Genomic DNA, 57,671 nt, shown 5'->3' with positions numbered 1-57,671 from the left:
GAATAGCCTCTAAACATCGGTCACATATGGTGCCATTCCAGCCATTGGCTTCTACGGTTAACACATAAAATCCCGGTTTCTTATCGAGAACTATCGTCGTATTATATGATGCTTTCTCTATAGGAGATTGCTCAAATGATTTGAAAAAATCTGAAGTAACTTCAGTTGTAATAGTGGTTTTCCCCACCGGCAACCCAGGCAACTTCAAAACTAATTCTTTCCAACCTTTCATGACAAAGAACTTTTTTTGTTGATTCAGGAGCGCAAAGATAGAGTTTTCCTTTTATAAAACTACTATATAAATGCAATATTCCTGATATAATTATAAAATATAGGGAATTAGACCACCTCGGCCTATCCCTTGATCTCCAATCTTTAAAAACCCACAAGATATTCAAATATAACTCCAATGGTGAGTTTTTGTTTCCTGTATTAATTACGAAAAAAATATCACCATTGTTATCAACATTAATATCCTCCTAATTATTTACCATCCATCTCACTAAGCAATACTTCTACTGCTTTTTTCAATTGATCATCCTCGCCTTCGGCCTTTTGTCCTGGAGGATTGTACACTACATAATCTGGAACAGCTGGACTGCCTTCCATATTGTCCCCTGTTTTCTTCACAAACCATCCTCTAAAAGGCAGTCGCACATAAGATCCATCCATTAGACTGGTCCCACTAGTAGAGATTACAGCCCCAAAAGTGGGCTCTCCAATGAGTGGCCCCCGCCCCAAGTTTTTGAATGCATGGGAAAATATTTCAGCATTGGAATATGAAGAATGATTACATATAGCCGCAGCTGGCAGAGTCCATGCCGACAAAGGCAACCTTTCCCCATAAGGGTAATAGTTAGCATATTTCTCGTGATTTTTCAAATTGTCGCTCGCTCCTCTAGGTACGGTATAAGCGTGCTGTTGAACCGTGAGTACCGTCATCAACATATCAGTCGTCCAACCCCCACCGTTGTATCTCACATCGATAACCAAACCTTCCTTTCCATAGCCCGAAGCCGTTAATTCTCGCTCGAAAGCTTCAAAACTCGTCCAATTCATACCCTGTATATGGATATAACCCAATCGCCCCTTGGAATATTTATCTGTCAGTGCTCTTCTCTCCTCTACCCACTCTTCATACAACTCCTTGGCCATGGATTTTTGAGGCCTGATATAGATATCCATAGATTGACCGTCGCGTTCTATTTTCAGCCAGATCTTCTGTTCGGTAGTCTCCATCCAATGAATCCAAAAATTTTCCTGAGGAGATACCTCTACTCCATTGACTGCCAATATTCTGTCGCCGACCTTGAGAGCACTCTCTTCCCTATCTGCAGGCGACAAGGGAACTACATGACTTATTTCAATACCCTCCTTCGTTGGCATAACTTCGATTCCGATTTTTCCAGTACTTATTGCTTTTACCTTTTCGGGATTATCTCCGTATAGCCCCATATGAGAGGAATTTAACTGCCCCAACATATCATTGACCATATCTCTAAAATCCTGCTGAGTAGAGGCAGCCATTGCCCATGGTTTGTATTTTTCTTTAAGTCCTTGCCAATTTTGCCCATGAAATTGAGGGTCATAAAATCGATCATTCAACACCCGCCATAATTCTTCAAAGACCTGTGCTCTCTCCTCCTCTCTATCTATATTAATGGAAGCAGAGAAGGGGATATTTTTTGCCTTTTTAGAATCTAGATTTAAGGTCATGAGTTTGCCTCTAGAAATATAATACAGTGACTTTCCGTTGCTAGAAAGTTGACTGCGATAGACTGGAGAAGGCAATACGGTTTTCAGTTCACTGCCATCCCACTTAATAGAAAAGAAACGCAATTTGCCTTCTGAATGGCCATTAAAATAGATGGTTTCACCTGAATTATCAATGATGATATTGGATTCATCCCCCGGCAAAGAGGTGACCTGAACCAATCGACGATATATTTTGTCGACATCTATATATACAGAATCACTCAATGATTTTGAAGAACCACTTTGACTGGATTTTTTAAAATCAACATCATCGTACTTTTCCTCCTTCCATTCTTGTTTCGATTTCTCCCAATTTTCCTTTTGCAACCATACAAACCAAATATCGTCATCACCGTTGTTTCGATTGGATTTAAAAGCCAATTTTCGTCCGTCTTTACTCCAAACTGGATTGGAATCTCCTCGAGGATGCATACTCACATTGATGGGTTCCCCTGAACCATCGGCAGCTTGGATAAATATCTCGGCGTTGAAATACAAATCTTTCTGCGAGTAAGCCAACCATCGACTATCCGGTGACCAGGTGATTCCAGTGGGAGGAGACCAACCATCCAACAGAGTAATGGGAGAAGACCAACGACCCGTAGAATCCACATCGTATACTACTAAATGACCAGTTCCCTTTAATAATGCTATTTTCTTGAGATCTGGAGAAGGATATATTCCCAATTCCCTATCCGGACTATTGGACTGATTGACAATATCCATTTGATATGAGTGAAACAGAGAAGATTGTGAAGTATCCGCCGAAGACAAGCTATATAAATCTTCTACACCAGTTCTGTCCGACAAAAATGACAGTGTCGTATCCGAAGTCCAGATGGGAGAATAATCTTTCCATTGATGATGAGTCAATCGATTGCTTCGAGGATTGTTGTCGTCATTTTTAATGACAAATATTTCACCCTTGGCAGACAACGCCACATATTTCTCGTTGGGGGAAATAGAAAAATCCTGTATCGATTGGTCTAAACTAGTGAACTCCCGATTGTAAAAATGCGAATCCTCTGGCAATTCTATCTCTAAAGCCTTGGCTCGCCCATTCTTGGGATTAACCATTTTCAATCCATCTTGATGTTCTACAACAATAGCTGATCCGTCGGCCGATACGGTAAAATTTCGTATTCCATCATCTGTGAATTTAGTGACAGCTGTTATCCCACTTGCCTTACCTTGCTTATCGATACTCATTCGATGAATATTGTATTTACCTGATCGAGCAGACAAAAAGTATAATTCATTGTCTTTTGTCCATCTCGGTTGAACATCCATACCTTCATCTTTGGTCAATTGTGTATAGGTTTTTTTATCAACATTATACAAATAAATATCCCTATTGGCTGGACCTCTATACTGCTCCCTACTCACCCTACAGCCGCCTTTAACAAAGGCTATAAATCGACCATCAGGTGATACATTGGGCTCAAATCCCAAAGCGTTTAGATATCGGTATGGTGTAGCCCCTCCTTGTGGCAAGATGTAGATTTCAGATTCTCTTTCCAACTGGCGATATGTCCTTCGCGTTGAAAAATAGACATTGCCCTGGCCATCAAACGATGGTTCTTGATCCGAAGCGGAATGATAAGTCAATTGCTTGATATTGCCAGTAGCAACGCTGAGTTCCATAATATCGGCATTGCCATATCGATTGGAACTAAATACCAAACGCTCACCATCTTCACTCCATCGAGGATGAGACTCATAGCTTTCCTTAACCGTCATTCGACGAATTCCTTCTTCACCCTCCATATCCATCAACCAAATATCTCCCTGCCACGAAAAGGCCAAGGATTGCCCATTGGGACTTAGATCTGGATATCTCACCAAATAGCTATTCTGAGCATGAGCCATACCCAAGGTCAACAACCAAGAACACATAACAAGTCTAACCATCATAATCTTTTAATTAAATCTGAATACAGGATCCAAAAGTGTACTATTTATGGCTAAAAATATATCTCTTCAGCTGTATTACCAAACATATGATGGTAATAATCAATCAACTTATCCGCAAAGAAGAATACTCATCTATATTTAAAAAATGGCTAAAACTTATTTGCCCTTATAATCCAACCTGTACATTAGATTGATAATACAAAATATTCCACTTATAAAAATCGATCCCTAAAATAATACAGACAAATCAAGATTTCGTAAATACCCACAACTATGAGAACTCGTCTATAAATGATTTTGAATGATATTTGATTTTGTATATTGCAGATTCATCATTTGATCGCTCTTTCAGTGATATTATCCATATTAAATTTTGCCCTATGAATTTATTTTCACCCTACTTTCACTCTTCATTGACTAGAATCTATAACTGCATCATTTATTTCATTCTAATATCGCTAGCCAGCCCCATATATGGTCAAATATCGGAATCATACTACTTACCTTCGACGGCAGATTTATCAGCAGATATTACATCGCCGAGTCAATTTCTAGGTTGGGATATTGGAGAATGGCATGTTTCTCATGATCAATTGTTGTTTTATATGCGCCATCTCTCCCAACAATCCGACCGCATCCACTACATAGAACACGGCAAAACTCATGAATCGAGGCCATTAATCGCCTTGATTATTTCTCATCCAAAGAATATTGAGAACCTAGAAAATATAAGACAACAACATATATCGCTAACCGACTTGGGATCATCATCGAATGGTTCTCACAAAGACCTCCCTTTGGTGGTCTGGCAGGGATACTCCATCCACGGCAACGAAGCATCAGGAGCCAATGCCGCCATGTTGCACGCCTATAATCTTGCGGCAAGTCAATCCAAAGAAATTATGGAAATCTTGGAAGAAACTGTCATTATCCTTTATCCTAGTTTTAATCCTGATGGACTTCAGCGATTTTCCTCATGGGTCAATAGTCAGAAAAATTTCACACTAACTTCAGATCCTCAAGATCGAGAATACCGTGAGACTTGGCCAGGAGGCAGAACCAACCATTATTGGTTTGACCTCAACAGAGATTGGCTGCCGGTCCAACAACCTGAAAGTATGGCCAAAATAGAGCTGTATCAACAATGGCGTCCCAATATATTGACCGATCATCACGAAATGGGAACTTCATCCACTTTCTTTTTTCAGCCGGGTATTCCATCGAGAACCAATCCACATACCCCTGAAATCAATCAACAATTAACGGCTCAGATTGCGGAATTCCACGGTCATGCGCTAGACAGTATTGGTTCACTGTATTATGCCAAGGAAAGTTTTGACGACTTTTATTACGGCAAGGGTTCTACCTATCCCGACATTCAAGGCTGTATAGGCATTTTGTTTGAACAAGCGAGTTCCAGAGGTCATTTACAAGAAAGCGACCACGGTCTACTCTCCTTTCCTTTTACCATAAGAAATCAATTTATCACCTCTATGTCCACTCTTCGAGCCGGACTGGCTTTAAAGGATGAATTGCAGTCCTATCAGATCGATTATTTCAAAAATCAAAAGCCCTCGAAAAATTCTGGATATGTATTTGGCGACAACAACAGCTACAAAAACAAGGCTTTGGTAAACATCCTCTTAGCCCATGACATTCAGGTGTATCGATTGAAAAATGACATCAGAACCAGTCGGCATGATTTTTCAAAAGAAGAAAGTTATTACGTCCCCATGTATCAACGCCAATCTACATTAATAGAGACCATATTTGAAAAAAATACCACATTCAAAGATAGCTTGTTTTACGACGTATCTACTTGGACATTGCCCTTGGCATTTGACATTCCCTTCTCTTTAACCGACAAAGTCCAAATGGGGGAAAAAGTTCTTGAAGTATCCACGAGTCCGAAATCAGAATTTAGAAAAAGCGATTATGGCTATTTGATCTCATGGTCGGATTATCTCAGCCCCAAGGTTCTTTACCAACTTCAGAGCAATGGAATTAGGGTCAAAGTTGCAAAATCGCCCTTTACCTACAAAGGTTCTAGCTTCGGCTATGGCAGTTTAATGGTAATACTTCAGAACCAGGATAAAGAAAAAATAGAATCCATTTTGGCCCATGCCCATGAAACTGATGAGGTAAAGGTATTTCCTGTATCCACGGGTACCATGTCGGATAGTTATCTGGGCAGTCCGAATTTTGCTGCAACAACACAACCCAAAATTGGCCTTATTGTGGGAGATGGAGTAAAAGCTGGATCCGTTGGAGAAATTTGGCATCTACTAGATACTCGCTATCAAATTCCAATTACCAAATTGAATATAGCCCGGTTTAATCAATATGATTTAAGCAAATACAATACTATAATTCTAGCCGATGGCAGTGGCCAAGGTATCTCAAAGGACAAACTGCTGTCATGGTTGAGAAATGGCGGAAATTTAATCACTATAGGCAGTGCTGGACAATGGCTACGACGTCAAGGTATCGGAGACTGGAAGTATAAAAGTCCAGAAAACCCCACCAATATCAATGTGGCTTATGACCAGATCAATTCCTATCATGGAGCGCGATACACCGGTGGTTGTATTGTAGAGACAAAGGTGGATTTAAGTCACCCCCTACTCTATGGCTACAATCGCAACACCTTGGCTGTGTTTAAAAACAACAATCTAGTTTTCGAGCCTTCTAATTACCAATACAAAAACCCAATATTATATAGTCCACAGCCTCTATTGAGTGGCTATCTACATAAGGTCAATAAAAATATGATGGCAGGAGGAAGTGCAATCCATGTGGCTACAATAGGTGGTGGCCGATTGGTCAATTTTGCAGACAATCCCAATTTCAGAGCGTTTTGGTATGGTACAAATAAATTATTTACCAATGCCATCTTCTTTGGCGATCTAATTCAGTCACGTGCCACGAATTAAAGTAGGAATTGGCACTCATCTTGCCAAATTCTACTTTCTCTAAAATTGCTTTGTATTTAAATAAATGACTATTCTGCGGTAGAAATATAGATAAAGTAAAAAATTCACCTCATTGGGCGCAAACCAATATAAATGTAATTCGTATAAAACCTTAGAACAGATTTATTAATAGGATTTAGCTTGAGAAAGAACAGCCTTTAAAATTAAAAACCCATAATATAGAATGCCTGTAATTCCAATAGCCAAACAAATCCACTTAATCCATTTCATGATGGATTCAACTAAACTGGTTGGTCCCCAAAAAACAAGCATTGGAAATAGTACAACGATGATTCCCAAAATAATGAGCACTGTACTTTTATTCAAAATACGCCTTCTATTACCGGGGTAAATATAAAAATGTATATTTTCTAATATAATGGCGATTAACAGCAATATTTGATAAGCTTCCATGTCGATTGATTTAACTATTAATTACGGCAGTCTGGTGCTTGCTTCACTGTATCCGCTAAGCAAATCCAAGAGTATCGTTCTAATATAGGAATTATTCTTAAATATTACAATACCTCTAGGGATAAACGTCATAAAAATCCATTTATATAGACAACACACTCTATCTTTTACTGAAATTTACTTTTATTATTCCTCCTAATATTTAATTGAATAATACGAATTGATAAAAGGTCAGCCTATAGTATTGGCAGGAAATCTGTTAACGGACGAAATGGGTAAACAGGAATGAAAATCTGGATTTATACATTTTTGCGTTGCATCAATCCATACATCAGAGTAAATATGATAATTAAATAGACAATAGAAGTGATTAGCGCTTGGTTGGCTGTCAAATATAGAGAGCCATCTTGCAAAAGTTCATCAAATTGCGATATTCGTTGTCCCGGACTGGGCATAAGATCTTCGGCCGCATTCATAGGATAAAACCTATTCCATGACTCCGGCGCAAAATTGGGGTGAATATACCATCGGATAACAGGTTCCAAAAAAATGCCGTAAAAAAGGTAAAACAAAAAAGCCATTATGGTCTTTTTAAATAAAAGTCCAAACAAGCCGCCAAGAAAAATATACAACATAGTCATGACAAAGAAACGCAAAGCCATCCACCCCATCGTAAGCCATATCCCCTCGCCTACGGAGTCATATGATTTGGTAAATCCTATAAACAAAACTACTACGACATAGAAAATAGTCAATATCGTTGCGATATTTCGAAAGAACAATAATTTAGATAACAGGTATTGTCCTCGGGACAATCCAGAAATGATTTGCTGTCTGGCCGTCTTTTGCGCTATTTCTGTGGCCATCAGATAAGTCCCTAGAAAACCAACAATAAAGAAGCCAATCCAGTTGCCGCCAATGTAACCTGTAAATTCCCAAATCTCAGGGAAAGAAATATTTTTCTTTAAATCAATCAGACCACCTTGAGGTCCGCTGCTCATCTTTACGTCCATTTGAGCGTAGGCCAACATTATGATCAATAAAACAATGACAAATCCCAATAAAGACAACCAGATGGCTTTATTGTGACGATACTTTAGCCATTCCAATTTGATTAACTTTAAACTATTCATACCCTCCCATTTTCGATTATTTTTAAATAAGCATCTTCCAACTTGGGTTGTATCCATTGAAAATGAGTTAATGAATGTCCTGCGCGGTGTGCATGTTCATTGATATCCAATCCCTGATCAACTTTGTCAAAAAAAACTTGAAACCGCTCGCCTATTCTGAGATGTCGTCGATATCCCGGCAGTCGTTGAATCCAATCCAATAATAAATCATTATTGGCAGCGGACAGCTCTAGAATGGGTTTTGCAACCAAAATATCACTAATATGACCATGGGCCAATAACTTGCCCTGATTCAATATTGCCAATTGAGTACATATTTTTTCCACCTCATCGAGAATATGAGAAGCGAGAATAATAGTCTTGCCCGATTGAGCCAAGCCTACTAAAATATTTCTAATATCGACAATGCCCTTGGGATCTAGACCGTTGGTCGGTTCATCAAAGATCATCACCTCTGGACTGCCCAACATAACCGAGGCAATGGCCAGTCGCTGTTTCATTCCCAGTGAATAGCTACTAAATTTATGGTTTCTTCTATCGTATAAATCCACCATGTATAAAATATCATCGTAATTACGGTCTTTAACTCCTCGAATATGACCTATAATATCTAAGTTCTGAATCGCCGTTAAATTGGGAAAGAAGATGGGACTTTCCAACAGTGCACCAACCCGTTTCAAGGATTGGGAAGAAGGCTGATTTCCAAACCATTGATAGCTACCACTACTGGCCCATATGGCATTTAAGACAATACTCAATGTCGTGGTCTTACCACTTCCATTGGGCCCCAAAATCCCCAAGACATCTCCTTGTTGAACGGATAAATTCAATCCCGACAAAGCCGTAACTTGTCCGTAATTCTTCGACAAATCCTTAGTTTGTAAAACAGTCAAATCCCTTATTTTTATATTTATAAATCATATAGAATTGCTAGTCATCAGTCTTTCCAATGATTCAATTATACCAATCCCATATCATTAAAACACCCATGCTTGGATAAAAAACCATGCGTACAAAACCGTCAACATGAGTTTGATTCCAGTCCCAAATAGAAAACCCAAAAATGATCCCATTGCAGATCGAAATGCGGCGTTGGTATTACCAGGACTGTATATTAGTTCACCGATATAAGCACCTACAAATGATCCAAAAACAATACCCAATGGTCCGACAAACACACCTACAATTACTCCGATTGTAGCACCGTACTGTCCAAATTTACTTCCGCCCCAGCGCTTGACAAAGGCAGCAGGAATTATATAATCTAAGACAATAGATAAAATAGCCACTACAAAGGTTATAATTAAAAATTGAGTAGAAAAACTTCCAAAACCCGACCAATTGAGCAAAATCAAACCCAACCATGAAGCCGTCGGCCCTGGCAATACAGGGAGTATACTACCTAGGACGCCTATGAGAATGGCGATAATTCCAAGTATGAGAATAACTATTTCCATGGTACTATTTGATCAATGGTTTGATAAGATACAGGATGATAATTTGGACGTGCTTGTTTGTATATTTTCTCTGCCCATACGGCACCTGTTTCAGACTGCATTAGAGCTTTGTACAGTGGAGTTAAAAATTTTCTTCGGCCTACTTCCACTAAAAATTCTTCCACATATGGATATATTTCTTCGTATTGATTGACAATACAAAGTTGGTACCAAGCTGCTTGAATTTCGGCGTTAGTAGACTGAGTCAATGCCATTGCAGCATCCAATTGCATCAATGGATCAATGCCGATATCTTTGGGTAAATTGTTTATAAAATGTAACCATTCATGAGTCGTCCACTGCGACGAGGCTTTCATGACTTGAGTCAACTCCCCTTTGTCCAACCATTGTTTCGTCAATTCATCGATGGCCAAAAAACGCTGAGTGGAAGGGACAGGGGCATTACTTGGCAAACCTGGTTCATAGATCCATTGACGCAACTGAAGGCTATCTGCAATTGCTTTATTCTCACTTATTAAAAATTCCTCTAACAAACCGATTAAAGTCTCGGTATTCATCGAGTGAAAGGCATAGGTCGAAAAATATGTATTTAAAAACCCATCCCATTTGTCTCTACCTACGGTTTCTTCTATTTTTCTCAAAAGCAAATACCCTTTATTGTAAGGGACTCCAGTCAGTCCTTCATCGGGATCTCTTCCCACTAAATCCACTTTGAGTTTGGTATCCGCCCATTGTCCATCTGCTTTCATGGCATCCAATTCTTCGATCAATTCCTGATAAGTCAAACTAGCCAACATTTCAGAATATTCACGACCTTTTAAGGCCTCCATAATCCGATGCTCAAAATAGACGGTAAAACCTTCATTGATCCATATTTCCTCCCAATCCGAATTGGTCACCAAATTGCCACTCCAACTATGGGCCAATTCATGAGCAACTAGTGAAACCAAAGATTGATCACCGGCAATGATGGTAGGTGTGGCAAAGGTCAAACGAGGATTTTCCATACCTCCAAAAGGAAAACTAGGAGGTAAAACCAATACGTCGTATTGTCCCCATCGATAAGGTCCATACATTTCTTCCGCTTTATTAATCATCGATGGTAAATCCACAAATTCAGCTGCCGACTTGGCCAACATACCAGGCTCGGCGTACACACCAGAATGGTGATCCAATGCCTGATATTCCATCCGCCCTACTGCCAATGCCATAAGATATGATGGAATGGCTTGATCCATCTGAAAACTATAGATACCGGTTTCATTGGTCTTTACAGGATTTACTGCACTCATCAAAGCCAACATCCCTTTGGGCACATTGACCTCAGCATTATAGGTAAATCGCACGCCTGGACCGTCTTGGCAGGGTAGCCAAGTTCTAGCCAAAATGGCCTGTGACTGGGTAAACAAAAATGCCGCCTCTTTGTCATGGGTCTGCTGAGGAGACAACCACTGCAATGCAGCTGCATGCTCTGATGTTTGGTATTGAATGGTTACGGTCTTGGTATTGTTTTGGATATCGATGACCAAGGGTTGACCAAACAATTTGTCTCCATCCAATAAGGTATATGTCGTTTCTTGATCTCCGTTCAAATAAACGGACTCAATGGCCAATCCTTTGGTATCCAATATTAATTTTGTAGCCTCGGTTTTATTTTCAATGGTCCACTCCGCTCTCGCTTTAATCTTTTTCTGATCGAAATCTACTTCGGCTTTCCAATCTAAATGTTTGACCACTACCTCGTTAAAATTCGCATTTGAATGAGGATCTTTGATTTCAAAAGTGTGTATTGCCATATCAGATAATGGGATAAGGGTCTTGGGTTCTTGCCCATTTTTACAATGAGTCATTATAAAACAACAGGCCAACAACAAGGTCCATTTTAAATTCATATAAATAATATTAATTATTCAAGCATTCCAAAGCTAGGAAAGTCCTTATAAAATACGAAGATATTTAAAAAAACAAATGTGATTATTCGATTAAATCCAATATTCAATCTACGAGAAAAAAACAGAGAAGAAAGATAATAAGTTCTATACCTAGGTCATAATATTATCCCATATGAGATATTAAATTTCTCCAATGACTTTTATGGACGACGAAGTGGGTTGTTCACTCCCTCCCATTGGTTCCACAGTAATGGCAAAACCATCGGCTGCAGCTACAGCATTCATTTTAATAATTTGATCTTCCGATTTATCAACAACACCCAAGTCTATGGATTGACCATTTTCTAATGCCCATAACTGATAAGAATGCTGATTGTCCAATGACGGCAAATTCGAATGATCCAACCAAACGTTGTGAGAATCGGAATTCCAATACACTACGGCTTCATCACTGGCATTGGCATCGGTACTTGACATTATTATTTTATCCGTCCTTCTATTAGTGGTAAAAGCCAATAATTCCGACTTGGCTTGAAGGAGTTCTTCTGCTTCCTTTAATTCTTGATCATAATATTGAATGGTTTGCTGATGCTCCTGAGATAAGGTTTCGTAATCTTTGTCGAGATCTATCAGCAAATAAAGTAGACCACAGGCCATCAACAAGATGACAGAAGCTGCCACACGCCAAGGAAAATTATTGGGATCTCGTTTTAATTTTTTCATAACTGCACTTGTTCTTATTTTTACGGTATCCTCAGCATTGACTTTGAACTTTACTTTTTTGTATTCTGAGTAACAACCTAAGATGATTTTTATTTTTAATAATTTTCTCAAAATACGAATTCCAATTCTAAATCCAGTCTTTACTATAATCTAGGTTATCGATAAATTAATTAAAATTGGCTAATAAGGCATTGTGGACTGCTAGCCATCTTTTATCCCACTTCATTAGACTATTATAATATGGAGCGGGAAAGGTAGGTCACTATCTTAAAATCGAAATCATTGACTTCATTTTTCTTAAATTCTTGATGGTCTATTTCTTTCCATTCACTCCAATCAACATCGGGAAAATAAGCATCGGCTTGAGGACTAGCATCTACATGGGTCAATATCATTTTATTGGCCCAGTTATTGCGAATGGCCAAATCAAAGACGGTTGCTCCCCCTAAGATAAATATTTCAGCTTCTCGCTTCGTCAACTGCAAAAACTCTTGAAACGAGGACACAATGGAAGATTTGTCCCATAATGGAATATTGGATCGCTGGGTTAAAACATAATTCCATTTATCGGACAGCAGATGATCCTCTGCTTCATAACTCCTTCTGCCCATTAAAAAGGAATGACCAGCAGTTACGGCTTTAAAATGTTTCCAATCATCATCGAGATTCCAGGGCAATTTATTTTTAAAACCAATAGCTTTATTTTTTGCTACTGCAGCAATTATGGTACGAGTTTGCATCAGAATAAATATTTAAAGACCAAAGAATATATTAAAAGAACGAAATCCATCTGTTCTTTTACACTACTACATCTTCAATTCCCCTAAGTATAAATATAAAAAATATCTACAACTAATAGCATTCATCGAATTGATCTATAGATTTCAAGCCCCTAAAATCAAGGTATAAGAATGGTAAGAATACTGTTGGACAATATCCCTCAAACATTTAACACGACAGAGCTACACTGTAAAACCGTCGCAATCAACCACCTAAAAATATAGATCAATTAAAATAAAAATTAAATTTGTTCTACAGTCTCTGTAATCGCAACAGATTGATCATTAAATGACGCGGATGATGGTAATTTTCGATCCGAATCCCTGTTCCATCAAAATCCACCCATCTATTTCCTCCAATATTCCAGAGGGGAATATCGTACTTGGCCAAGGAAAAATGACTAACGGTATATTGATAAGCCTTCTCAAACCATTCTATGGCCCATTGATCACTAGAGTGTTCAATAATCAACATCAAGCCAACCAATACTTCTTCTTGCGCCCACAGTAATTTGTCCAAGATCCAATCATTTTTACCAATATGTTGACATTCATGAAACACACCACCATAGACATCATCCCAAGCCACTTCTAGGTGCCTCCTAAAGATTGACTTGGCCTTATCATACAGTCCTTTATCCTCTCTGCGAATGGCTTCTTCCATAATCATCCAAGCCACTTCAATACCGTGGCCGATGTAGACAAAGTCATTCCATGGCTCATCCATGGCCGACAAATCGTGATGCCTGTATTCTACCATTAAGTTGCAGTGGGATTCGAGATGATGATCCAACAATGATTTTATGCATCGATCTGTCAAAGCCAATAATTCACTGTCTTCTTTGATTGCTAAAAGCTGGCTGGCTATCCGTAAAAAAACCATCCAATGTCCCAGCACTCTGGGAGCCTTAAATTGACTCAAATCAGATTCATAATGTGGAACAAATGAATAATCCTCGGCGTCGTATTTATTCAAGGCCGCCATGGTTATATCTTTTGCAAGATTCCAATACGCCATATCGTCAATGGCCTGACTATACGCTGTCAATCCTTCTGCAATAAACAAGTTGCCATAGATATCTGGAGCTCTCAACTCGAGGTCATTTCCCTTTTCGTCATACATCCAAGGCCAGAATTCTTGATTTGTCGGACGATTAGAAAATACTAAATCGACGGTTTTCGCCGCCACATCTAAGTATTTGACATCTTTTTTCACATGGCTGTACAAGAAGGAATATACCCAGATGCCTCTCCCATCAAACCAAGCGCGTTTATGACGATCCAACAACTCGCCCTTCCAATTGGCATGGCACATAAAACCACCATTTTCGTGATCGATAATGTGATTTTCTAAAAAAGGGAGATAATCTACAAATAAATCATTCTGATATTGTTTAATATATTTATCCTTGGCTATCATTTGCATATATTTCCTTATTTGATGTTTGACTAGGAGATAATTGGCTGACTTCCTTGTCGGTGTCAATGGAATTTAGAATATGATTTACTTTTTCATTAACAGTAGGCTTAAATATCAAGCCATATCCTATATAGATGATCAATGAAGTAATTATAGGAGACGACAATTCTATCGCAAAAGGCAATTCGAATACGGACTTACTGAGGATAAAAGCCAGTAATCCTGTTACTATGGACAACAATGCAGCCGTGCTATTACTGTGTTTAAAATAGGGCAAAAGTCCCAATATCATCGGAACGGAAATAGGGCCTAGCAATGCGGCAAACCAAGTAATCAACAATCCGATTACACCGCCAAATGAATCAGAATTGAAAGCGATAATTATGGTCAAAAGGATAAATACAAAGGTGGTCAATCTCGCTATCATTAAAGTTTTATCCGCACTAAAGGTTTTTACTTTTTTAACCAAAATCGGTAAAATATCTCTGGTTATCACTGCCGAAATAGTATTGGCATCGGATGATACCATGGATAAGGTATTTGAAAAAAGAGAGGCAACCAAAAGTCCTACCAATCCTGGAGGCAAAAACTCAAGAGCCATTAGTGAATAGGATTGACTGGGATCATCTAAATCGGGTAAAAACACAGGGGCGGCAAACATGGGAAAGAACAAAATCAAAGGCCATACCAAATACAATACGGTGGACAACAAAGCTGCCTTTTGGGCTTCTTTTCCCGAACTCGAAGATATAAACCTCGTCGCCAAATTCCATGTTCCTCCACTATAACTAAAGAAGGCAATAACGAGATAGGCAATCGAAAAACCAACCGTATAGGGTTCATTGAAAGCCTGGCTATGATCACTAGGCAGACGATCCCATAGGGTAAATACGCCTTGAAAACCATCTCCCAGATGTTGTAATACAATAACAAACATTAGAATTCCTGTGACCAATTGAATTACAAAAGAGAAAAAATCGTTGAGTACGTCAGCCCATAAACCTCCAACCGTAATATACAATAAGGTCACCACTCCAGAAATAGCGACACCTGTCCCTATAGATAATCCAGTAAACACATTGAGCAATATTCCTATAGCAGCCCATTTGGCCCCAATATCGAAGAGTTTAACGATCACTCCACTCCAAGCCATCAATTGTTGAGTAGGAATATTGTAACGATTGGCCAAATACTCAGTGGGAGAAACAATGCCTACTTGTGATCGCAATCTCGACCAACGAGGTGCTATATAATAGGTAGTGGCTATCATGGAAATTCCAATACCCAGAGCCCACCATATATAGACGGTAAATCCATGGGTATAGGCTATCGCAGCGTAAGCCACAAAAACAGCTCCGCTGTAACCTGAAACGTGGTGAGATATTCCGGACAACCACCAAGGGAGTTTTCCTCCTGCGTTGTAAAAATCGGCGGAGTTTTTAACTCTGGTAAAGCCCCATATCCCTATGGCGATTAACACAAAAAAATACAATGCCAATACGATGTAATCAATTTTTTCCATAGGGGTTATCCATTTTACTTAAACAATAAACCGATTACAAGCCATAGTCTGCGGCTATTTTAGACAAATAGCCAGATATATTTTGCTTCGGTAACGTTACCGAAAATAAATAATATTCTTCAAGAAGACAAACTATATAGGCAGAAATTAAAAAAGAGATCAAAACAAAAAACTCAAAACACTATATATCAGTACATTAATACAAACCGAAAAATAACCGACAATTATAAACACATTTGGTATAAAGACAAAAAAAGCGATTCCACACTGTGAAACCGCTTTTGCTTTATTAAAATAAAAGATTGTATTACAAGCTTTTAATCAATTTTTCATTAAACATAACATATTGGTTATTACCAGCTGCTTTCGCGGCTTTGATAGACATGTTAGCTGACTTTATAGCTTCTGCTTTTTTACCTAAAGCAGCTTCAATTTTGGCCTTGGTATGGATCATCCAAAATTGGCTTCCATCCCCCATAGCTACTGCTTTGGATACCCAGTCATGAGCTTTTTTCAAATCTTTGCCATTGTCGTAATAATAGCTAGCCGCTGCATAATAATCGTTAGCGCTAGGTCCGGCCATAGCTTTATCAATATTGGCGAATACTTTGGCATCGGTATCTAGAGCCAATGGAATACTTACTCCTGTATTCTCCCAAGTAAGATCGATGGTAGCAGAATTGTTTCTGATATTGCCTACATTAATGGTAAAGGTCTCTACCATTTGATCCAATTGAGTAACGGGAAGAGTTACTCTAACCGCTTCTGTTGAACTGTCGTAACCACTACCTCCAGGAAGTGACATACTCGTACTAAAAATGACATCCCATTGTTTTTTATCTGGAAAGCTAAACAATGAATAAGTACCTTTTTTAAGTTCTTTACCAGCGATCATTACGTCGTCAGAAAAAGTAACTTTTGTCGTTGCATTGGCGCCAGTTCTCCAGAATTCACCATAAGGAATAAGATCGCCAAAGATAGTTCTATCTTTTACCCCTGGTCGGGAGTATTCAATGGTCACTTCTGCCAAGCCTACTTTCTGAGTAACTTTGGATAAGGGACTGGGCGCTGGTGTAGCAATTTGAGCCATAGTTCCAGTAACAAATGTGGCGCATAAAAATAGAATTGCGAATACGTTTTTCATATTTATAAATTATTTAGTTTTTAATCAAAAAAAGAATCGTATTGATTTTTACGATTTTGTGTCTCTTTTAATGGTTTTTGGATAGGTTGGTTGAGATCTAAGATATTTTCTTCATCGGCCGCCTCCAAAAGCAATCCATCTTTTTCGTGTCCGAGTAAGAGGGAATCGGAGTCCTGTTCCCATTTTTCGAGAAGGGCCAGTCCTTTTTCTTCGAAAACCCCGTTTTGGAGATCGATAGAGTTCATAAAATCTTCTGACATTTCCATAAATTGCTCCATTTCACCGACTTTTTGACTGACGTCATCGGCTACCGCTTCCAATGCTCTATCGAACATCTCTTTTTTGTCACCATCCCCTTTTATAATATCCATAGCTGATCTCATGGCATTTTGTCCAGCGATAATAGCTTTTCTTTCTTGTTCTTTAATGGAGACTTGATCCTTGATATCTTCCATCAATATTTCTGAATTCTCGTACATTTTTTTCAAGACTCGAAACAAGATTTCCATTCTATTGTAGAGATCTTCCAGCCTCATATTAGATTCTTTCAACCGCCCAGCTTTTCTGGACTTGAGGATCATTACATTTCTCTTATTATTATCCTTGGCTTCACTGGCTTGCTCTATATTGGCTTTAATTTCTTTTTGATTATTATAAATCATTTCTTTTAACTGATGCATTTGCCCTCGAAGCTGACCAATTTGCCGATGCATTCTCTTTACATTTTCCTGTAATTCAGCCACATAGGACTTCAAAATAGCAATGGGATCAATTTTGACGAAAAATCCGGTAATCCACCTCATTGCACTCTTATAAAAGTACCATATTAAATTCCTCATCTTTTTATCTAGAACCATGTAGAGGACAAGCCCAAGAACAATTAACATTATGGACAAACCCAACCAAGACATTGCTATTTGGGTTAGATAAGGCATTAACACATTTAAAATAACAAAACCAGCCAATACAATTCCACCTAAAACAATACCGCCAGTAACGCCCTCGGGACGCTGCCAAAAAGATTTATTTGATTTAATATTCGTCATCTAGTATACCTATCTTATTCCTTGTGTAGTTATGAATTAATATTTTCCATCATGGCTATGTTTCGAAGCCCAAAATTCATCGATCACAATTCATTTAATTAAGCCAACTATTATAACTTAAAACCAATTGAATTGTTACTTTGTTTTGAAAAATATTTCCAATTGTGAATTCCCAAACCATAAAGATGGTAATGTCAATTCTTATTTATACAAATATACTGATTTTTCTTCCATTATTAGAAGGCCGAGTCCAACTTAAATAAAGCTTTGATTCAGTGATAATTTAAAGGGTTTAAAGAAATTTTTTCCTCTTTAAATCGCAGAAATTTTATCATAATTCACTGTGGTCAATTGAGATTCTCAAAAATTAAATGGGCTGCTTAATTTTAAGAATATTGACAACATCATCCCAATTGTCTGCTCTGGTATATCTGTCCTCTTTGGTATTGTGAGGCGCTGTGAATAAAATCGGATGTCCAATATATTTTTCAAAATTATAGGCGTGATCGTCGATTAAATATTTGGCATTCAAAAAATATTTATGCCCACAGAATACTCGATACCTCCAATCGATAAAAGGCATATATTCATCTAACCATTCATTTTTCTCCGTCAAACATTGAGGAAATTGTTGTGCTGCAGTCACCACGAATACTTCAAAACTATCTTGCAACATAGACAGGGTTTCAATGGCTCCAGGGATGGGTTTTAATTCTCTAAAAAACCCTTTGGTAAAGAAGTATTGTTGGATCTTCTCACGATGTTCACTAGGAATTACATCGGCGAGATAGTTTCCTTGTAAATCTTGCTTATTGTATTTTTTTCCAAAATCTCTAGCATACCAATCAAGTGATTGTTGAAAAGTGTCCGTGATTACATCATCCATGTCTACAGCTAAAATAGGTTTATTGTGCATACTTATTATTTTGATTAATATCTGAATAAATATATAAATTAATTAAAATACACCAAATTTCAAGGCTATTATATTTATATTAACTTTAGACTTACACGAACTATTGTTTGCAGAAGTAAGCTTCCAAGATGACCGGTGTGACATTCTCAATATATTAGACCAGCCAAATCAGTTAAACTATTATCACAAAGCACAATGGAGACGAATGCAGAATTACAATTTTTCATGTCCTGTCTCAACATTTTCAAAGTCTAGGTTGATCCGATACCATTCGCATGAAAATATTCATTAATCTAATATACATAATAGATGGCATCAACTTGTAAAGGTTAAAATATCAGATCCGCAAATGATAAAGACTTAGGACATTGACTTTAAATTTTGAATAATAAATTAGCGCACAATTCATTTATTGAACCTCTGGAGAAATGGATGTAGATAGGATTGAATATTTTTAAAAATCTTATATTTTCATTTAAATTCTCTGGCATAAAGTTAAAATATGCATCAGCCTACAGTAAAATACCCTATTGGTTCCATATATATTTACTACCTTTGGCAACCTTTTGACATCATGAGATGTTAACTAGGTAACAAACGTTCTTTAAAATAGGGGGCTGACTTGGATTTGACAGGAAAGATTTCTGGTTAGTTAGCATGTCGGAGCATCATGATTTACTCCGTTAACAAATAATCTTGAAACCATTTTAATTGGCAATAACAATTTTGCCTTGGCAGCCTAATTCAAGGAATTAGATAGCCTTTGTGCGGTAGACTTGATGTCTGATACACAGTAGACCTGCACATCATAAAACAACTCAGACTAGGGATTTAAATTGTTTCGATTGAATGCCGAAATTTAGGAACTAAGGTGTTAGGCGGGTAGGTATTAAAACCTTTCTATCATTCGAAAATTAAATTTAATACTAAGCATGTAGAAAGCTAATGAGTGCTTTGACTGGACCCGGGTTCGAACCCCGGCAGCTCCACTTTTTTTAAAGACTTCTCCTATTTTAAAGTCCTTTAATCTAAATACACAGCATTTTTCGGATTGATCTACTGATCTAATATTCGGATCATCAATTAAACCAATCGTTAGGACAGAACAAGAACATAATCAAAGAGTTACAAGCCATTAAAAATGTAATAAAAACTTAAAAACAAGATATCTCAAGGCAGTAAGAGAAAATTTTGTATTTTTGCGAAATTACATATATGCATTTTCGCATTGTTTTAAATTTATCTATTCAATATATGCAAATCAATCAAATAAAATCCGACTTAAAGGACTGGAGGAATCTAATCAAACCTTATCAAATTCAAAATACAAAATTAGCAACCATTCAACTTCTCAATACTTTCATTCCATTTATTGGATTGTGGATATTGACATATTTTGCAATGAAGTATTCATTCTGGTTGGGATTACCTCTAACCATTTTATGCGGATTTTTCATGGCTAGAATATTTATCATACAACACGATTGTGGTCACCAATCATTTTTGGGAAGTCGCAAACAAAACGCTGTTGTAGGATGGATGTGTAGCATTTTCAGTACTATACCTTATGATTATTGGTACAGTGTGCACGACTATCACCACGGACACAATGGCCAGTTGGAAAACCGACATATTGGAGATGTTCCCATGTTGACGGTTAAGGAGTACGAAGCATTACCGAAATGGAGACAAGTTGGGTATAGAATTTTTCGTTCTCCCTTGGTATTACATGTAGTAGTGCCAATAGCCTATTTATCATATGTTGTTCGCACACCATTGGTTAAGGAAAAAGCAGTTAAGAAAGGACATAAGACACTGTTGAACAACAATGTTTTGATTTTACTCACTTATCTAGTACTTACTTATTTCTTGGGATGGACGTTTTTGATAACACAGTTAACCATATTGGTGTTTTTCATCATCATAGCTTTTTGGTTTTTCTATGTTCAACACCAGCACGAAGACACTTATAAACAATGGATTGACAAATGGGATTACCTAGTAGCTTCTATTAAGGGAAGTACCTATTATAAACTGCCCCACCCTATTCAGTGGTTGACAGGCAATATCGGACTACATCATATCCACCATTTAAGTCCTCGCATCCCCAATTACAATTTGGTGAAATGTGCGAAGGAAAATCCTGTTTTTCAAAAACACGTAACCATTATCGGTTTTAGAGATAGTCTCAAATGTATGTTTAACAAACTTTGGGATGAGGAGCAACAGCGTATGATTAGTTTTTGGCAATATACCAAAATGAAAAAGGCGATGTCGTAAGACAAGAGCTAGAGATATACAAAAGATCACTATTGAAAAGTAGTGATCTTTTTTTTTGCCCAAAATCAAGAACAAACACATCGACAATTCTTGTATGGGTTGAATACAATACGAAATACATATTACATTGACGGCAAAGATTGTGAGATAACTGAGAGTAGTGCACGACTGAATATAACTGAATGAAGTCACGTAGTGACCAAATACCCTTAATGGATGACCAAATGCAGTACGAAGTACCAAAGGTCGTAAATCGACCTTTGATGAGGATGACCGAACAAAATGCGCAGTATCATTGATCCTTAATGGATCAATGGTGAGGGAAACGAAACCTCCGTGTTTCGGGTGGGTGACTGAATGCAGTTGCACGAAGTGCAACCCAATTGATTAAATATCTATTGGATGAAGGAACCGAGGCCACTGTGCCGAGGCGTGACTGTCCTGTATATCGTAAGGAAATTTTACCACTGCGCTCCGGGTGGGCTTGCCAGGGCGAAGAAACCGAAACCTCCGCGTTTCGGGAGGGAGTGCCACTGGCTCCGGCGTAGTATCATTAAAATTTCATAGTAATCTTTACTGTGCTGAGACAACACTGCATTTAAATTGACAAGTTTAAGTACTTGTCACAGAAATAATATAATTGCTTGAAGGAGCCACGACCACCGTGTCGTGGGTGAACGAGCAAAATACGTAGTATCCAATGTCCTGAACATGACTGAATGCAGTTGCTCGAAGAGCAACCAGATGAACTAAATGTTCATCTGATGAAGGAGCCACGACCACTGTGTCGTGGGTGGGGAAGCCATGGCGAGAGAAGTCGCAGCCACTGCGCTGCGACAACACTGCAAAAAATGGACAAGCCAGGATTTTACCTTAATTTATTATGTCGTCCCTTCAGGACTTTTTATTTGATTAAACTATCTTTCATAGGGTTTCACCCTATGCTGACATATTTCGTCCTTTCAGGACTGCTTTTAGTTATTTGGCGTGATTGCAACGCAATTCAATAGGTTTTAGGCCACTGTGCCTCAGGTGAGTTAGACACTGCGGCATGACGAGATTCCATCAAAGTACTTTCCGAATTACAGCACAATCACGCATCCCGATAATATTTTTTCCATATGGAGATATGATTTTTAAAAATATACCCTATAAAAAAAGACAGCAGAGAGCTCTGCTGTCTTTTTAAAATCTTCATTCGATATTCTATTACACAATACCGAAGAGGAAAAACTCTTGTATCAATTATTAAAAATAATTTCTCTTGTCACTATTCTTCGCTCGGCATTATAGACCAAAACAATAAAAGCAGGACCATAAACACCATCCAAATCGATAGTCATTCCCGAACTATAGGGTAGTGTTTTTAAAACACTGCCTCTCAAATTCAGTAAAGATACTGTATGTCCTTCGAGTTCCTCGTTGCTCAATAGTCTAATAAATTGACTGGCAGGATTGGGAAATACGGTTATGGGTACCTCTCTATTAAAAAATGAAGTGGCAAAATTTAAAAACTTTATTTCTGAAAATACTGAGGTCGCGTCCAAGTCAACCATATTCAGTCGATAATAATTGATACCCCTTTTGGGATTGCTATCAGTAAAGCTGTATTCAATTTGATCTGGACTATTTCCTGCGGCATCAACCGTCCCAATTGTTTCAAAAACAATTCCATTTGTACTTCGCTGAACTTCAAAAAAACTGCTATTCAATTCAGAAAATGTTGACCATGTTATCAAACTGGACTGATTCTCCTTAGCAACCTGAAAGTTCGTTAATTCTACGGGAGCAGGCTCTGTTGTATAAGAATAAAAACTCGCTTCGCGAACGAGATTTTTCTGCCCCGTTCCAGGATAAATAAGTAATTTACCTCCATTACTTCGATTATTCGGCGGTGAATTCCCAGTAACTTTTGTATCTATGTAGATAAAAATATTTGAAAACCCTGGAAAAGTAGCTATTTGAGTAAACAACAAATACACTGAATCAGGAGTTACTATTCGTTCAACACTATAATAAGGACTATGCCCGCTGACACTAGCCTCTACGTTATTGGGATCAATTAAATCCAAATTACTAAGCGATAAGGTTAGATATCCAGGTACTTCTCCTGGAGGGGCATCTATTGTAGAATTTTCTCCTACCCAAAACGATAGCTGTCCAGTACCTCCTTCTTCTACTGGCGCCAAAGGTAAAGGAGACAACTCCAAAGGACCTATAACCATGGATTGACCAAAACAAATTGACCCTAAAAAACACAATATTAATGTACTATAAATTCTCATTTTAATATTATTTAATTTAACCTTAACTAATAACTAACCATATATTATAAAAACCTATTCTATCCTTTCACCACCAAAATTCGATGACTCTACTTCCAATCTATCTGCACAACAATTGTCACCTTCCTACCTCTTTGCAATCAACTTACTTACACTATCGACCACCTGAACATATATTCAAGTATAGAGAAAGACCTTGCCCCTTCACGGAGGCATTGATTTTATATTCCACTGATTGTTTCAACAAAAAAACATCCAAGTACTCAGTGATATAATCAATCCTATTTTTTTTAAGTGATTTTAAAAAATCGTGAAATTGACCTATTCTATTGCTCATCATTGAATGATATACTTTAAAAAATAGGAAGGAAATGAAAAGGGGGAAAATGAAAATTATTGTTGGAAATGAAAAAACATAAAATATCCAAGACTCCATCATATTAGTGAGAGTAAAACCGGAAAGGGTTCTTAATTCGAAAGTGGCAATTATATATGCCTCGATTACACCTAAATAGGTAATATTTTCTATAAGCATAATTAGTTTCTTATGGTTATTTTACTAACCTATTTCTAATATGAAGAAGCTATCTCGATAAAAATCAGAACACTTTATTCTTCTCATAACACATATTCACTCACAACACAATAACTTTTACATTCAAATAGTGGAGTGGATTAGCAATATGACTTTTTTAAGATCTAGCCCATTTAGGCACATAAATAGAAAAATGCAAAAGAAATACTGCTTTGTGCTTTCCTTACATTTGACGTATTTAAAATCAAAAGTCACACGATCTATGAAAAAAAATAATGTAAAAAAATATTTTAACCTACTGAAAGTCAACAACCCATAAGATAGTAAAATATAAGGTCTAAACCCATAAAAACTATTCTCATTTAGACCTCTTCTCTACCTCTTTTTTTATTTTTTATTATAAAAATAATGGACTACATCTATGGCTTAAGCGTTAAAGCAAATACTAGAGGAAATTAATTATCATCAATTACTTTGATGAATGATCATTTCATTTTTAATTATAGCTCCTAACTCATCGGTTATGTGAACAGAATACAGCCCACTTTGTAATCCATACATGGGTAGAGCCATTCCAGATTGATAAGACATTACCTTTAATTGTCTTCCTAAAACATCGTATAATGCCACTCTATGGTTATTTAAATCCTTATTGCTAACAATATTTAGATATTGAGAAGTAGGATTGGGAAACAATTTAAAGTTGAGATTATCTCCATTTAGAGTCTCGTCAAAAGTTAAATATAAAATTTTAGAATAGTCGAAAGTGCCATCAAAATCAATTTGCTTCAACCGATAATAATTTATCCCATTAAAAGGTTCTTGATCTACAAATGTATAGCTTTGAGGCACTTGAGTATTGCCATGACCTTTCACATCACCAATTTTCACAAATTCCTGGCCATTTTGACTTCGCTCAATTTCAAATAAGTCATTATTAATTTCAGAGACTGTATTCCAATTTAAGATTGAAAATTCACCTTTCTTTTCCACCTCAAAATTTGTCAATTCTACAGGGGCTGGTTCCAAAGTATAGGTTTCAGTAAATATATTTATTTCGCCAATTATCTCATGATTTGACCCCGCAGTTAAATTAACACTACCTCCGTTTTTTGGAGAATCTTGAGGACTATTTTGAATAACTTTCACATCTAAGGAAATAGTGATGGTTGTTCCTGCTGGTATTTCTGCTTTTTGCTGAAAAAGAACATGTCTTTTATCATCATTAACATATATATAAATATCATAATAATCCTCATATCCATGAACACTGGTATTGGAATTATCGGTATTAATTTCATCCCTTAACTCCAAATAAGCAATTGAAGCATTTATATAACCTGGACCAGGTCTATTAATTAAAGCAGCTGCAGGTCCATGATTTTTTAATTGAAACGTAAATACACCAATTCCATTTTCTTCAACTGGATTTAGTGGTGCTGGCACAATCCTACTTTCCCCTGGTAATAATTCCATTCTTGCTTCGAATTGACCATATACTGGAACAGTAAATAAAATATAAATGCATAGCAAATTTAAAATCCATTTCATTGTAAAATACTTTAATCATAGAAATAATAGATAAACTACTAAGTCTCAACACGAATATAAATGAAGCAGACCAATACAAAATTTGGCAAACTGACTTTATCGTCGAGGACTCAACAGCTTCGAAAAAGCAAAAACCTCTATGGAAATATTTATGAATGTCGGTCACCTTCAATGAAAGTGTATATCACATACAGCAACACAGGAGCATTATATTTCACTCTATATGTCACTTTGTTCATTAGATGATGTCATTAAGCTTTGACTAGGGTAAGTCATGGAAGTAAATCTACGAAATTATTATCTTTTACTTCACTCCTACAAGTTAAATTTAAATAATTAATAAAAAAATGCTATTCTATTTTACTAGACAAAATAAAACAACATAAATATTTTCACACAACCACGTTATACAATGCTAAACAAAAAGCATTAATACGTTAACAACTCAATCACAAAATCACATAAATTCTTGCTTGCCATTATATAATATTACTTTATTGCAAAAAACCAAATAATACATCTAAACCACAACCACTCAAAGTAAAATATCCATATTGAATTTAACAGCAAGAAGACAATTCACAGCATAATAAAACACATGCAACTATTAAATTACAAACAATATCACCTACATAGTTAATTTAAATACAATTTCCATTTTAATAAAATCAAATTTAATTTAAATTACATTTTCACTATACTTGTCATTACAACATCTATCGTCTAACATTGTAACTTGCGATATAATAGCCAAAAGTTTTAGCTGAATTGTATATTACAACATTGCTATAGATTAAAAAATAGCGGATTTTCTCCCGCTATCTTCATCATTTGTTATCCATTATACTAAAATCTAGATAAGGTTCTTTTTAAATTCTAAACTATGCCTTATTATACCAAATACGTATATAATTGTCGGTTGTATTTCGAAATGTTGTAACGCCACGACTGAATGAAGTAGTCTGAAAGACTACCAAATGCCCATTGAGGGCATTTGATGAAGGAGCCGAAACCTCTGAGTTTCGGGTAGGTTGACCTCCGAGTCACGGGTGGGTTAGCCACTGTGCTGTGACGATGCCGCATAAAATTCGACAGCTATAAATTACTAAAATACTGGAATTGCATCAAGGGCACCAATGCCTCCGCGCATTGGGTGGGAGAGGAAAGTACCCAATCGACTTAACGTCGATTGGATGAGGATGACTGAATGAAGCTCGATTTACGAGCAAACCCATCCACGACACGGTGGTCGTGGCTCCTTCATCAGATGAACATTTAGTTCATCTAGGTGCTCTTTGAGCAACTTTATTCAGTCGTGCATTTCGCTAAGTCATCTCGAAATCTTTTCCCTCATGATAAAATGTAATTCTTATAATATGTAGACCAATCGCATACTATCTAAAGATATTTAGTTATTATCAAGATTTATTATATCTGAAGAAATGTTATTATCGATATTTCTCTCACCTCCAACATTGGTAAATGGAATAATAACATTAAGCGAATGAGTTCCAATACCTGTAGCAGGAACAGTATAGACGGCATTTATCCCAATTTTTTTTATGGACAATGCTGGATATTCTCCAGCAATATTATAGGTCCAAATATGTGCAAAAGGATTGCTGCCATCATAGGTCCACTCCGTATTATTGACTTGCAAGAATGGATTGCCGTTGAACGCTCCTACCAAGCCGGCATTCCAGTTTATTTGGATTCTAGAATCTTTAGTAATTGTAAATTGGATTGGAACACCATTGTCAATAGAATAATTGTTTAACTCTTCGATATTCACTACAAAATCGATATTACCAGTAGCACCTATGACTATACTATTTGATAGAACTAATTCTGGTCTAAAATCAGGTACACAGGGAGAAATATTAGCATCGGTAACTCTGGCATCTGTACCCGGATAACTAGCGGCATTCACTCTTCCTAATTCATCAACACCATATATATTACTGATGTCTTCATTGTTGAAGACTTCCACTTCACCTCCATAGCTTCCATCTCCATTGCTATCTGCAAAAACATCATTATAGGCCTCAATTGCATCGACACAGCCATCTCCATCACTATCTATATTTAAAAAATCATAGATGCCGTAAGTAGTCTCTGCTGGTGTAACTCCAAGATTTGATGTTAAATTGCTACTCACTATATTCTCTACATCGTCAGATAATCCATCCATATCTGCATCGGTATATTCACTTCCTTCAATTATTCCATTTCCATCCACATCCAATGCAATCACAGAAACATTACCAGCTTCTACAATATCATAGATTCCATCATTATCACTATCCAAATCGAGATGATTATATATTCCATCACCATCATCGTCACAATATTGGGTGGGCAGATATAACTTTACACCATCTAAAGCCATATATTCCATTCCCACAATACCGTCAGCACCAGGATGTACAAAGAATTCCAATCTTTGAGAAGTACTTGTGGCCACAAATTCCAACGATTCTCTCATCCATACTTGATTACCCTCTCCCAAGTAAGGCATTAGTGTTGAATATTTAATTCCACTTCCAAAATGAACTTCCCATCTTGCCTGATTACCGATTGAAGTAAAACCATCAACTCCAGCATTGCCTTGTTCAAATTCGACAACATATATTTGCCCTACTGTCAAACCGTCAATAATGGTATATATTGCTTCTCTCGCGCTGCCATCCATTCCCCCTGCAACAAATACACTACCGTCATTTGAACATGGCATGCCATCGGCTAATCCAGTGGGTCTTCCACTGCCTGTAGTGTAAACTGGGCAATTCCATGAATCTGGAGTAACTGAACCAGAAAAGTAGCCCCCACCTTCTACAGTGTTATTGAAAACATCATAAGAGGCTATGGGCGCAAGCCCATTAAAACTTCCGTCAGAAGCTACAGGTATTAAGATTTTTGCACATTCATCAACATCCAAAATACCATCATTGTCGTCATCTAAATCGTCTATATCATTAATGCCATCACCGTCACTATCTATGCATGCATTCCAAGCAGAGGTTTGAGCATATTGATAAGTATGAGAATAATTAACTTCATTGCTTTCCGCTATGGTTTCTATGTGATCAGCCAATCCATTGCCTCCAATTCCAGTAGTTTGCCCCTGGGGAATAACCAAAGAATCGGTATAGCTTCCATTGAGGGTAGAACCAGCCACACCAGCTTCATAACTATCATAGCATCCATCTCCATCACTATCCAAATCCATGTGATTGACCATGCCATCTCCATCGTTGTCATCAGTACAACTAGGCTTGGGTGACAAACTGGGGATAAAACCACTGCTGTAAGTTGGAGTTATTTCGGCGATATTGTAGGCATCAATTAAGCCCCCTGTAGTCATACTGCGTATCTCATAATACTTGTATTGTCCCGCATTGCTGTTCACCGTATAAGTACTTCCCTGTGCGAATAAGGAAACATTATTAGTTGTCAACTCATTCCAACTCAACCCATCTATTGAACCGTACAATCTGGCCGTAGCCCCTCCCGAATACGAAACTCGATTGGAAACAACTATTTGTGACAATTCTATTGGAGTAGGATATTCTATCGTAAATATAGCATCGCCAATGGCAAAACTGCCATTAGCAAACCTAAATACAAGATCCATACTGCCATCATATAAATGAGAAAAATCTTCTAGAGCTGCATGATCTGAAGAAATTTGTATCATACTTTTGGCTTCTTCAAAACTATAAAAACATCCCGGAGATTCAACGGCATCTAATATACCATCATTGTCATCATCAATGTCGGTTTCATCTGGTATTCCATCCATATCATGGTCATCCATAGCCAAAACCATACTATTTATTGGAAAGAATTCTGCAATAGGAACATTAAGAGAATCTCTGGAGATCAACAGATTCGTCATTAAAAATAGGCCGATAATGCTAAGTAAAAATTTCATCATAGTGGTATTATTTCTTTGAATATTAATATCTCTGCTTTAAAAGTGAATTAGGCTGTCATGGAGCACTACAGCATATTCTGTTCAAACCAACAGAATCAACTTAAAAAACACAACCTCTATTAAGAAATAATTATGAATGATTACAAGATAGCATACAAACCAAGTACTGTAGTATAACTGACACACCAAATACTTTAATTAAATGTAATTACTTACATTAATTGTTTTTCTGAGATGATGCTATGATAATTCATTAAATTTTTGGACTGGGGTTAGTCCTAGAATATAAATTAGATTACAAATATAGCTAAAAATTATTAGCGACACTGGCAAAATAATTTAAACCCAATAAATATCTACATCTAACAAATTCTAAAATTAGAATTCAACCAACAACTATTCATAAAATAAAATGATTATAGGGAAAAAGTTACAAGTATTGATTACTTATCCACAAATATTGGCTGGAGAAAAATAACTCCCATGATATCTGTTCCATGTAAGTCTTCTCCTTTCGCAATACGAAATAGATAACAACCACCATTAAATAATAAAAATAGCGGGTAAAGACCCGCTATTTTTATTTTCCATTTCAATATTTCTTATTTAGAAAACAATATATCTTTTACATACCACATACAGATTTTTAATTATTATCAAAATTTATAATATCCGAAGCAATGTTATTATCGAAATTACTCTCACCACCAACATTGGCAAATGGAATTATTACATTTAGAGAATGCGTTCCAACCCCAGTAGCAGGAACAGTATAAACGGCATTAATCCCTATTTTTTTCAATCCATTCGCAGGAAATGCACCTCCAACATTATAAGTCCAAATATGAGCAAATGGATTGCTGCCATCATAGGTCCATTCCGTATTATCTACTTGCAAGAATGGATTGCCATTAAATGCTCCCACAAAACTATTATTCCAATTAATTTGCACTCTTGTATCCTTTGTAATTGTAAACTGAACCGGCACTCCATTATCCAAGGAATAATTGTTTAACTCATCAATATTTACTACAAAATTTATATTGCCTGACTCCCCTATTATTATGCTATTTAACAACACCAATTCTGGTCTAAAATCGGGTACACAGGCAGATATATTAGCATCGGTAACGCTAGCATTAGTTCCTGAATAGGTAGCGGCATTGACCCTACCCAATCCATCGACCCCATTGATATTAGCGGGATCCATATCGTTAAACGGATCCAAAAGTCCGCCATAACTTCCATCACCATTGCTGTCTACATATACATCATTATAAGCCTCTATAGCATCTACACAATCATCGTCATCACTGTCGGTATTAATATAATCCGGCGTACCTGGCGTCGTTTCTACTGGTGTTACCCCAGCATTTGTTGTCAGATCACCGCTAATGATATTCTCTATATCGTCGGACAATCCATCCATATCTGTATCGGCAAATTCTGTATCTTCCAATATCCCATTTCCATCTATGTCCAATGCAATTACTGAGGCATTACCCGCTTCTACAATATCATATATACCGTCATTGTCACTATCCAAGTCCAAGTGATTGGGAATGCCATCATCATCCAAGTCATCACTACATGTTGATTTGGGATATCTACTGGATATTAGATCACCTATTAAAATTGAAAATTCTCTTACACTGGGATAATAAGCACTTCCATTAACTCCCACAAACCTGTATTTTTCAAATTGAATTCCCGGTTGCAATGTATTATTTATAGTAAAATCACTTGTATTATTATTGACCACAGGATTGGAGAGTGGAATCCAGCCACTGCCATTATATCCCTCCAACTGAAAAGTACTACTTGCATTACTCGAAAATTTGTACAATCCTACATCGACAAATATACCGTCAATAGCCACTGCAGCACCTAAAGTAATCTCATATATGGTTTTGCCCACCCAGGCTGCTGGCTTTAATATGGCTTGAGTAGAGGCATTGCCATCGAAGGAATTGGTTATCACGAAAGATGAATATTGTTCCAAATCCGAAGTAACATTGACAATCATTTGCAATTCTTCTGGAGAATAAAAACAATTCGGCGATTCCACCGCATCCAATATACCATCGTTATCGTCATCGATATCGACTAAATCACCGATGCCATCTTCATCACTATCTGCACAAACATTTAAAGCAGCACTGATGGCGTAGTAATAAGTAGAAGTATAATTAATTTCATCGCTATCTGCCGAGGTTTCTACATGGTCGGCCAATCCATTGACACCTACACCTGTGGTCTGGCCTTCTGGAATAGTCAATGAATCGGTATAACCTCCTGTTTTCGTAGCCCCAGTCACACTGGCTTCATAACTATCATAACAGCCATCTCCATCGCTATCTAAGTCCAAATGATTCGGTATTCCATCGCCATCTAAGTCATCCGTACAGATGGGTTTGGTATATCGACTGGGCACAAAAGGACTGGCTACTACACTGGTAATTTCACCAATGGTGTAACTGACAGGAATATTTCCAGTAACGGTATTTCGTATACCATAATATTTATAGCGATCCTCATTACTATTTACGGTAAACACGGTTGGGGTAATATTAATTGCAACGTCAGAGCTGGTCAATTCCACCCAAGAAACACCATCCAATGAGCCGTATAATTTAGCTCTAGCTGTTGAGGTATTCGATATTCGATGAGATACCGTCACACTGGACAACTCGACCTGTGTTGGATATTCTATGACAAAAATATCATCGCCTGGATTCATGGTCGACACATTGAAATTAAATAGCTGAGTCGAAGCTCCATCGTATAATAAATTGAAATTATCTGGACTAGAGAAATCAGAAGTTACTCCTATTATGGTTCCAGCCTCAGATTCAGTATAAAAACAATTCGGAGATTCAACCGCATCCAATATTCCATCGTTGTCATCATCTATATCGACCAAATCGCCAATACCATCCTCATCGCTATCTGCACATACATTTAAGGCTGAACTGACGGCATAGAAATATGTAGAGCTATAATTGATTTCATCGCTATCTGCCGAAGTTTCTACATGATCGGCCAATCCATTGACACCCACGCCTGTGGTTTGCCCTTCTGGAATAGTCAATGAATCGGTATAAGCACCTGTTTTCGTAGATCCAGTCACACTGGCTTCATAACTATCATAACAGCCATCTCCGTCACTATCTAAGTCCAAGTGATTGGGTACACCATCGCCATCTAAGTCGTCGCTACAGGTGGATTTGGTATTCCGACTAGCAAGATATGAGCTAGAAACAGCACTGGTAATCTCACCTATGGTATTCGCCACTGCCAATGCCCCTGTGACCGTATTTCTTATGGAATAATATTTATAGCGATCCGCATTAATGTTTACCGAAAAAACCAATGGAGAAGTATTCAAAGCTCTATCACTACTCGTCAATTCCACCCATGAACTTCCATCTTGTGATCCGTATAACTTCCCTCGTGAAGTTGTAGTAGTAGAGATCAAATGAGACACCGTCACACTAGACAATTCCACCTGAGTGGGATATTCTATAATAAAAATGTCATCGCCTGGATTCATTGTTCCCGCATTGAAATTAAAAATCAATGTCGAAGCTCCATCGTGTAATAAGTTAAAATTATCAGGACTACTAAAATCCGATGTTATTCCTACTATTGTCCCCGCTTCCTCTGAGGTATAAAAACAATTTGGCGACTCCACTGCATCAGGGATTCCATCGTTGTCGTCATCTATATCTACTAGATCTCCTATCCCGTCTTCATCGCTATCAGCACACAAGTTTAGAGCAGCACTCTGGGCGTAAAAATAAGTCGATATATAATTGATTTCATCGCTATCTGCCGAAGTTTCTACATGGTCGGCCAAACCATTGGATCCTACCCCTGTAGTCTGCCCCATGGGTATGGTTAAGGAATCCGTATAGCTTCCTGTTTTAGTAGATCCTGTCACACTGGCCTCGAAACTATCATAACAGCCATCTCCATCGCTATCTAAGTCCAAGTGATTCGGCACACCATCGCCATCTAAGTCATCACTACAACTAGCCTTATTATACCTACTGGCCACAAAATCACCCAATATCATATTAAATTCTCTTACACTAGGGTAATAAGCACTACCTACAACTCCTACCAATCTGTATTTTTCAAAAGCAACTCCTGGCTGCAATGTATTATTGACAGTAAAATCAACCGCACTATTATGTACTAAAGGTATAGAAAGTGGGTACCATGCCCCTCCATTAAACCCTTCCAATCGAAAAGTGCTACTTGTATTACTTGAAAATTTATACGATCCTACATCGACGAATATTCCATCAATGGCAACTGGAAACAGCATGGTAATTTCGTAAATGCTTTTCCCTACCCAATCTTCTGGTTTTAATGCAGCTTGAGAAGAGGTATTGCCATCGAAAGAATTGGTTATCACGAAAGATGAATATTGTTCCAAATCCGAGGTAACATTGACAATCATTTGCAATTCTTCTGAAGTATAAAAACAATTCGGAGATTCGACCGCATCTGGAATACCATCATTGTCATCATCTATATCAACCAAGTCTCCTATGCCATCCATATCGGAATCTATACATGCATTCAAGCCACTGGACAAACCATATTGACCATAATAACTAGTATACGATACCTGTCCACTTTCTGGTGCTGTTTCCACTTCATCGGCTAATCCATTAGGCCCAACCGGAACTGCCGGCAAAAACACTGCATTATCTAATGCCAAATTCCCATTGCCAGCATCACTTCCATTGGACAAATTTGTTTTAGGAAATACTCCAGCCTCCAATGCATCACTACAACCATCATTGTCACTATCCAAGTCTATTCGATTGGGAATTCCATCTCCATCAGTGTCTACATCTTGCCCCAATGGCGTCTCCGCTAAATCGGGAACACCATCATTGTCATCATCTAAATCCACGATATCTATGATACCATCGTTATCAGTATCATCACATCCATTGGAAATCGCAGAAAGTGCAAATGCAGTGTACATAGAAATGTAATTTATATCGGCATTATAAGTATCATTTGTTTCCTTACTATTGGCCAATCCATTGTTTCCATAAGGGCCAGCTATGACCATATCAGTGGGCACAGTAGTTGCCCCTCCTTCCAAGGCATCATAACAGCCATCTCCGTCACTATCTAAATCAAGAAAATTGGGCGTACTATCACCATCCACATCGGCATATCCTTCTAAGCCATCTAAACTCCCATCATTATCAGAATCCAAATCTAATCTATTGGTTCGACCATCACTATCGGAATCTATATCTGGATATCCACTTCCGCCATTGGCAGCCAAAGGCACTCCCTGTGCATTGACACCACCATCTACTGCTCCATCATTGTTGGTATCCAATCCCAAGACTTCATGCACATCATATAGACCGTCGTTGTCCGAATCCAAATCTCTATAATCAGGCGTCCCATCCCCATCTGTATCAATATTTTTTTCAACTATATCCAATATTCCGTCATTGTCTGTATCCAAATCTATATAATCCGGAACTCCATCGCCATCCGAGTCTCTACCACCACATACAATATTGGGATTATATTGATAGATATTAGTTACCCTCCAAAGAAGATCACCGGCAACATCTCCAGAACCAGAAGTATAGAAACTCAGGCTGATGGTCATAGTTGTACCACTCTGAATAAAAGAATACTCGGTAGTAGAAAGCTCAGAAGAACTCCCTCCCCCACTATGCCAGCTCCTATTTAAAGCCGGGGAGTTAAAAGTACCATGACCAGTTTTGGGATAGTGAGAACTTCCTGTACGCAACCTCACCGTGTAATACGTTCGCAGTCCAGGAGTAAGTCCATACCATGTAGCAGATGTGGTAGCCGTCCCATTCCATTGATCACAATAGGCTGACCCATCATAAGAAGTGATGTAGGCATTGGCCTCATTAGATGGATCGGATAGACATCGGCTATTAAAGTTGGATCTATCTCTAGTGACACTTGTTGCATACACTTTTTGATTATTACAATTTATGCCTTCAATTGCGTTGCTTATACCATCACCATCACAGTCACCAGTCCCGCTTATATCTGCACAGACCTGTGCAAAGGTAAAACCAGTAACCCAAACCATTAATCCGATTAGAAGTAGAATTTTCCTCATAATTTAAGTATTTTTTGAAATCGTTTAACCTCATTCTGAAATTATATTCTAGATTCAAATAGGCATCTGTAAACCAGCCTATTTGTATGAATAAAAATGCCATCATAGACCAATATTTAGGGGCATTACACTATCTATGCATTACGAAAAAAGGTCTTTAAGAGTCCGCACTTTTATAATTTTGGAAAAGCTAATTTCCATTCTACAACCACAAAATCAATTTCAAAAACTTAAATAGAAAGAAGATACTACTTGCATAACCTAACACATCCAATACCTTTGGAAGTCAACTTGGAATATATACTTCAATCTACATATGAATTTACAGGGAAATAATATAGATTACCCCCCTCGAAAAACCTTAAATTAACTAAAGGTTTACTTTGGTACTATTCCAATCCCATCCTCGCATTACCAATCCTATAAAAAAGACAGTTTTGAGACAAAAGAACATCATTTTTTTATCCATTCTACCTTATACCAGGTTAAAGCCACAAGAAAATAGACGGGATAAAAAAATTAACACCTACATTATTTTCAATCACTTTAAATGTTGAATGTCTCAAAAGTCAAATTTGCAAAATTGGCATTGAAAGACTAATGTCCTTCGATGATGGGAATATTTAAATCCATAAAAAACCTCGATTGATAAACCTAAAATCCAAGTATTCCAATCAATAAGCCATTAAAAAAACCTCAATAATATTTATAAATATTCTTGAATTAGTTTTCATCGATTGTATTGTGGGGATACAAATACAACCAGTGCAATTTACAAAATTTAATTATAAATTCTATATCTATTTCAATAATAAAAAACACATTGAAATTACATTTGCAATATTACATTTATTAAAATATAAAGATCTGCTAATTACAATAATTGTATATATTTATAAATAATGAAATGATGCATTTCATAGATTTTTCCACTTTAGAACATCCATTTTTTTATATAATATGACAAACCCAGACTCCTATAGAAAATATTCCTAGCCTAAATTTCAATAGACAACCTCTTGAATAAATTCTGCCAATCCAGACCATATTTTCCATTCCCTGTCTTATATGAGATCACTTTTCAGCTCAAACAAACCAGTGTACAAACAATTTTGACCTATTGAATATCATTCACTACCAATATGGGTATACATAGATCTTGGCCTCTTTTTCGATGATCAATTGGCCTCAAATAAAACAAATACAATACTCCAATGAATATTGCAGAACAATGAAAATACAGATTAATCACAACACTAAAAACATAGTACTTATCAGGCATAAGCACATTGTCATATTAACAAAAATTAATATTTAAAACCACATTTCCCATTAGAAAAACTACAATTTAATCTTTAGTAAAACTTCCTTCCTCCCTCATAAATGAGGTTCAATTTGAGATCAATTACTTAGGCTAATACAAGTAATTGTAATAATATATAAAATCAAAAAACAGTCAAACCCAGCTAATATGAGGCAATATTTGTTTGCATTTAACCCAATGTAAAATTAAAAGTAAAGACTAAACTGCCCATCAAAAGGAATACACATCCACATTTTACCCCTTAAGTTAAAGTAAAAACGATTAAAAAATTCAAGTAATCCAACTGTTAGATCAGCTTCACAAAATAGAAAAACGTGTAAAAAACAAGACGTGATATGATTTTAATAAAAAATGATTACAATATCATAAAATCAACTATATAGTGAATAATCATAATATATTCAAAGGGTAAAAGATTACTAGTCTATGTGGTTTGCCATTTATCATTGGTCGGACTTTTCGCAATTCAGCAATAATCAACAAACAACACATACCACAGTCAGGTCTGTTAAAATAAACAGACCTTAGAATCCCCACATATTATTTCAGGGCTTTAAACTAACATGTATATCAACAACTATCTCTAATGAATTTTGAAACTTCCATTAGATCTAATATATATCAATACTTCCTCTTGTTCGGATAGAGAGAATAGACGATGAGCCACCTCTCCTTGAGATCCAAAATAACTACCGGCATCCAATTTTTTATCTTCAGTATTATCCATACCCTGATATTGAATCTCACCCTGTATCACAACAGCTCTAAATTCAGAACCATGACTTTCTATAAATCCAGAAAATCCAACAGGAAACTTTACAAGACTCCCACTCAAACCATCTTCACGAGGTTGGCCCCAAAGAAAACTGACTTCCACTCCTTCAGTAGCCTGGTCTGGATAACCATAGTCAATCCATGTCGAACTCCATCGATCCAACCACACCATATTAGTCGAATGAAGGTTAATCGGTCTTTCCCCATTGTCAAATGCCTCTTCTGTAGGGATTACCAAATAGGGACCCGATTCAATCTCAATATAGGCAAGGTTATATTGACCTTCCGCAGCCGTAATATGAGGTTGTCCAGCTGGCTGTGTCCAATAAGATCCAGCAGGTAACCACATTTTGTCCGCATTCTCATCATCATTGTGTACCATACCATTGAGTACGATACCGCGATAGCTTACATTGTGTATATGAGGTGGAGATGAAAATCCATCCTTAAATTTCACAAGGAACCCAGTCTTTCCCTCCCTTGTCCGATCCCCCCATAGATTGCCTGCTTGTGGACCTGCATCACCGCGCGCCGGATTGAGGTGAGTCCATTCAATTTCAGCACTGGAGACAACTTCGACATTTGGTTTTTGCTTTTCACCTTGTGATTCCCTCTGGCCATATGCTGAAAATACTAATAGATTGATTGCAAATAAGAACCCTATCCTTTTCATATTTCTTTAAATTTATTAAATACAAAGATGAATTTCCTTTTTAAATTTACCCTGTATAAATAAAGGTGATTAATGTATAAATAGAGGTCAAAGTAGATTCTTTCCCGACTGGGCCATGACACCGGCGTAATTACACCGTAAATCACATAAAAACTACCTCCCTTACAAAGCCTGAGGGTATAAAATTCGAGGTTAAATATTTGCTTTGGTTATTTATATTTTGAAATTTTACAGATGCCTTAAATTGACGAAATGTCTTAAATCGATGACCAATTATTTCCAATGTATATATAATTGATATTAGCTCCTTTTTGCCACGGGAATTCAAGGTTTAAAAACCCATTGAATTAGTTCATTTTATACTTCTCTCTATACTCCGTTGGACTAATACCTTCTCTCTTTTTAAATAGCCGAGAAAAATAGGAAGGGTATTCAAAGCCCAAATCGTAGGCAACTTCCGATATTGTTTTCTTGGGATTTAATAAGATATTCTTGGCTTCGTCAATCAAGTAAAACTGCAAATGCTCGGTGGAAGTTTTGCCAGTCTCTTTTTTCAATGTATCACTGAGATATCGCTGCGAAACCAATAGCCGATCCGCAATCTCTTCAATGCTGGGAATTCCTTTTTCTTCTAATTGTCCGGAGTCAAAAAAGGCATCCAAATGCTGATTAAAACGCTCCAACAAATCATTGTTCAACTCTTTTCGGTGGATAAACTGCCTTTCGTAAAACCGATTGGCGTATTTCAATAGTGTAGTTAGTTGAGATAAAATAATGTCTTTACTGAATTCATCTTGATTATTCCGGTATTCAATATCAATACTTTCCACAATCGACTCTAATTGGTTTTCTTCTTTGGGCGACAGATGGAGAGCCTCATTGGCGGAATAAGAAAAGAAACCATATTTTTTAATCTGATGCGCCAACTCACTGCCTTTCAGGAAATCCTCATGAAAGGTAATGGAAAAACCTTTTTGTTCAAAAACAACGCTATTATCCCACTGAATCACTTGTCGGGGTGCAATAAAAAATAAAGCGCCATTAGTAAAATCATATTTGGTTCGACCGTAAGTAAGATCCCCCCTTACTATCTTCTTAAAACTAATGGAGTAGCAATCGTTGGTAATCGGTGGCGAACTGTCTTTTGGACAAGGCAAAAAACCTTGTCCCATTGCAGAAAACACGCTAAACATAGGGTGTTCTGGGCGCGGAAGCTCTAGGTATTCTAGATAAGCGGACAGTGTTTTAAAATGCTTCATATTATTTATTTATTTCTTGGCGAGCTTGTAACAACTCTTTACTGTATTCATCAATACGGGCTTGTGCTGTCCCATCAATAAGCAATATAACCACCAGCATAGCTAGGGTAGTAATCATACTTGCCCGCCAAATAGGGCTACTAACAAAAAATAAAACCAAAGCACAGACTACTATAATTAATGGAATAGCAGTAAAAACAACGTTTTTGTATTCCTTCAATGTGGTTTCAGCGCGTTGAATTTCTGATTCCACAAAAGCCGTGGCATCTTCGTTGTAAGCAGTTTCAAATTGTGTTATTCTTGACTTATTGGTAAAAAACAATCCAAGACCAATGATGGTTAGCAAGACTCCAGCCACCAAGGTGGGAAGGATATAGGCTCTTGCAATATCGGTTTTACCCAATTGCCAAAACCCAAGACTTGCCGCCATAAATACCACTCCAAATAGAATGAAAAATGGGGTTGAAAAAAGTTCGGCTTTTGCCCAATCTGTTGCTGTTTTTAAAATATCCATGACTGTGTTTTTATAATATTTATATTTACTAAGATAACCTGCATTCTATGATTTCCCGATATTTTCAAAAGCAGATCTTAGGTCCGTGCCCAATATGCATTTATAAATACGTAGCTTATTTCTTTTGACGAATCAATCAACGATTCTGAAACACCAGAGCGGTTGACAAGAAGATGAACAGGGCCGAGTTCTCCAATGACTACAACAATGCGCCTGTGTTTAAAGTCTTTTATCCTATGATTAACTCGATTGATGGATTAAATACTCCACTTCAAACCTATTGCCTCCTCTGACACTTCCCACAATTTTTTGGCTACGGCTTTATCTTTAGCATGAGGTTCTAATTTGCATTCTCCGACCGGACCTGTCCAATAATTTCGCCCTGTAGGTCCATAAAATCCACTTTGATCCAAATCCGGCTCTGTGGCGCACATCAATTCAGGGTAGGCACCTCTTTCCGCCGATTGTACAAATGGAGACAATTTCATCAATTGCCAAACGAAGCGCGTCATTAAACTACCGCTGGTTTTTATCAGAGAGGTTCTAGAGGCACCAGGGTGACAAGCATAGACTTTGACATTGGTTTTTCCAGCATTTTTTAATCGATCCTGTAATTCGTACACACACATAATCTGCGCCAATTTACTTTGGCTATACACACTATTGGGATTATAATTCTTATCCCAGTTCATATCGTCAAACTGTATGGTTTTAATCCCTAAATTATACCCCATACTACCCACAACTACTATGCGTCCATTTGATTCCTCTATTCGAGGATAAAGCAGGGCTTGCAGTAAAAAGTTACCATAGTGATTTACTCCCAACTGACTTTCAAAACCATCGACAGTAAACTTTTGGCTGGGCACCTGAGCTATAGCAGCATTACACATTAGGGCATCGATTTGAGAAACCGACTTAAGAACTTCTTCTGCACCTCGTTTTACAGAATCCTGTTCTGCCAAATCCATAGTGATATTTAATACATCAATATCATTGCCAAACTCTCGTTTCAAAGTTGCCATAGTATATTCTGATTTTTTGGGATTGCGGTTGAGCATCAATACTTTTGCGCCCTTGGATAGTAGTATTCTTGTAGCTTCAAACCCAGTGCCACTGGTAGTACCAGTTATTACAAAGGTTTTACCGCTTAAGTCTTTAATTCTATCTTTGGTCCAACCCTGTTTGCCAAATTGATTTGTAGTATTCATCTTTAACTATTTTATTAAAACAAAGATATGTGTATCAACACCTTATTGACTTATACATAATTTCGAAAGCTGTATACTTTTTGGTTTTTCATTAAAAACACCATCATTTCTCCGTTGGCAATCTATTATCAATCTCCATTTAGTATAGAAAATTGAACCACTAGGTAGTAGAAGAAAAATCACTATTTTTATTTCAATGAATTTTTAAATCCATTATTAACCAAACAGCTCCCCCCTTCTTTATACACGAGGTCTATATGTCCGGAAAAAATAATGTGTTCCGATTGGGATATATTATCATATCACGTTTAATTGAAATGTATATGATATCTCTAATATAGTTGTTTTTTCCTACAGATCAAACTTCAACAAGGTCAAATCCAAACATTTAACACATTGATTTACTATCAATTACAACCGCACTAATAATTTAATTATCGATCTTAACCAAGTCCATTTCAACCTACAATCAATAATGCAATATAGCCACGCCACAATGAGAATTCTCCTTTAATCACTGGTACATTCACGCCCCAACGTAGAGACGCAATAATTAAAACGCAATGCTTCATCATTAAATCAAAAAATGAGTGGTAATTATTAAATGCAATACGTATTAATCTATCGAATTCCACTTTACATTGACAAGAGCATACTAAGTCTAAGAAAACATCTAGCCGACACCCATTCCATCATAGTATTTATCCTAGTAATCACAAGGATGGATGTACACCGTATAAGTAATGAATAAACATCTGTTTTGGCCTATTTAAAAAAAGATCTATGCCTTAAAAAATGATAACAGGCCAATTACATCTTTACATGATTATATTTTAGTATAAAAAACCATTATAATATTTTATTTTAAATAAATCACAGCAATCATTATTTTAATAACACATATTGTTTGTTAATAAAAACAATATCACCTTATGCTCCAATAGGTTCTTTTAGTTTATACTATAATTATTATGTATCTTAGATTCATCCTAAATTGAAGTAAAAAATTAGCCCCATATATTAGAAGACTCTAAAAGAATTTCTTACGATGAACAAAAAGAATATTCAGATCCTATCCAGTATTTTCCCATCCTACTTTGCCAAAAAATTTTACAACCGACTGTTACATCCTCAAATTAGAAAGAACAGAAGCCATGAAATAGCCACATTAGCCAAAGCTGACAAGAAATTTATAAATATCAACAACAATGATATTCAAATATATAAATGGGGCAATGGTGATAAAAAGATTCTGCTTGTTCACGGCTGGGAAGGGCAAGCAGGCAATTATGCTGATATCGTCGAGCAATTATTAGATAACCACTATACCGTCTATGCTTTTGATGGACCTGGCCATGGCAATAGTTCTGGCGGTAAAAACATAATGTTTGAATATGCGGATACTCTGGACAAAATAATAACGAAGTTGGAGATTAGAAAAATAGTCAGTCATTCTTTCGGTAGTGTAGTCACCATCTATGGCTTAAATCAAATACCGAGTTATAAAATAGACCGCTATGTCTTGCTGACCATGCCCCATTCATTCAACAACTACGTTTCCAATATTTCAAATAAGATGGGTTTAAGTGAAAAAGCCACCCAGCTCTTTATTAAAAAATTGGAAAGCGAACGAAATGTAAAAATTGAATCCTTAGATCTATCCAAATACGTTCAAAATATAAATGTAGACAAGGCTTTAGTAATACACGATGAGAAAGACAAAGTCATTCCTATATCTGATGCCGAAGCTGTGGTCAGCAAATGGGAAAATGCCGAACTCATGAAAATTTCCAACACCGGTCATTTCAAAATCCTAAGAACACCTGATGTCGCCAAAATTCTAATCGAATTTATGGAAAATTAACTTCTAATACCAGATGGGTTTGATATTGTCGGAAAGATTATGACCGAATAAAGTTGCTCGATAGAGCAACCCGATGGACTAAATGTCCATCGGATGAGGGAACCGGGCTTCGACATAGCTCAGCCACCGGAGCCTCTGTGCTCCGGCGTGATTGCCCTGTAAATCGTCAGGCATTTCATCACCGGCCGAGGCATGATTGCAACGTAATTCGATAGCAAATTTCATGGAATCTCGTCATGCTACAGTGGGCATGACTTCTCTCATCGTAGACCGATTTACGGTCACTCCTGCCCACCCACGACACAGTGGTCGTGGCTCCTTCATCAGATGAACATTTAGTTCATCTGGTTGCTCTTTGAGCAACTTTATTCAGTCGTGTACTTCATTCGTTCACTCCGGAGTGACAGCAACATAATTCGATAGGTTTTAGCCACTGGCTTTGGGCAAACCAATCTAATATAACAAGAGAAAAGTCCTGAAAGGACGTAGTCTAATAGCATAGGGTGAAACCCTATGAAAAGGATGCCTTCCTAGAAAAAAGTCCTGAAGGGACGAGGGAATTCATTTCTATTGTCAGCAAACAACATTTTTCTAGCAAATTCAATGATTGATGTGAATTGAATGATAACATAAATGGTGATGGTCATGGATTTGTCACACTTTTTGCCCAATCTATCCTATTATATTATTACAGGGAATGAGAAGATATGATCTATTTGTGACAGAAGATTGACAATGCAAAAAGTCCGCCAAGCAACATTGTTTGATGCTTTATACACCTCACCCACCCGAGGGAATAATCCCTCGGTTCCCTTATCAAATGCCTTTAGTAGGCATTTGGCTCTTTGAGCTGCATTCGGTCACCCACGGCTATAACATATCATCCCTGACTGAACGTAGTTGCCCTTTAGGGCAACTAAAGGTCGTAAATCGACCTTTGGTGAAGGAACCGGAGCCACTGTGCTCCGGCGTGATTGCCCTGTAAATCGTCAGGCATTTCATCACCGGCCGAGGCATGATTGCAACGTAATTCGATAGGTTTTAAGCCAATGTACCGAGGATATTTAGCCGAAACCTCCGTGTTTCGGATGGGTAGCCACTGTGCTCCGGCGTGATTACCCTGTAAATCATCATGCATTTCATCACCGGCTCCGGCGTGACAGCAACATAATTCGATAGGTTTTTAGCCACTGTGCTCCGGCATGATTGCAACGTAATTCGATAGGTTTTAGCCACTGGCTTTGGGTGGGTTGGCCTTCACATTTCGAGTGGGTTGGCCTTGCGGCTCAAATTGGTGGTTTAGGGAAGCGCAATGCCATGCGGCTCAACACACAATAATTAAAACGCAATGCGTAATAAATAAATAGAACGATTACCAATAATTATAAATTTATTTCGTATAATTATAGGAAGTCAAGCGATCTCTAAAACAGCATACTGAACAGTACTTCAATTATCATACTGGTTTATAGATGAGAAGAATTTACTTAACAAGAATACAGCTAGGACAAAGAAATAGAATCACACTATCGTAACACAACATCTTTATGTTCAAAAGAGTTAGATTTATTATAGTCAATCCTATTTACTTACATTATAGATTCAATACCAACAATATACCTAAAACAGATTTCTTGTATTAAATACTAAAATACACCTTCTTTAATTCGGCAAATACTTTTAAAATCAATAAATATTTCAAGAATGGAAAACGACAAACTCAATTGTCCACATCATCAGCAAGCAGACAAAGGTAGTTCAGCTAGTTCTGCTCCTTCTTCAGGTAAATGTCCCATCATGCATGGAGGTATCACTTCTACCAAAACCTCAGTTACTTCTTGGTGGCCCAATACCCTCAATCTTGACATTTTGCATCAACACGATACAAAAACCAATCCCTTAGGGCAAGATTTTGATTATCAAGAAGAATTAAAAAAACTGGATATTGAAGCCTTAAAAAAAGATATGCACGCCCTTATGACAGATAGTCAAGATTGGTGGCCTGCCGATTGGGGACACTATGGCGGTTTATTTATTAGGATGTCATGGCACTCCGCTGGCTCCTATCGCATCTCTGATGGTCGAGGAGGAGGAAATACTGGTAACCAGCGTTTTGCTCCATTGAACTCTTGGCCAGACAATGTCAGTTTAGACAAGGCCAGACGATTGTTGTGGCCCATTAAGAAAAAATACGGCAATAAAATTAGCTGGGCTGATTTAATCATCCTAGCCGGCACCATAGCCTATGAAAACATGGGGCTTAAGACTTATGGATTTAGTTTTGGACGCGAAGACATTTGGCATCCAGAAATTGATACCTATTGGGGAGCTGAAAAAGAATGGTTGGCGCCCAGTGACGAACGATATGGAAATCTAGAAGATCCTTCCACCATGGAAAATCCATTGGCCGCTGTACAAATGGGTCTGATTTATGTTAACCCAGAAGGGGTCAACGGCAAACAAGACCCTTTAAAAACAGCTGCCCATATCAGGGAAACATTTGCCCGAATGGCCATGGACGATGAAGAGACAGTAGCTTTAACAGCAGGAGGACACACCGTAGGAAAAACCCATGGAAATGGAGACGCCAGCATCTTGGGTCCAGTACCTGAAGCGGCCGATGTTACTGAACAAGGCTTAGGTTGGACCAATCCAGTTAAGCCTGGCATAGGTAGACACACCGTATCCAGTGGTCTTGAAGGAGCTTGGACCACCCATCCCACCAAATGGGACAATGGCTTTTTTGAAATGCTATTCAATCACGAATGGAAGTCTGTAAAGAGTCCAGCAGGAGCATGGCAATGGGAACCCGTATCTATCAAAGAAGAAGACAAACCTGTAGATGTGGAAGATCCTAGTATTCGTCACAATCCCATGATGACCGATGCCGATATGGCCATGAAGGTAGATCCAATCTATAGAGAAATCTCTTTAAAATTCATGAAGGATCCAGCCTATTTCTCTGAGACCTTTGCAAGGGCTTGGTTTAAATTGACCCACAGAGATTTAGGACCTAAAGCCAATTACTTCGGCCCCGATGTTCCTCAAGAAGATTTAATCTGGCAAGATCCTATTCCTGCTGGCAAAAGTGATTATGATGTAGCAGCTGTAAAAGCAAAAATAGCTGCTTCGGGATTGACGATTTCACAAATGGTAACCACGGCTTGGGATAGTGCTCGTACTTATCGCGGCTCCGACAAACGCGGTGGTGCCAATGGAGCTCGAATTCGATTGGCTCCACAGAAAGATTGGGTAGGAAACGAACCTGCAAAATTGGCTCATGTACTTTCCATTCTAGAACCCATAGCTGCTGAATCTGGCATTAGCGTGGCCGATACCATTGTGTTGGCTGGAAATCTAGGTGTGGAAAAAGCTTGTAAAGCGGCAGGATATGATATCACAGTACCATTTACACCGGGACGTGGAGACGCCACAGCGGAGATGACAGATGCAGAATCCTTCGATCCGTTGGAGCCATTAGCGGATGGATATCGCAACTGGAGTAAAAAAGACTATGTGGTGAGTCCAGAAGAATTAATGCTAGATCGTACTCAATTGATGGGTTTAACAGCCCCCGAAATGACGGTATTGGTCGGTGGTATGCGAGTAATTGGCACCAACTATGGCAACACTGCACATGGGGTATTGACCGACAAGGTGGGTGCATTAACCAATGACTTTTTCGTGAATCTTACAGACATGAATTTTACCTGGAAGCCCACCGACAACGGTATATATAATATATGCGATCGCAGTACAGGTACTGTGAAATACACAGCTACGCGCATGGATTTGATCTTTGGATCTAATTCTATATTGCGTGCCTATGCTGAGGTTTATGCTCAGGACGATAGCCAAGAGAAGTTTGTCGCTGATTTTGTAAAAGCCTGGGTTAAAGTAATGGATGCAGATCGATTTGATGTAAAATAATCATCTTCGACGGTATTAAAGTTTAAGTAATAGCGGCTTGGAAATTTATTTAAGCCGCTATTTTTTATTCGAGCTTACTATAGTCCCAAAAAACAGACTGACTCGTCCTAAAAAAAGCTACGGTTTTACTAATTATATTGCTATCCGAAAGAAGTTTCATTATTATCTACTACTCTTATACCAGCCATTAACACCAAATTCAAACAACAAGAAATTACAACATATGAATAAATCAAAAAAATTTTGGGATAGTGCTTCAAAAAACTACGACAAAACAGAAGAACGTTTTGAATATATTCATAGCAAGTCTCGAAAAAACACTAAAAAGTATTTAGAGAATAGTAATGTTGTTTTAGATTACGGATGTGGAACAGGTACAGTATCTTGTGAAATTGCTGACTATGTTAAAGAAATACATGCTATTGACATATCATCTAAGATGATTGAAATTGCTAAAGAAAAGGCAGTCGGCCAAAAAATTGAAAATATAACTTTCTCTCAAACGGATATTTTTGATAAAAAACACAAAAAAGAATCTTATGATAGAATACTAGCCTTCAATATGTTGCACACTATTCCCAATCCCAATGATGTTGTACGAAGAATAAATGAACTATTAAAGCCTGATGGTTTGTTTATTTCTGTAACACCTTGTTTAGGTGGTAAATTATCATTTTTAATTGGTTTGCAAATTCGACTTGTTCAAATAATGTGTACAATTGGAATAATCCCTGTTCCTATAAGAAGACTTAAAAGTTCTGATTTAGATCATTTAATCACAAATGGAAATTTTCAGACTGTTGATTCTGAGAATATTTATAAAGGTGCATCTAGTTATTTTATAGTGGTTAAGAAAAACTGTAAAAAATAGGCATGATAGTGCTAGAGTCAAAGCTTTTGACTCGTATCAAACTTTGTGCTGAACTGAAAATTACAAGCTTCTTAATCGCCTACAATTCATATACTAACCGTTACCTGCAAGCTGAAAAAAAGCCAGCCGCACAAATAGCACATTTGGTTTTTGCCGACACACAAGCCAAAACTAAAAAAAACAAAAGAGCTATTTTTTGCCAACGCTCAATATTCCGTTAGCTGAAAAAAATGTAAATTGACAACGAAAAAGAAATTAAACTAGTGAATGACTGATAATAGTAACCAAAATCCTGAACAAATAGCGCGTGATAAAATAGACGAAATGCTACGTGAAGCTGGATGGTTAGTTCAGTCAAAAAAGAAAGTTGATTTATCTGCAAACAAAGGAATTGCAGTACGTGAATACCAAACTGATGTTGGACCTGCCGATTATGTTCTGTTTGTAGGCCGAAAACCAGTCGAAATTATTGAAGCAAAACGTGAATACTACGGACACAGACTTACAGTTATGGAAGATCAATCTTCTAACTACGCCAATGCAAAACTAAAATATTTAAACAACGACCCTTTGCCCTTCGTTTATGAAAGCACAGGAACCATTACTAGATTTACAAATTGTCGAGACCCAAAATCAAGAGGTAGAAATGTTTTTAATTTTCATAAACCAGAAACAATTGCAGAATGATTAAAAAAAGGAAAAAGTCTTCGAGAAAGATTGTTGTCCATTCCTGCTTTAGATGAAACAGGACTTTGTCCTGCTCAAATCGTTGCAGTTAATAATCTGGAATATTCTTTTAAAAAGAACAGACCCAAAGCCTTAATTCAAATTACTACTGGTGCTGGAAAAACATTTACTGCAGCGACTTTTGTGAATAACTTGCTAAAGCACGCAGTTGCTAAACGTATTTTGTTTTTGGTGGACACCATAATCCTTGGCGAGCAAGCAGATTATGTTTGAGATGCTTATTCTACTTTAGAAGACGTGAAAAGTAAGCAACCCAAAGACGAATTAACTGCTTTGGTATCTTTAATTAAAATAGCTTGTGGAATAGACAGCGAATTGAAACCTTATGATAAAACCATAGATGAAAACTTTAAGAATTGGATTTTTAAGCAAAAAGCAGGAAAACAACCGTTTTACAAAAAAACAATTAGATTGGTTACGAATGATATAAGACCACGTAGTGAGCAGTTACATATAGAAATAGACGATTTAGAGTACACACCTTTTGATACCAAAGGCGGAAAAGGAAAAATGCACCAATTATTTGGTAACCAAAAGAATACCATTATTGATGAACTCAATGAAGTGCTGGTAGCGTAATTTTTTATCCTTGTAATTATAAAACGAATAAACTGAAAGATGTACTACAGACGAAAAGTCATATTATCTATAATAGAAACTTTTGGAGGAAAACTTGAAAAATTCCAACTTCAAAAACTATTAATGCTATTTTCCATACAGCAAAAGACAGCCAGCTATTATTTTGTACCTTATAAATTTGGTTGTTTTTCATTTCAAGCCAATGCAGATTTGGCAACAATGCGAAAATATGAATGGGTTGAAGAAGGAGAAAAATACTGGAAAAAAACAACCACACAATCTTATATAAACGAACTAAAGGAAAAGGATAAAGCATCGTTAGCAGAATTAAAAAAGTATTTTATTGGAAAATCGTCAGATTATTTAATTAAACACACCTACAGAAACTATCCTTACTATGCTATTAATAGTAGCATTGCTGAACAAATTTTGAGTGAAGAAGAACTCAATAAAGTGAAGCGTAAAATGCCAAGGTCATCAAAAAAAGCACTTTTTACTATAGGTTATCAAGGTATTAGCATAGAGCAATACATCAACCAATTGATTAAAGCAGATGTAAAAGTATTGTGCGATGTGCGAAAGAACTCTTTTAGTATGAAGTATGGTTTTAGCAAGTCGCAGTTAAAAATGGCTTGTGAAGGGGTTGGAATACAATTTATCCACATTCCAGAAGTTGGTATCGTTTCAGACAAAAGAAAAACATTGTCTACACAAAAAGACTACGATTTATTGTTTGAAGATTACAAAAAAACGGTTATTCCAAAAACCATAAATCAACAGGAAACGATTCTTAACTTAGTCCAAAAACATCATCGTGTAGCTATTACCTGTTTTGAGAAAGATATTTGTCAATGCCACCGCAAACATTTAGCTGAAGCCATTTGTCACCTGCCTAATTTTGATTATGAATTAATACATCTATAAAAATGCCCCGCAAAAAAATCTTACTTACAGTAACCACCTATCCACTGCCTTCACGCAGCTATGATGAATTGGTATGAATGGCTGGTGTTTTAGAAAATGGCAAATGGATACGGATTTACCCAATCCCACTTAGCTTTTTAAGAGGGCTGAAAAAAGAAGGGATAGTAAAACAAACAAAATACAATTGGATAGAGCTCGATTTAAAACAACGAACAGACGATTTTAGGCCCGAATAGTTTTTCGCCAAACGATTATGAATTTAAAGATTTGATAGTGGGCGATACGATAGACACCCAAAGCAACTGGTGGAAATAGTAGTAAATATTAACATTGTGGCCAGCATAAAACTCAGTTGTAAATTGAAAATTCAAGTTCCGCAATCGGCTACTATTCTTATACAAACCGTTAGCCACAATTTATGAGGAAGTTCATCGACCCAAAAGGAAATTACATTTTTTCATCTCTAATGAATGGGGTTACAGAAATGGAATGTATGAGGCGAAAGAAAATGCCCCTGATTCTTTTGAACTTTACGAAAAGTCCGTTGGATGTTTTTAAATAACTTGTAAATCAAAAACTATAGGAGAAATTCCAAATTAAATTGAGACCCATAAATTTAAAAACACAAGCAGTCGGAACTAATAACCTCGAATTTTCTGAAAAATACGTATCATCCGAAAAGTTTGATGTCTACTTTTGAATGGCAGTAGTGGATGACAAGTTTTTAATGTGTAAATACAGATATGATACTGACAAAAAGGAATCAAAAAAAGTAAAAACCTGCACCAAACAACGTGTATAAAACATTGCTTATTTTAGTTCAAACGTTCCTTACACATTAACGTTAGCGGTCATTGGAAACCGACACCTTTCAAATGTTAAATCCTAAACATAATTCATTTTTTTTAATAAAATATTTGAGAAACCGATTGATTGCATATATATTTGCAACTGATTGGTTTCATGACTTAATAAATATAGAAAAATGAGAAAATTAAAATTACAAGTCCAAATGACCATAGACGGCTTTATTTCAGGTCAAAATGGAGAAATGGATTGGATGAAATTTCCTTGGACAGATGACATTACAAATTATGTTCGAGAAATTACTAAACCGATAGACACAATAGTTTTAGGCAGAAAATTGGCAGTAGGATTTATTCCTCATTGGGCAAATGTTGCCAAGGACCCTAACCATCCAGAGTATGAAGGCGGTCTTAAGTATGCTACCACACAAAAAATTGTATTTACCAAAACACTTGACAAATCAATTTGGGACAACACCGAAATTGCTAAAGGCGACCTGGTTGAAGAAATCACCAATTTAAAGCATATGCAAGGCAAAGACATGATTGCCTATGGTGGTGGGGAGTTCGTTTCTGCACTCATTAAAAACCAACTTATTGACGAGTTGCATTTGTTTGTAAACCCTGCTGCTATTGGAAGCGGAATGCCAATTTTTAGCGACTTGACAGCGATGCAAAAATTCAATCTTGATGTAGTACAAAAGTTTGATTGCGGCATTGTTGCAATGGTTTATAATCCCATATAATTATGCGTAGAGACGTTTTTCAAGCAATTGCAGACCCAACAAGACGAGCCATCATTATGCTTCTGGCTGTTGGCACCATGACTCCCAATGCCATAGCCGAACATTTTGATACAAGCAGACAAGCAGTTTCAAAACATTTGCGAATACTTACGGAGTGCGAAATACTCACACAGGAGCAACAAGGCAGAGAAATTCATTATCACTTAAATGCAGACAAGATGAAAGACATTGAAAAATGGCTGGAGCAATTTAAAATGCTAATGGCAAAACGCTTTGACCAATTGGATACCGTTTTAGAACAAATAAAATCAAAAGGAAAATGAACCCAAACTTAAAATTTGACTTCATTGTCAATAAAAAAAACAACACTGTAAATGTGGAACGAGAATTTGCCGCAAACCTTGAATTGGTTTGGGAAGCTTGGACAAATCCAGAAATTCTTGACCTATGGTGGGCACCTAAACCCTATAAAACAAGAACTAAATCAATGGATTTTCGTGAAGGCGGAATTTGGCTTTATGAAATGTACAATACCGAAGGTGAAAACCCGCAAGAATGTCATTGGTGTAAAAATGATTACATCAAAATTGCTCATCAAAAAATGTTTTCGGGTTTAGACGCATTCTGTGATGAAAACGGAGTAGTTAACCCAAAAATGCCCCGAACCCAATGGACAAACGAATTCAATGAAAATGAAGAAAAAACCCTAGTAACCATTACAGCCAAGTACGAAAGCCTTTCTGACTTAGAAAAAATAATTGAAATGGGTTTTAAAGAAGGTTTCACCATGGCAATGGAAAACCTAGACCAATACATTGAAGCACAATTCAAACTTCGAAAACAAAATAAAACAAACAATAGGGCAAGAGTAACGACCTACTTAAACTTCGCAGGTAATACAGAAGAAGCTTTCAAATTTTATAAATCTGTTTTCAAAACTGAATTTATAGGTAAAGGCATTGAACGTTTTGAAGATGTGTCTGCAAGTACCGAAAATTGGTCTCCCGTTGCCGATAACGTAAAAAAAATGGTTTTGCACGTTGAATTGCCAATAGTTGGTGGGCATATATTAATGGGTACGGACGCACCAAAAGAAATGGGCTTTAAATTAACAAGTGGAAACAATATGCATATTTGCCTAGAACCCGCAACAAGAGAAGAAGCCGACCGGCTATTTATTGAACTTTCTGTAGATGGCAACATTACAATGCCAATGGCAGATATGTTTTTTGGTGCTTACTTCGGAGAATTTACAGATAAGTTTGGTATCAATTGGATGATTAATTACATAAACAAAGAATAATAATCAAGAAGAATAAAATCACATTCTGGATAGCTACTTCTGTCATTTTTGTAATGGAAGCAATAATTCCTTTGGCGACGCTTTTATTTGCACACGAATACTTTAACGCTGGAACCAAGCCCTTAGGCTATCCTGATTACTTCGCCTATGCTTTAATGGTTTGCAAAATATTAGGGGCAACTGCAATAATGTTCCCAAAACTTCCTGCTAAACTCAGGGAATGGGCGTATGCAGGTTTAACATTCAATTTAATTTTTGCAGCTATAAGCCATATGGCGGTAGACCAGATTATAGCCTATATCTTAATGCCCATCGTAGTAGGTATTATTCTAGGGGTTTCATATGTCTATTCACAAAAAATCAAACCAGAATCTAAAAATCAACAATTATGTCATTCAAAACATACATCAAAAACATAGAGGATAAAACAGGTAAATCATCTGAAGAATTTCAAAAATTAGCTGAGGAAAAAGTATTTACCAATAATGGAGTGTTAGTAGCCAAAGCTACAGAAATAACTAATTGGCTTAAAAAAGATTTCGAATTAGGTCATGGACACGCTATGGCAATGTATGCTTATATTAAAGGAAAAAGGGAATAATGATTGAAGTTTTTAAAACCAATATCTCCTCCAAAACTAAGGCGAACCAAACGATAAAAATGCTTAATACGAAATTCCCAGACTATAAATTCAATTTTGATTTGGAGGACTGCGACAAAATTTTGAGAGTTGAAAATGTAAACGGGACTTTAAAAATTAATGACATTATCAACTTTCTATTGGGAGCTGAAATCGTGGTAGAAATTTTAAAGGAATAAATTTCGTTTATACTAGACCGTTATCGGACAATGTGAAAATTATAATTGACTAAATGAATAGCCAAATAAAATCTATTAATAATGAAACCAATAAAAGTTTTATTCGCTCATAGTGGTGGTGGACAAGGTGACGTAGGACAGGGAAGTTTTGATTTAGTAAAGAACTTAAAAAATGAATTAGGAAGCCAATTTGAAGTTCTTTACCCAATAATTGATGCCCCAGAAGCTCCAACTTATCAGATGTGGAATAATCTTTTCGCAAAAGAGTTAAAAAAAGCGAACCAACCCATAATCCTTATAGGACATTCATTGGGTGCTTCAATGCTGCTTAAATTCATTTCAGAAGAAAAGCCAAATATTTTGATATCAGCAATGTATTTAGTTGCCACACCATTATGGGGAAAAAACGGTTGGGATGTGGACGACTTTGCGCTCAAGGATAATTTTGAAAATGAACTCAAGCAAGTGAATAAGATTTTTCTCTATCACTGTAAAGACGATTCAATTGTCCCTTTCAAACATTTGAATTTCTATAAAAAGGCAATGCCCGATGCAACCGTAAGAGTTTTAAACGGAACGGACCATGCATTTGCGAAAGGATTACCTGAATTGGTTGATGATATTAACAGTTACGTAAAATTGAAAAAATAAATTCTATGGGGAAAGTATTCATACACTTAACAATGTCACTTGACGGCTTTATTGCAAAACCTAATGAAGACGATTGGGATTGGATTTTCAAGCATGAGGCTGACGATTCTGATGATATGGAAAATCGAGTTATGCAAGATTTAGGAGCAGTAGTTCTTGGTAACAAGGATTTCAAAAACAACAAAGTTACCGCCGATGCTCTTCCGTATGGAGGACTACAAATTCCACAATTTGTTGTAACACACAATGCCCGTAAATCGCTTACTGTAGGCCCTTTAACATTTAACTTTGTTACCGGAGGAGTAGGAAAAGTGATTCAAACAGCCAAGGAGGCAGCAGGAGCAAAAAATGTTGCAATATTGGGTCATAGCATTGCTCAACAAGGTCTTGAATTAGGTCTTGTGGATGAATTAGTCGTTCATGTTTATCCTGTCATTTTTGGGAACGGGTTAAGACTTATTGATCAATTGGGTTGTAAGCCTATTGATCTTGAACGGATAGAAATTATTTCAACAACTCAAATTACAAGTATGCGATTTCGAGTTCTAGGATAGAAATTTTCCATGCGAAAATCAATACAAGATGAAAACGATCCACTAACGGTGTATAAATAAAAAGACAACATATTAATAAAATTATGGCAAAATTGACATCATTCACATTCATTTCTTTAAATGGATTTTATAAAGGAATTAACGAAGATATAAATTGGCACCAACACGGAGGAGAAGAGGCCGAATATTCAGTTGAGAGCTTAAAATCGAACCAAACGCTTCTATTCGGCAGAGTGACCTACGAAATGATGAAAAGTTTTTGGCCAACTCAAATGGCTTATGACTCTTTTCCTGAAGTTGCTGATGGAATGAATAATTCAGAAAAAATTGTCGTTTCTAAAACATTACAATCAACTGATTGGAAAAACACTCAAATCATCAACGAAAACCTCATAGATAGAATAAGGAAATTAAAAAAAACGGGGAAAAAGAACATTACACTTTTAGGGAGCGGAAAGATTTTAAAACAACTTACGAATGCGAATTTAGTGGATGAATATCAAATAATGATTGACCCAATATTCATTGAAAAAGGAGAACCGATTTTGGACAATCTGAAAAATAATATAACCCTCGAACTGACAAAAAGCAAAGTTTTTAAAAGTGGAACAATCTTACTTTATTATAAACCCAAAGCGAATTAAGGAATAAAGCCAGTACATAACAATGTTAATAAAAAATAGGCGAACGTAAAACTAAAAATCAATAATTATGTCATTCAAAACATACATCAAAAACATAAAAGAAAAAACAGGTCAAACCGCTGAACAATTTCAAAAACTAGCTGAGGAAAAAGGATTTACCAATAATGGAGCATTAGTAGCTAAAGCTACAGAAGTTGCCAACTGGTTGAAAGCTGAGTATGAATTAGGTCATGGACACGCCATGGCAATGTTTGCTTATATTAAAGGAAAAAGAGAATAAAAACGGATGCTATCATGTACTCCTTTGTCTTTAAGTATGCTATTTTTTTATTTACAAGACCTTTATCGGTCTTTAAAAAGGATAACCATACAAAATCAATCTTTACACAATGACAAAAACAGAAATTGCAAAAGCATTTTCCAACGGGGAATTTGAAAAGACCTACGATTATATAGCTGAAAATGCAGAATGGATTGTAATTGAAGAAGACAAATTTACAGGAAAACAAGCTATTATTGACAATTGTGAGCAAGTCGGTAGTTACTTCGAATCCGTGACAACTGACTTCAAAACACTGAACATAATAGCTGAGGGAAATAATGTTGTAATAATCGGAACGGCAGAATTTTTAAGAGATGGCAAGCGGGTTTCGTTTGTTTCAGCTTGTGATGTTTATGAGTTTAATGATGCGAATCAAATTCAGAAAATCACTTCATACTGTATCCAAAAGAAATGATCATGTCCGCGTACGTCTTAACATCCCACGATTGCACTATATAAAAATGTAACGAAAAAGATAACTAAACGCTAACATTGAATTTGAAATCGATAAAATGAAAATCGTTAATACTACAGCAAATGATTTTGAGCATGTTGTTTCCCTTTTCCAAAAAGCAATACAACTGCAAGGAAAAAAGGGATATCAGGTTTGGAAAGAAATTGACAAAGTCGGACTGGAAAAAGACATTGAAAACAATCTGCAATTAAAAATCGTAGAAAGCAACAATATTTTGTGTGTTTTTTCAATTCAATTTAGTGCCCCATTAATATGGCATAAACGAGAAAAAGGAGATGCAATTTATCTTCACAGAATTGTTGTAAACCCAAAATTTAAAAGACAAAAACAATTTGAAAAGGTCCTGATTTGGACAAAAAAATTCGCACTTGAAAAGTGGATATTCCGGACTAAGCTGACCCAGTAAATCCGGAAGGCAAAAGAGCGTATATGATTGGATGGCATGGCAAAGAAACATGACAATCCGGCGGATATTGACCCAGGTAGGTAAAAACAAGGAAAAGAGGTCGAATTAGATCAAAATACCTGCTTATTAGAATAGATAAGCTAATATTTATCCGGACCAGGTTGACCCACCTGAAAAATAATCCGGAGCATATTGTCCCACTTGTGAGTAGTTTTTGGTTTTTTGATTTACAAATTATTACTAAATGTAAATCAAAAAGGATGGCAGGAAAACCAACGTCTATGAGTAAGATTAAACAATTGCTACAATTGTATAAAAAAGGAGAATCCAAGAGGTCTATAGCCCAGAAACTGGGCATCAGCAGAAATACCGTCAGAACCTATCTCGAGAAGATATCCCATATTCAGATGGATGTCGATGACCTTATGGCACTTGAAAATCCTGAGCTTGAGAAG

The 57,671-nt window shown here is 36.9% G+C and carries 43 protein-coding genes, 1 other RNA gene and 1 pseudogene (1 of these 45 running past the window's edge); 23 read left to right on the top strand and 22 right to left on the bottom strand.

All coding sequences use genetic code 11. The annotated features are described in order from the left end of the window. On the bottom strand, positions 1 to 232 hold the 5' end (the start) of the coding sequence (locus LVD51_RS06530) for a YceD family protein (protein ID WP_236970401.1). Its footprint begins 296 nt before the window's first position; 232 of the gene's 528 nt are visible here — the first part of the coding sequence; it begins with the start codon at positions 230 to 232; its stop codon lies beyond the left edge, outside the window. Between the two features lie 251 nt (positions 233 to 483). Next, the gene (locus LVD51_RS06525) at positions 484 to 3,669 is read right to left on the bottom strand and encodes a S41 family peptidase (RefSeq protein ID WP_236970400.1); all 3,186 of its coding nucleotides are present in this window, start codon (positions 3,667 to 3,669) and stop codon (positions 484 to 486) included. Between the two features lie 380 nt (positions 3,670 to 4,049). On the opposite strand from LVD51_RS06525, the gene LVD51_RS06520 reads away from it, so the two are divergent. Next, positions 4,050 to 6,602: a M14 family metallopeptidase gene (locus tag LVD51_RS06520; RefSeq protein WP_236970399.1), complete on the top strand. Its 2,553-nt coding sequence runs from the start codon at positions 4,050 to 4,052 to the stop codon at positions 6,600 to 6,602. Between the two features lie 165 nt (positions 6,603 to 6,767). Here LVD51_RS06520 and LVD51_RS06515 read toward each other — a convergent pair whose 3' ends face one another. The 12 genes from LVD51_RS06515 to LVD51_RS06460 form a co-directional block, all read right to left on the bottom strand. Then, positions 6,768 to 7,055 carry a hypothetical protein gene (locus LVD51_RS06515; protein ID WP_236970398.1) on the bottom strand — a complete coding sequence of 96 codons (288 nt, stop codon included), beginning with the start codon at positions 7,053 to 7,055 and terminating at the stop codon, positions 6,768 to 6,770. 299 nt (positions 7,056 to 7,354) lie between these two features. Beyond that, the gene (locus tag LVD51_RS06510; RefSeq protein ID WP_236970397.1) at positions 7,355 to 8,188 is read right to left on the bottom strand and encodes an ABC transporter permease; all 834 of its coding nucleotides are present in this window, start codon (positions 8,186 to 8,188) and stop codon (positions 7,355 to 7,357) included. Continuing rightward, a complete protein-coding gene (locus LVD51_RS06505; protein ID WP_236970396.1) occupies positions 8,185 to 9,081 on the bottom strand; it encodes an ABC transporter ATP-binding protein in 897 nt (298 codons plus the stop codon). The genes LVD51_RS06510 and LVD51_RS06505 overlap by 4 nt, the downstream gene beginning before the upstream one ends. 84 nt (positions 9,082 to 9,165) lie before the next feature. Further along, on the bottom strand, positions 9,166 to 9,645 hold the full coding sequence (locus LVD51_RS06500; protein WP_236970395.1) for a DUF456 domain-containing protein: 480 nt from the start codon (positions 9,643 to 9,645) through the stop codon (positions 9,166 to 9,168). Further along, positions 9,636 to 11,537, bottom strand: coding sequence for a M1 family metallopeptidase (locus tag LVD51_RS06495; protein ID WP_236970394.1), 1,902 nt, complete (start codon positions 11,535 to 11,537; stop codon positions 9,636 to 9,638). Before LVD51_RS06495 ends, LVD51_RS06500 begins: the two co-directional genes overlap by 10 nt. A 180-nt stretch (positions 11,538 to 11,717) precedes the next feature. Further along, the gene (locus LVD51_RS06490) at positions 11,718 to 12,371 is read right to left on the bottom strand and encodes an anti-sigma factor (protein WP_236970393.1); all 654 of its coding nucleotides are present in this window, start codon (positions 12,369 to 12,371) and stop codon (positions 11,718 to 11,720) included. Positions 12,372 to 12,493: 122 nt separating this feature from the next. After that, positions 12,494 to 13,000 (bottom strand): dihydrofolate reductase, encoded by a 507-nt coding sequence (locus LVD51_RS06485; protein ID WP_236970392.1) that lies wholly within the window; start codon positions 12,998 to 13,000, stop codon positions 12,494 to 12,496. A gap of 292 nt (positions 13,001 to 13,292) precedes the next feature. Then, positions 13,293 to 14,459 carry an AGE family epimerase/isomerase gene (locus tag LVD51_RS06480; protein ID WP_236970391.1) on the bottom strand — a complete coding sequence of 389 codons (1,167 nt, stop codon included), beginning with the start codon at positions 14,457 to 14,459 and terminating at the stop codon, positions 13,293 to 13,295. Continuing rightward, positions 14,443 to 15,981, bottom strand: coding sequence for a sodium:solute symporter family protein (locus LVD51_RS06475; protein ID WP_236970390.1), 1,539 nt, complete (start codon positions 15,979 to 15,981; stop codon positions 14,443 to 14,445). The genes LVD51_RS06480 and LVD51_RS06475 overlap by 17 nt, the downstream gene beginning before the upstream one ends. A 307-nt stretch (positions 15,982 to 16,288) precedes the next feature. Further along, entirely contained in the window at positions 16,289 to 17,125 is an 837-nt protein-coding gene (locus tag LVD51_RS06470) for a DUF2911 domain-containing protein (RefSeq protein WP_236970389.1), read from the bottom strand. A gap of 20 nt (positions 17,126 to 17,145) precedes the next feature. Beyond that, a complete protein-coding gene (locus LVD51_RS06465; protein WP_236970388.1) occupies positions 17,146 to 18,171 on the bottom strand; it encodes a coiled-coil domain-containing protein in 1,026 nt (341 codons plus the stop codon). Between the two features lie 367 nt (positions 18,172 to 18,538). Then, positions 18,539 to 19,087: a 5' nucleotidase, NT5C type gene (locus LVD51_RS06460; RefSeq protein ID WP_236970387.1), complete on the bottom strand. Its 549-nt coding sequence runs from the start codon at positions 19,085 to 19,087 to the stop codon at positions 18,539 to 18,541. Between the two features lie 613 nt (positions 19,088 to 19,700). Here LVD51_RS06460 and ssrA point away from each other — a divergent pair. Then, positions 19,701 to 20,079, top strand: a transfer-messenger RNA (tmRNA) gene (gene ssrA, locus LVD51_RS06455). A gap of 223 nt (positions 20,080 to 20,302) precedes the next feature. Further along, positions 20,303 to 21,367, top strand: a complete 1,065-nt coding sequence (locus tag LVD51_RS06450) for a fatty acid desaturase (RefSeq protein ID WP_236970386.1) — start codon at positions 20,303 to 20,305, stop codon at positions 21,365 to 21,367. A gap of 1,241 nt (positions 21,368 to 22,608) precedes the next feature. Here LVD51_RS06450 and LVD51_RS06445 read toward each other — a convergent pair. From LVD51_RS06445 to LVD51_RS06410, 8 genes are all read right to left on the bottom strand, one after another. Then, positions 22,609 to 23,652, bottom strand: a complete 1,044-nt coding sequence (locus tag LVD51_RS06445) for a T9SS type A sorting domain-containing protein (RefSeq protein WP_236970385.1) — start codon at positions 23,650 to 23,652, stop codon at positions 22,609 to 22,611. Positions 23,653 to 24,652: 1,000 nt separating this feature from the next. Further along, positions 24,653 to 25,738: a T9SS type A sorting domain-containing protein gene (locus tag LVD51_RS06440; protein WP_236970384.1), complete on the bottom strand. Its 1,086-nt coding sequence runs from the start codon at positions 25,736 to 25,738 to the stop codon at positions 24,653 to 24,655. A 1,408-nt stretch (positions 25,739 to 27,146) separates the two neighbouring features. Further along, positions 27,147 to 29,675 carry a hypothetical protein gene (locus tag LVD51_RS06435; protein ID WP_236970383.1) on the bottom strand — a complete coding sequence of 843 codons (2,529 nt, stop codon included), beginning with the start codon at positions 29,673 to 29,675 and terminating at the stop codon, positions 27,147 to 27,149. A 646-nt stretch (positions 29,676 to 30,321) separates the two neighbouring features. Continuing rightward, the gene (locus LVD51_RS06430) at positions 30,322 to 35,820 is read right to left on the bottom strand and encodes a thrombospondin type 3 repeat-containing protein (protein ID WP_236970382.1); all 5,499 of its coding nucleotides are present in this window, start codon (positions 35,818 to 35,820) and stop codon (positions 30,322 to 30,324) included. Between the two features lie 1,907 nt (positions 35,821 to 37,727). Further along, positions 37,728 to 38,591, bottom strand: coding sequence for a DUF4437 domain-containing protein (locus tag LVD51_RS06425; protein WP_236970381.1), 864 nt, complete (start codon positions 38,589 to 38,591; stop codon positions 37,728 to 37,730). Between the two features lie 347 nt (positions 38,592 to 38,938). After that, positions 38,939 to 39,850 (bottom strand): helix-turn-helix domain-containing protein, encoded by a 912-nt coding sequence (locus LVD51_RS06420; protein WP_236970380.1) that lies wholly within the window; start codon positions 39,848 to 39,850, stop codon positions 38,939 to 38,941. A gap of 1 nt (position 39,851) precedes the next feature. Next, complete coding sequence (locus LVD51_RS06415; RefSeq protein ID WP_236970379.1) at positions 39,852 to 40,364, bottom strand: hypothetical protein; 513 nt, start codon at positions 40,362 to 40,364, stop codon at positions 39,852 to 39,854. A gap of 257 nt (positions 40,365 to 40,621) precedes the next feature. Continuing rightward, positions 40,622 to 41,575: an SDR family oxidoreductase gene (locus LVD51_RS06410; RefSeq protein ID WP_236970378.1), complete on the bottom strand. Its 954-nt coding sequence runs from the start codon at positions 41,573 to 41,575 to the stop codon at positions 40,622 to 40,624. A 1,048-nt stretch (positions 41,576 to 42,623) separates the two neighbouring features. Between LVD51_RS06410 and LVD51_RS06405 the strand changes: the two genes are divergently transcribed. From LVD51_RS06405 to LVD51_RS20195, 20 genes and pseudogenes are all read left to right on the top strand, one after another. After that, the gene (locus LVD51_RS06405; RefSeq protein WP_236970377.1) at positions 42,624 to 43,439 is read left to right on the top strand and encodes an alpha/beta fold hydrolase; all 816 of its coding nucleotides are present in this window, start codon (positions 42,624 to 42,626) and stop codon (positions 43,437 to 43,439) included. 1,704 nt (positions 43,440 to 45,143) lie between these two features. Continuing rightward, positions 45,144 to 47,369: a catalase/peroxidase HPI gene (katG, locus tag LVD51_RS06400; protein ID WP_236970376.1), complete on the top strand. Its 2,226-nt coding sequence runs from the start codon at positions 45,144 to 45,146 to the stop codon at positions 47,367 to 47,369. A gap of 37 nt (positions 47,370 to 47,406) precedes the next feature. Continuing rightward, positions 47,407 to 48,240 carry a class I SAM-dependent methyltransferase gene (locus LVD51_RS06395; RefSeq protein WP_262912735.1) on the top strand — a complete coding sequence of 278 codons (834 nt, stop codon included), beginning with the start codon at positions 47,407 to 47,409 and terminating at the stop codon, positions 48,238 to 48,240. A 2-nt stretch (positions 48,241 to 48,242) separates the two neighbouring features. Further along, entirely contained in the window at positions 48,243 to 48,461 is a 219-nt protein-coding gene (locus LVD51_RS06390; RefSeq protein ID WP_236970374.1) for a hypothetical protein, read from the top strand. A 46-nt stretch (positions 48,462 to 48,507) separates the two neighbouring features. Continuing rightward, positions 48,508 to 49,191: pseudogene (locus LVD51_RS20200) on the top strand (DEAD/DEAH box helicase family protein); the annotation flags it as partial. A gap of 33 nt (positions 49,192 to 49,224) precedes the next feature. Beyond that, positions 49,225 to 49,566 carry a type I restriction-modification enzyme R subunit C-terminal domain-containing protein gene (locus LVD51_RS06375; RefSeq protein ID WP_236970371.1) on the top strand — a complete coding sequence of 114 codons (342 nt, stop codon included), beginning with the start codon at positions 49,225 to 49,227 and terminating at the stop codon, positions 49,564 to 49,566. Between the two features lie 39 nt (positions 49,567 to 49,605). Next, entirely contained in the window at positions 49,606 to 50,490 is an 885-nt protein-coding gene (locus LVD51_RS06370) for a DUF488 domain-containing protein (protein ID WP_236970370.1), read from the top strand. A gap of 985 nt (positions 50,491 to 51,475) precedes the next feature. Beyond that, positions 51,476 to 52,042, top strand: a complete 567-nt coding sequence (locus LVD51_RS06365) for a dihydrofolate reductase family protein (protein WP_236970369.1) — start codon at positions 51,476 to 51,478, stop codon at positions 52,040 to 52,042. Between the two features lie 2 nt (positions 52,043 to 52,044). Continuing rightward, positions 52,045 to 52,365: an ArsR/SmtB family transcription factor gene (locus LVD51_RS06360; RefSeq protein WP_236970368.1), complete on the top strand. Its 321-nt coding sequence runs from the start codon at positions 52,045 to 52,047 to the stop codon at positions 52,363 to 52,365. After that, on the top strand, positions 52,362 to 53,345 hold the full coding sequence (locus LVD51_RS06355) for an SRPBCC domain-containing protein (protein WP_236970367.1): 984 nt from the start codon (positions 52,362 to 52,364) through the stop codon (positions 53,343 to 53,345). The genes LVD51_RS06360 and LVD51_RS06355 overlap by 4 nt, the downstream gene beginning before the upstream one ends. 53 nt (positions 53,346 to 53,398) lie before the next feature. After that, a complete protein-coding gene (locus LVD51_RS06350; RefSeq protein WP_236970366.1) occupies positions 53,399 to 53,764 on the top strand; it encodes a DoxX family protein in 366 nt (121 codons plus the stop codon). Next, positions 53,734 to 53,946 (top strand): DUF4287 domain-containing protein, encoded by a 213-nt coding sequence (locus tag LVD51_RS06345; protein WP_236970365.1) that lies wholly within the window; start codon positions 53,734 to 53,736, stop codon positions 53,944 to 53,946. Before LVD51_RS06350 ends, LVD51_RS06345 begins: the two co-directional genes overlap by 31 nt. Positions 53,947 to 54,005: 59 nt before the next feature. Next, on the top strand, positions 54,006 to 54,164 hold the full coding sequence (locus LVD51_RS06340) for a hypothetical protein (protein ID WP_236970364.1): 159 nt from the start codon (positions 54,006 to 54,008) through the stop codon (positions 54,162 to 54,164). 81 nt (positions 54,165 to 54,245) lie between these two features. Beyond that, complete coding sequence (locus LVD51_RS06335; protein WP_236970363.1) at positions 54,246 to 54,815, top strand: alpha/beta hydrolase; 570 nt, start codon at positions 54,246 to 54,248, stop codon at positions 54,813 to 54,815. Between the two features lie 5 nt (positions 54,816 to 54,820). Continuing rightward, entirely contained in the window at positions 54,821 to 55,369 is a 549-nt protein-coding gene (locus LVD51_RS06330; RefSeq protein ID WP_236970362.1) for a dihydrofolate reductase family protein, read from the top strand. A gap of 83 nt (positions 55,370 to 55,452) precedes the next feature. Continuing rightward, a complete protein-coding gene (locus tag LVD51_RS06325) occupies positions 55,453 to 56,013 on the top strand; it encodes a dihydrofolate reductase family protein (RefSeq protein ID WP_236970361.1) in 561 nt (186 codons plus the stop codon). A gap of 67 nt (positions 56,014 to 56,080) precedes the next feature. Then, on the top strand, positions 56,081 to 56,293 hold the full coding sequence (locus LVD51_RS06320) for a DUF4287 domain-containing protein (RefSeq protein WP_236970360.1): 213 nt from the start codon (positions 56,081 to 56,083) through the stop codon (positions 56,291 to 56,293). A gap of 109 nt (positions 56,294 to 56,402) precedes the next feature. Further along, complete coding sequence (locus LVD51_RS06315; RefSeq protein ID WP_236970359.1) at positions 56,403 to 56,750, top strand: nuclear transport factor 2 family protein; 348 nt, start codon at positions 56,403 to 56,405, stop codon at positions 56,748 to 56,750. Positions 56,751 to 56,847: 97 nt separating this feature from the next. Next, positions 56,848 to 57,216, top strand: a complete 369-nt coding sequence (locus LVD51_RS06310; RefSeq protein ID WP_236970358.1) for a hypothetical protein — start codon at positions 56,848 to 56,850, stop codon at positions 57,214 to 57,216. Between the two features lie 260 nt (positions 57,217 to 57,476). Further along, positions 57,477 to 57,671, top strand: a 195-nt coding sequence (locus LVD51_RS20195; RefSeq protein ID WP_394803155.1) for a helix-turn-helix domain-containing protein, incomplete at its 3' end; no start/stop codon positions are given.

The organism is Membranihabitans marinus (genome assembly GCF_021729155.1).
Taxonomy (GTDB): Bacteria; Bacteroidota; Bacteroidia; order Chitinophagales; family Saprospiraceae; genus Membranihabitans; species Membranihabitans marinus.
Note: the sequence above shows the minus strand (reverse complement) of the source record. Positions and strands in the feature narration are given on the sequence as shown.

What these genes read in the sequence shown, in the direction of transcription:
- LVD51_RS06510 (WP_236970397.1), bottom strand. Translation starts at nt 8,188, where the DNA reads ATGAATAGTTTAAAGTTAATCAAATTGGAATGGCTAAAGTATCGTCAC.
- LVD51_RS06495 (WP_236970394.1), bottom strand. Translation starts at nt 11,537, where the DNA reads ATGAATTTAAAATGGACCTTGTTGTTGGCCTGTTGTTTTATAATGACT.
- LVD51_RS06350 (WP_236970366.1), top strand. Translation starts at nt 53,399, where the DNA reads ATGGAAGCAATAATTCCTTTGGCGACGCTTTTATTTGCACACGAATAC.
- LVD51_RS06525 (WP_236970400.1), bottom strand. Translation starts at nt 3,669, where the DNA reads ATGATGGTTAGACTTGTTATGTGTTCTTGGTTGTTGACCTTGGGTATG.
- LVD51_RS06370 (WP_236970370.1), top strand. Translation starts at nt 49,606, where the DNA reads ATGTACTACAGACGAAAAGTCATATTATCTATAATAGAAACTTTTGGA.
- LVD51_RS06445 (WP_236970385.1), bottom strand. Translation starts at nt 23,652, where the DNA reads ATGAGAATTTATAGTACATTAATATTGTGTTTTTTAGGGTCAATTTGT.
- LVD51_RS06340 (WP_236970364.1), top strand. Translation starts at nt 54,006, where the DNA reads ATGCTTAATACGAAATTCCCAGACTATAAATTCAATTTTGATTTGGAG.
- LVD51_RS06475 (WP_236970390.1), bottom strand. Translation starts at nt 15,981, where the DNA reads ATGGAAAAAATTGATTACATCGTATTGGCATTGTATTTTTTTGTGTTA.
- LVD51_RS06430 (WP_236970382.1), bottom strand. Translation starts at nt 35,820, where the DNA reads ATGAGGAAAATTCTACTTCTAATCGGATTAATGGTTTGGGTTACTGGT.
- LVD51_RS06345 (WP_236970365.1), top strand. Translation starts at nt 53,734, where the DNA reads ATGTCATTCAAAACATACATCAAAAACATAGAGGATAAAACAGGTAAA.
- LVD51_RS06360 (WP_236970368.1), top strand. Translation starts at nt 52,045, where the DNA reads ATGCGTAGAGACGTTTTTCAAGCAATTGCAGACCCAACAAGACGAGCC.
- LVD51_RS06500 (WP_236970395.1), bottom strand. Translation starts at nt 9,645, where the DNA reads ATGGAAATAGTTATTCTCATACTTGGAATTATCGCCATTCTCATAGGC.
- LVD51_RS06425 (WP_236970381.1), bottom strand. Translation starts at nt 38,591, where the DNA reads ATGAAAAGGATAGGGTTCTTATTTGCAATCAATCTATTAGTATTTTCA.
- LVD51_RS06440 (WP_236970384.1), bottom strand. Translation starts at nt 25,738, where the DNA reads ATGAAATGGATTTTAAATTTGCTATGCATTTATATTTTATTTACTGTT.
- LVD51_RS06330 (WP_236970362.1), top strand. Translation starts at nt 54,821, where the DNA reads ATGGGGAAAGTATTCATACACTTAACAATGTCACTTGACGGCTTTATT.
- LVD51_RS06390 (WP_236970374.1), top strand. Translation starts at nt 48,243, where the DNA reads ATGATAGTGCTAGAGTCAAAGCTTTTGACTCGTATCAAACTTTGTGCT.
- LVD51_RS06410 (WP_236970378.1), bottom strand. Translation starts at nt 41,575, where the DNA reads ATGAATACTACAAATCAATTTGGCAAACAGGGTTGGACCAAAGATAGA.
- LVD51_RS06465 (WP_236970388.1), bottom strand. Translation starts at nt 18,171, where the DNA reads ATGACGAATATTAAATCAAATAAATCTTTTTGGCAGCGTCCCGAGGGC.
- katG (WP_236970376.1), top strand. Translation starts at nt 45,144, where the DNA reads ATGGAAAACGACAAACTCAATTGTCCACATCATCAGCAAGCAGACAAA.
- LVD51_RS06470 (WP_236970389.1), bottom strand. Translation starts at nt 17,125, where the DNA reads ATGAAAAACGTATTCGCAATTCTATTTTTATGCGCCACATTTGTTACT.
- LVD51_RS06480 (WP_236970391.1), bottom strand. Translation starts at nt 14,459, where the DNA reads ATGATAGCCAAGGATAAATATATTAAACAATATCAGAATGATTTATTT.
- LVD51_RS06515 (WP_236970398.1), bottom strand. Translation starts at nt 7,055, where the DNA reads ATGGAAGCTTATCAAATATTGCTGTTAATCGCCATTATATTAGAAAAT.
- LVD51_RS06450 (WP_236970386.1), top strand. Translation starts at nt 20,303, where the DNA reads ATGCATTTTCGCATTGTTTTAAATTTATCTATTCAATATATGCAAATC.
- LVD51_RS06335 (WP_236970363.1), top strand. Translation starts at nt 54,246, where the DNA reads ATGAAACCAATAAAAGTTTTATTCGCTCATAGTGGTGGTGGACAAGGT.
- LVD51_RS06520 (WP_236970399.1), top strand. Translation starts at nt 4,050, where the DNA reads ATGAATTTATTTTCACCCTACTTTCACTCTTCATTGACTAGAATCTAT.
- LVD51_RS06460 (WP_236970387.1), bottom strand. Translation starts at nt 19,087, where the DNA reads ATGCACAATAAACCTATTTTAGCTGTAGACATGGATGATGTAATCACG.
- LVD51_RS06485 (WP_236970392.1), bottom strand. Translation starts at nt 13,000, where the DNA reads ATGCAAACTCGTACCATAATTGCTGCAGTAGCAAAAAATAAAGCTATT.
- LVD51_RS06355 (WP_236970367.1), top strand. Translation starts at nt 52,362, where the DNA reads ATGAACCCAAACTTAAAATTTGACTTCATTGTCAATAAAAAAAACAAC.
- LVD51_RS06420 (WP_236970380.1), bottom strand. Translation starts at nt 39,850, where the DNA reads ATGAAGCATTTTAAAACACTGTCCGCTTATCTAGAATACCTAGAGCTT.
- LVD51_RS06435 (WP_236970383.1), bottom strand. Translation starts at nt 29,675, where the DNA reads ATGATGAAATTTTTACTTAGCATTATCGGCCTATTTTTAATGACGAAT.
- LVD51_RS06325 (WP_236970361.1), top strand. Translation starts at nt 55,453, where the DNA reads ATGGCAAAATTGACATCATTCACATTCATTTCTTTAAATGGATTTTAT.
- LVD51_RS06320 (WP_236970360.1), top strand. Translation starts at nt 56,081, where the DNA reads ATGTCATTCAAAACATACATCAAAAACATAAAAGAAAAAACAGGTCAA.
- LVD51_RS06315 (WP_236970359.1), top strand. Translation starts at nt 56,403, where the DNA reads ATGACAAAAACAGAAATTGCAAAAGCATTTTCCAACGGGGAATTTGAA.
- LVD51_RS06310 (WP_236970358.1), top strand. Translation starts at nt 56,848, where the DNA reads ATGAAAATCGTTAATACTACAGCAAATGATTTTGAGCATGTTGTTTCC.
- LVD51_RS06365 (WP_236970369.1), top strand. Translation starts at nt 51,476, where the DNA reads ATGAGAAAATTAAAATTACAAGTCCAAATGACCATAGACGGCTTTATT.
- LVD51_RS06415 (WP_236970379.1), bottom strand. Translation starts at nt 40,364, where the DNA reads ATGGATATTTTAAAAACAGCAACAGATTGGGCAAAAGCCGAACTTTTT.
- LVD51_RS06405 (WP_236970377.1), top strand. Translation starts at nt 42,624, where the DNA reads ATGAACAAAAAGAATATTCAGATCCTATCCAGTATTTTCCCATCCTAC.